Raw genomic sequence first — 56259 nt, 5'->3', positions numbered from 1 at the left:
GTCCGGTATTTGACGGAGCAACCGAGGAAGATGTTTGGGAAACCCTTGAAGAAGCCGGCATGCCAAGAGATGCAAAAACGATCCTTTATGATGGTCGCACAGGAGAAGCTTTTGACAACCGTATATCTGTAGGTGTCATGTATATGATTAAGCTTGCGCATATGGTTGACGATAAGCTGCATGCTCGTTCAACCGGACCATATTCTCTCGTTACGCAGCAGCCGCTTGGTGGTAAGGCACAATTCGGCGGACAGCGTTTTGGTGAGATGGAGGTTTGGGCATTGGAAGCTTACGGTGCTGCATATACCCTTCAGGAAATCTTAACGGTTAAATCAGATGATACCGTTGGACGTGTGAAAACATATGAAGCCATCGTAAAAGGGGATAATGCACCGGAACCGGGGGTTCCAGAGTCGTTTAAAGTACTCATTAAAGAGCTTCAAAGTCTTGGTATGGATGTTAAGATGCTCTCCAGCAATGAAGAAGAAATCGATATGCGTGAGCTGGAAGAGGAAGAAATCAAACAGACAAATAAGCTTCATTTAGAAGTGGAAGAAAATTAAAGACTGCTTTGATACGACAGGTATTATGCAGGAAGTAATATAGTACATTGTCATGAATAAGAGCGAATTTTTATTCTGGCATTTCAAAACGTCATTTGAACGGTATTGTCCGACAAATGGCGTTTTTTTAATATATCAAACCTTAACAATGCCATTTCCCCTAATTCGTGGTGTCTGGTCACCACACTACCAGCCAGTTTTACTGACTCAAAAGAGTGTTTAATTGAACTAGAAAGCAGATTAATGGAATTAACGTTTCTGGACGGAGATAATATTTATATCAATAATTATGAAAGGAGAAGATCGTATCGAAACAAAGATTAATCTTGTAGCTTTGTCAGGAAGTATTCGAAAGCAATCATCAACTCAAAAAGTGCTTCGTTGCCTGGAAAACTTTATGCCTGAAAATGTTGATTATGAAATTTACAATGTTATTGAAAACCTGCCGCATTTTAATCCTGAATTAGATGGTGACCAGCCGCCAGAAGAGGTGCAAGTATACAGAGAATTGCTTTCAGGGGCAGACGGGGTTATTATCTGTACACCTGAATATATAAAGGGCGTTCCCAGTGTTTTGAAAAATGCGCTGGAGTGGCTGGTATCGTCTGCTGAGCTCTATACAAAACCAGTAGCAGTCATTACAGCTTCAGGTAATGGGGAAAATGCTCATCAATCATTACAGATCAATTTAAGTATGTTATATGCGAATGTATTCGAAGGTGGAGCTTTGTTAATTTCAGGAGCAGACAGTAAATTGAACGAAGATGGGGAATTTGTAAAAAATGAGGTCAATACCTCACTAAAGTTATTAATTTCTAAATTGATTGAAGAAATTAATAAAAAAGAGTCTTATTGATAACGAGTTTATTATTTTTAAATTCAGATAAAGCGCTTTTTATTAAAATAAAACAACATTATTTTAACCTCATCCAAAAATCAGGATGAGGTTATATGTGTTTGAGTTATTTTAATGAAATAACTTTATTGTTATTTTATAAATAACGTATTGACTCTTACGCTGACGTAAGGATGTATAGTAATTACGACAAATAGTGTGGAGGTTCACGATGTACAGTATTGGAGAAGTAGCAAAAGAAATGAACATAACCGTTCGGACACTCAGATATTACGATGAGATCAATCTGTTGAAATCCTCTTATACCGCAGAATCGGGTTACCGTTTCTACTCAAATGAAAATATCATTACATTGCAGCGGATTATTGCCCTGAAGGAACTTGGCTTTTCATTAAACGAAATTAAAACCATTCTGGATCAAAAAAATTGGGAAAACGTTTTTGAAGAACAGTTGGCGCTCATCGCCAAGGAAAAAGAAAGGCTCCGTGATTTAGAAAAGACGATGCGAATGTCTTATCATTTATCCCAGATTGAGCAGGAGCTAAGCTGGAGGAATATTTTTCAATTTGTCAGACAGACGGAAGAAGAACGCTACAACAATCATTTATTTTTGGAGCAGTATTTTGATGAACGCGAGCTAAACATCTTGAAAAACCCTGATCTGGATTTGGGTGAAAGAGAGTCCAAAGAATTGGTTGCGTTGCTGAAGACTGCCAAGGAGCAAAAGAACGAAGAGCCTGAATCACCCAAGTCACAGGATTTGGCTAATAGACTCGTATTTTTTCTTGAAAATACTTTTTATGGTGATTCCGCACTTATTGAAAAATATTGGTTGCTTCAAAAGCAACCGCCAAAGGAAGGAAATTTGTTCCTGTTGGATGATGATGTTATTCAATACATTGAAAGTATCATGGATTGTTATGAAACAAAATGGGGGGAGATCGGAAAAAGTCAATCGTATCATCGGGAATGAATTGAACTAAATGAAACGATGGATTTGAAGAGGTATTAGGGATCTGCTTTAAACCTGGCAGCCAATGTTTCATTTAATCGGTTAATAATTGAAAGAGCCTCTAGTAATGATGAAGTTGAAAACAATGTCCACGAAAATTTTAGCAAAAGAGCTATCACTAAGTTGCTACGCTAATATTACCAAGCTGTAGTTTGCATAAAATGACCGTAGATTTTCCATAATGGTCCAAAGCTTTGGGTGCCTCTAAAAAAAACGCACTAAAATATGTTAAAAGCTCCCCTCTTCCCTTCTTTGGATAGTATTTTCAAATGGAGCTTTTGTAATGAAAATAGCATCATGATATCCCACAAGTAAGGCAGATTAACATCAACGAATCCAGTTATGATGGAATATGATTCATGACAAATGTAACTACTTTTTATGGTATACCTCAGGCATAATACTTGATAAGAAAGGTGGTATAACATGAAGAGGCCTTCACATGGAGTTAATGAAACAGATTCATTGAAATATGAATGGATGAAGAAAACTATTTGGGCAATGTTACTGACCGTAGTTGTTTTTTTCTTTGCCTTGTATGTTGAAACGACACCTGCAGTCATTCTTTTGGGGGATGACAGTTCATTTGGTACTGTGGAACAATTAGCTGCCGGAATCGGAGTAACCATCACTGCGTTAGCTGTTGTTTATTTTTTAAGGAGCCGCGGACAGCAGTCTTGGGCAGGTGTGCGGCTACACTTAAGGTGGACAGCAATACTAGAAATCATTGCTGGTATTGTACTAGCATAAGTCATTGTATTCGTTTCAAACATCGTTTCAGTAACTCTAGGGTAGCTATATGAAAAATTAATGAGAGGTTGTTTGTGACATGAAGAATTTAAAAAAACAAACGGGCAATGGTTCTTCTTACTCGAGAGGATTAGCTCGTGGGTCTGTATTAGCGAAAGAGCGTTTGCTTGCACCAGATTTAGCCCGAGGGTTTATGCTTTTGATCATTGCCCTTGCTCATGCGCCATTATTGCTCGATCGACAAGATGGTGGGGGAGTTATAGATAAAGCTGTTAATTTTGTCAGTATCTTGTTCGTGGATAATCGAGGACTTCCATTGTTTGCTATATTGTTAGGTTATGGGTTAGCCATGATGGTTAATCGTCAGCTTAGTGCCGGGACATTAGAAGTAGAATCTAAACGATTATTGCGGCGTCGTGGGTCCTTTCTTTTATTATTTGGATTTGTCCATACCGTTATTATCGGCGGGATTGATATTCTAGCTTTCTACGGTTTCTCCACGCTTCTTATTGGATGGATTTTATTTCGTCAGAATCGTGTACTTAATCGTGCTATTCTGCTTGTTTCCTTATTTTTTCTTTTTCTGCTTCCTGTTGTGTGGATGGGGATGGCGCATGTAATGAATGCTTCTGGGGTGAGCATGGAAACACTGGGACAATCAAACTCGGAATCATATATAGAAACTACGCTCTTTAATTTAATCAGTTTCCCTTTCATGATTTTGATTCAACTTTTCATGTATCCCATGCTCTTGCCGATACTGATCGGGGTATGGGCTGCACGTCATAACTTGCTGCTTGTTGGCAATCGAAAGCATTTAGTTCGAATAGCTGTCATAGGCACTTCCATCTCAATTCTTGGGGGACTTCCGCTTGCCCTTGACGGGACACCGCTATGGAGTTCCTCCCCAACGATAGAAGGATTGTTTATAGCTCTTCAAATGATTACGGGGCTCGCCGGTGGTATTGGGTATGCAGCCATATTCGGACTGGTTGGTTCCATTGTCAGTCGTACAGGTCTAATGGTCCGCTCGTTGACTGCGTTAGGACAACGATCACTCACTTTTTATGTCTTTATCGAAGCTCTGCTGGTCATCACCCTATCACCAGTCGGATTTGGACTGGGTCAGGTATTGAATAGTACAGGAGCAGTTATTATCGCTGTGTTTGTCTGGCTCACCAGTCTTCTTTTGGCCATGATGATGGAGTATAAAGGAATGCGCGGCCCTCTAGATGCCTTGTTGCGTAGACTTATTTATCGAAGTTAGTACTATTTGTTGTTTTACCGCAAACGGTCGATTTAATGAAAAACATACAGCAGTTATAATTAGCCGCTGCTTTCTTCTTGACAGAAATTCCATGTCCATACCTATTTTTTATCTAGAACGAGTATAGCTGCCAGATTGGCTGATTGTTAAGAGTAAACTAAAATACATGATACGAGTGATGTGAATGATAAATTACCTATTTATAGATCTAGGCGAATTAGAAACCATGGAGAACAAACCGTAGTTCGAGAAAGTTGATATGAAAATATTTATTTTACTATTTGGAGAAGTAACGCTCTAGATTGAAAATAAAATCTTTGACTAATCAGCATAAAGTTGATAACATTGTTACTTAACATAACATCGTTATCAATTTGAGGGGTATTTATGAGTTATAATTCAAAATTAACCAGGGAAAGAATTTTATCGGAAGCACACCATGCTTTTTTGAATCAGGGGTTCCAATCTGCCAGCCTCCGTGACATTGCTAAAAAAGCTCACGTGACGACGGGGGCAATGTATAATCATTTCAAAAATAAAGAAGACTTATTTGAAGCGTTGGTTGAATCGTCAGCATCTGAACTATTAAACTACATTCGGCAAATATACCAGCAGGTAGATGGGGAAGATAATGAAACGATAGAAAAAACATCCCTTGATAGCACTGATAAGATAATTGACTATATTTATAACCATTTTGGCGATTTTAAATTAATTTTCTGCTGTTCAACAGGTTCGAAGTATGAGAATTATCTTAACGAATTAGCCCAAATAGAGGAGGAGTTTCAAAAAAAAGTTTTAGATAGATGGGGGATTAAAGTAAATGAGCACTTTTTACATGTTATTTGTGTAGCAGGCTTTCACGATTTATATGAAATTGTTGACCACGATTTATCAAAAGAAGAAGCCATAGAGTATATGGATACAGTGAAACGTTTTCGAATGGCTGGGTGGAAAGCAATATTAAATGGGAAATAAAGATGATTTAAAAAATGAAGGTGAATAAAACATTTGGAAACGTACAAACGTTTATTTAGATATGCTCCAGACAAATAATATCTCATATGGATGTTTTTGTTATTTTCTTGTATTGTCGGAGCTTTTTGATGAAATTATAAAACGCTTTCAATAAAGAGAGGTGAGGAAAATGAAGGCTGTAAATTCACTTTATAGTCAGGTTCATACGACACCAATCAAAAGGAAGGAACGAATGATAGAAATTGATATTCTGCGCGGGTTTGCGTTGTTTGGAATTTGGCTCGCGAATATAACATTATTTTCTTCCCCATCCTTATATACCGGCATGCTTGAAGGAGGAGGTGCAGAGGGAGGAGTGAATCAGGTCGTACAACAACTGATTTACCTCCTTGTCGATTATAAATTTATCTCCTTGTTTTCGTTTTTGTTTGGAGTCGGTTTTATGATTTTTCTTGAACGTGTCAGACAAAAGGGCAAAAATGGTGTGATACTTTATATAAGAAGGCTTTCTGTATTGCTGGTAATTGGTCTTATCCATAACTATTTCATTTGGTTCGGTGATATATTATTTGTTTATGCTATATTAGGATTTTTTCTCTTGCTGTTTAGAAACAGTAAGCCAAAAACATTGCTGATTTGGGCAGTCAGCCTGCTGGTGATTCCGGCTGTCTGGATTGCAATGAACACATTTGCCCCGCAGGTTGTCACGTTCGGACCGCCGCTGGCTCCCCCTGCTGAGGAGATCCATCAATTGATTGATGATTCTTACCGTGCTTACGGCACTGGAGGTTATCTGAATATGCTTCAGCAGCGTATCGTGGATATGTCGATGGTACAGGAGAGTAGTATAGCATTAATTCCAATGACATTTGCCATGTTCCTGTTGGGTGCTTATGTGTGGCGAAAGAACTGGTTTTATCGTTGGAAGTCCGACAATCGACTTTTACGTAGGGTTTGGTGCTATAGTGGTTTAATAGGGAGTATTTTCTTAATCGGTCAAGTTATTTTACATACCCAAGTGGATGCGGCGGAGAGCGGTTACAACTATGCGCATTTTGCCGGAGCACTTATTTCGGGACCGGCTATGAGTATCTTTTATATAACCACTTTATTTCTGCTTCTTCAAAAAGACGTATGGCGCAAACGATTGGCTCCGTTGCAGGATACAGGGCGTATGGCACTGACACATTATTTATTGCAATCAGTAGTCTGTACCTTTTTATTCTATCATTATGGCTTGGGATTGTACGGTGAAGTGGGTGCCTTTGCTGGCTTCTTATTGTCATGTGTTATTTTTGCAATTCAAATCATTATCAGCAAATATTGGCTGCGCCACTTTCGCTTTGGTCCATGCGAATGGTTGTGGCGTTCGCTGACCTATGGAAAATGGCAAACGAACAGACTGAAATGATTGAGGAGACAGACTAACATTAGGTTGCGATACATTTAAATATTACAGACTGGAAAAGTTAAATTCTTTAGTGAGTAATTGAGATATAGGCAGAATGAAAACAGGTTAAAAGAAGCAGAAGAATCTAAGACCTATTATGTGTGAAGTATCAGATCACCTTACGAGGGCATATAACACTAGAAGCTGTACAATAAAGTTATATCAAGGATACAAAATAAAAAGCAGATAATATGGTTATCAAAACGGGACACAATTGTATTATGAAAGTGATTTATTCTGATTTTTCTTTATCATAAAATAATATGTATTCCAGTTCCATTTGTGGCAGTTTCTTTATGACAAGCGTAAATCAAACTATTTTAGTATTTGGTGCATCGGGCTCTGAGGAAGGTACTGCTGCAGAGGATAGTGTATCTCTCATTATTAGTGAGTTCATTGCTTGTTGATATTATTCGCTATTCAATAGCAATGGCAATTATGATTACTCTGGGATTAATTTTAGGATTTCAACCAGAGGGTGGTTTAGTTGACGTTTTATTAGCTGTAATAATCATCCTGATATTCTCTTTTTGTTTTTCATGGATTTGGACGACGTTAGGGATTATCATGCGGTCAGAGAAGTCACTCATGATGGTTAGTATGATAGTATTATTCCCACTTATTTTTATCAGAAATAGGCGAGAAAACTCCCTCTTCAAGCGCATGAAGAGCATCACTCAGGAGGTAAGGGGGAGACGAATCTCCTAAGGGCAAGGGCAGATTTTTGATAGTTCTATTTTTTGAAAACAAAGAACAAACGTTCCTTTTTGTGGTTTCATTTGGTATAATGGATAGGAGGAGGTGAGAGCCATGAAAGCAAAAAAAGCATTTCGTTTCCGGATCTATCCGAACACAAGCCAAATAACGCTTATCCATAAGACAATAGGCTGTGCCCGCTTTGTCTATAACTATTTTACAGGAAAACAAAAAGAGAAAGACAATTACTGGTATACGGTGAACGAAATGGTGCAAAACGAGCAGCCCCTTCAAAATAATTGGAAGGGCGGGTTTTTCCAGAAAAATGCGTCTATCAAAGCGATTCCGGAATTAAAGAAGCATTACCCCTTCCTAAAAGAAGCAGATAGTATTGCCCTTCAAAAAGCAGTTGAAACTGTGCATGATTCCTATACGCGCTATTACAGGAAATAGAATGGGAAACCTCATTTTAAATCAAAGAAGAACCCAGTTCAATCGTATACCACCAAATATGTCAATGGAAATATTGCTGTCCTGGATAAACATATCAAATTACCTAAGCTCGGACTTGTTCGTTTAGCCAAAAGTCGTAAAGTGGAAGGCAGACTTATAAATGTAACTGTCAGGCGTAACCCTTCCGGTAAATACTTTGTTTCGATCGTAGTCGAAACTGAAGTCGGACACCATGAAAAGACAGGTTCATCTGTAGGTATCGACGTCGGATTAATCCATTTTGCAACCCTTTCAGATGGAACTGTGTATGCGAACCCAAGATTTTTCCAGACATTAGAAAATAAGCTGGCAAAAGCGTAGGTGATTCTGTCCAGACGACAAATTGGTTCCGCTAATTGGTATAAACAAAAAAGAAAAGTGGCCCGGCTTCACGAAAAAATAGCTAATGCAAGAAAAGATATGCTGCATAAAATTTCTACTGATATTATCAAAAACCACGATATTATTGGTATAGAAGATTTGTCTGTAAAAAACATGTTGAAAAATCACAATCTTGCAAAGGCAATTAGCGACGTATCATGGTCAGCATTCAGAAAGATGCTGGAATATAAAGCTGACTGGTACGGTAAGCGAGTTGTGGCGGTTGCGAAAAACTATCCATCCAGTCAGCTGTGCTCCCATTGTGGACACCAAAACAAAGACGTGAAACATCTCGCTTTACGTGAATGGACGTGTGACATATGTAAATGCCATCACCAGAGAGATCTTAACGCAAGTGTCAATCTTCGTAAGGAAGCATTACGATTAACCGCAGGGACTGCGGGGATAGCCTAATCCATAACTGACCGATGGGTTGGTGTTCTTAGGAATCTCTCACTTCAAACAAGCATTAAGGTTGATAGGTGGGGGTAGTTCAAAAGTAATATTTTTGTAGATCCCGGAACGTTACCTGAATGGCTGCAAGTCTTAGTAACTATAAACCCTATTTCTATACAAACTACTGCTGTTCGAGAGTTGATGTATGGAACAGCTGCATTCGCAGACCTTGCCATAGTGATGGTCGTCGCCGCAGCTATTTTGGTTATCTTTGCCCCGCTTACGATGTTTTTATTTAATAATAGTAAAAATAAGTAGCAAAAACAGGTCGCAGCCTTCAATGATTGGACGCTTTAATAGCGTATTGATAAAAATCTTAATTCTTAATCCTTGCGTCCCAATGAGTTCAGGATACGAAAAAAGAAGTACCTCCCCAAATCCTGTATAATGGTAGTTGACCAGAAAACCATAAAAAGACTGGAGGAGTATTTTTAATGAATGAAAATAAAGGTACAGAAATAAAACGCTCATCAAAAGCAGAAAGCATTCTATCTCAGATCAATAGTAAAACGAAGCTGGGCGACTTACGAAAAATCGCGAAGGACATTAAAAAAGATCACGAACTGGCTATGGAACTTTGGTCAACGGAAACGTTTTTGCCCAGGCTATTAGCAATCTTAATTATGGACAAAAAACTTCTTTCACAGGATGTGCTAAATAAGCTTGATAAGGATATGCAGACTCACACATTTAATGAGCGAAATAACTTAATGGATTGGTTAATGGCTAATCAGCTCACCAAAGACAAGAAGAAAATTGCATTGATGGAGTCATGGGAAAATAGTCCTTCTGCTCTTCAAAGGCGGGCCTTCTGGTATTATCAAGGGCGATTGAGATGGACTGGACAAACACCGCCTGATAACACCGCATACTTGCTATCTGCATTAGAAGCTAATATTACGCAGGAAGAACCGGAAGTTCAATGGGCTATGAATTTCACCGCAGGCTGGATAGGCGTTTATGATGAAAAGAATCGAGCGCGTTGTATGAAACTTGGTGTGAAAACGGGTCTTTACAAAGATGAAACAGTAGCAAAAGGATGTACTCCCAGCTATTTGCCGGAGTTCATTACAATCGAAGTTAACAAACGATCTAATAATTAGTTACCTCTGAAAAATTTATTAGGGTTTCATGCAAAAAATAAAGGAATTCAAAGGCTCAATATGAAAATGGTAAAAGTAATAAATTAAATGGAGAAAAGAGGAAACATTGATAAAATAAAAGCAGTATAAAGCCGAGAGTTTATCTCGCAATCATGTCACAAATCAAGCTCCTGCATCGTTATATGTGTAAAAGGTAAAAGGAGCTGAGAAGCGATGAACGACTTGACATGTATCATTATTGGAGGAGGCCATGCAGGACTTCCTGCACTCAAAGCAATAAAGAAAGAGACCAGAGGTTTGGCGAACGAAAGGGGGATTCGGATTGTTTTGATCGATAAGCAGCCCAGTCATGTACGTAAAGTCATGTTGTTTCGGCCGGCCGCCGGCGGAGAAGAGATTATGATTCCCTGGACACACTATCTTTCAGAAGGAGTTGAATTTGTACAAGGTACAGTTATATCCGTGGATAGCGGGGAAAAACAAATTCGGTATACAGATGGGCAAGGCAAGGATATCTGCATTCGTTATGACCTTTTAGTCGTTGCGTTAGGCAGTATCGTCAGGCAGCCGAATCTCGATCAGGGTGGGATTACTTTGACTGATCCACAAACTGCGATAGATATCCGGAAACGTTGGCGTGATAATCTGCGGAAGGCTGTTAGCGAGACGAACCTGAAGGAAAGAAAACAACTGATGACCATTGCCGTTGCGGGAGCAGGTATCAGCGGGATCGAGACATCAGCCGAGCTGGCACTTGCCATGAAAAAGAAAGCAGCGTCGTTAGGGCTGGATTCGTTCGATGTCTCTGTCTATTTACTGAATTCACAGGAACGGCTCTTTCCGGAAGGCCCGGAGAAAATTGGACAGAAGTTGAATCAGATGCTCCATGAATGTGGTGTGATCGTGCTGCACAATCGGAAAGCGCTGCAGGAAGAAGCTGGAGTGGTGACGCTCGACAATGGCGAGCATTTGACGGCAGGACTGTGCATATGGACGATTGGTCTGATTCCTAATCCCGTTCTTCACGGTATAGGTTTGCCGCTCACTTCCGATGGTCAAGTGATGGTGGATGAATGTTATCGCGTCCAAGGAATGTCGGATGTTTATAGCATTGGCGATTGTACAAAAATCGTCGATCCAAGAACTGGAAAAGCAGATCAGATGACGTGTAAAGAAGGTTCGATGCAGGCGCTTCGATTAGGGAAAATTGTGATGGCCGATCTGGAGGGCCGCTCTGCCCCGGTTCACAAATCGATGATGGAAGCTTTTGGCATTGGTCTAGGGGAAAATCGCGGTTTGGTGTGGGTGCGTAAATGGAACCTTGATATAGTTATAACTGGAAAACTTGCCTGGAAACTCAAGAAACTGGCATGGGATGGTGCAAGTACGCTTCGATAACAACAAATAAACCAAGATTATATTATTACCATCAAGAAAGGGAGAGGCAGCGAATGGAGGAACTATACGAACAATACAAAGTACTGTTGTTCAGACTTGCTTATCAGCTGACAGGATCAGTAGAAGATGCGGAGGATGCGGTGCAGGATGTATTTTTAAAGGCAAACGATATACATCTCGAATGTTTGGAGAATCCGAAAGCATATTTGTGCAAAATGGTAACCAATCGCTGCCTTGATCTGCAGAAATCGGTATGGAAGCAAAAGGAAGTGTATGTTGGTTCGTGGCTTCCCGAACCTATTTGGACAAAGGAGGATACGCTTGAGACAACTGTCGTCCGCCACGATTTGCTGTCGTATGCCATACTTGTACTGTTGGAGAGGTTGACACAGACAGAGCGTGTAGTTTTTGTCCTGCGTGAGGCACTTGGCTTCCATTATCCTGAAATTGCTGAACTGCTCGGCAAGCAAGAGGCGAATTGCCGCAAGCTGATGAGCCGGGCAAGAAATAAGATGGGAATATCCGAGGAAGAGAAAGTCGCAGCCGAAGCAGTCGAATTGGAATGGATCAGCCAGTTTCTCGCATCGCTTGAGCAAGGTAACGTTGATTATATGCTGTCTCTGCTGACCGAAGATGTCATGCTCATCGCCGACGGAGGCGGAAAAGCAATCGCGATCAAGCGTCCTGTACAAACGCGTGATCAGGTCGCTCGATTACTAGCCGGCGTGTTTGGAAAGATCAATTCTTTTTATCAGGGTAATTTATACTTCGAGGCTGCGCCATTGAACGGTGAGACTGGTATAGTGCTCCGTTCAGGGAACGAAACAGTAGCGGCTGTATTTATACAACTTCGACGCGGAAAGATTGCCAGAATCCACATCGTACGAAACCCGGATAAGCTTACCCAGGTAGGAAGTGGACGAAAGATTGTTCTATAAGGGAATAATTTACCCTTTAAAGTTGCCCTCATCTGTTGGCTCGCTTCCGAATACACCATACATAAATAAATGATTTAATTCTTTTCGAAGTTCAACGTCCAAATTTTCTCTTTCCCGGGATTTACTCATGATTGTAGCAAGGGAATTCATATAGACTGAAATAGCTTTGGCCGAAATCCCTTGTGTAATATACCCCTCGTCTTTTCCTTGATTAATTAACTTTTCAAACATCGGAAATGCTTTTTTTTCAGATAACTCCTCCATATACTTTTTAAAGTCAGGGTCTTCAAACATGAAATTTTTCAATCCCTCACTATTTAGCATTTCCTGATTTTTATCCGACATTAATACTACTTTGTTAAGTTTATCTTTAAAAGGCATTTTTTCATTATCAATGAGACGCTGAAACTCATCGAATACTTCTTCTGACATTTGATAAAAAACTTGTTTCGCTAACTCTTCTTTGCTCCCAAAAAAATTATATATTGATGCCGGGAATACCCCGGCTCTTTCTGATATTTCCCGTACACTAATGAGCGGATGGGCGCCATTAGGCACAGTTATCTTGGAATTAATTTTATTAAATGGTATCGGTTTATTTATAATGTATAGAAAACGAAAAAATAAATTAGTAGAATAAGGATACAGGATATTTGAAAACGAGGTAAAAACCATTCAAGAAAAAAAGGAGAGAGGACGAACGGTGATTTCTATTAAATCATTAGAAGAATGTACATTAGCGGAAGCAGCCGAGGCCGGGAACAAAGGATTTGAAGATTACTATGTAAGTATAAAAATGACACCGGAGCGCCTTATTCATATGCTCTCTTCTGGTAACATGTCACCGGAATTTTCTTTTGTGGCATTTGTTGAAGGTAAGCCGGCGGGAATGATGCTGAATGGAATTCAGACGATAAACGAGGTGAAAACTGCCTGGAATGGCGCAACTGCGGTTAACCCTGCATTTCGTGGTATCTCTGTAGGAAATGAATTAATGAAAGCTGCTATGCAGCTGCTTGAAAAGGAAAAGGTACATGTTGCAACGCTTGAATGTTTCCGTGTGAATAAGAAGGCCATAAAAATGTATGAAAAGTTTGGTTATGAAGTTCAAGAAGAACTTATGTTTCTCCAGCATACTGAATCATTGGCGGCCTTGCTTCCGCTGCATTCGGATATCTATAAAAAATATGAAATCAGCCACTGCACACCACAGGATGTAAGCCGATTGACATTTTATCAGCATTCGGTACCCTGGAAAACACAATGGGCAAACATTCGGAATGGAGAAGCTCTGATTGTGCAAGATGATACAGGCTTACCTGCCGGATATGCTCTATATGAACGTGTTTTTGATCATAACGGCAATTTGCGTACAATCATGTTATACCAATGTGTATGTGTTGGAGAACATCAGGAAGAAGTTATTAAATTGATGCTCAATCGCCTATACAGCCCCCTGGATCAAGACTGTAAGCGAATGACATTCAATATGCCATCATCCAACAAAACGGTCAAAAAGCTATTGATGGAAGCTAACTTTCATCATGCTGAAACTTCTGAGGGTGTACCTCTGTCTCAGTATTACATGACGAAGGAGCTGTATTAAGAGTGGCTATCCCTAAGGGTAGCCTCTTTTTCGTCGATATCCTCTTTGTTATCTGGGGTTAAATGCTGATGTTTCCATTTTAATTGTGATTTTAATAGGTGTTTGGTCAGCCAATAAGGTATGGATTCCACACTCTGAAAAGCACCGGCCATAGTTTGGCAGATTCAAGGTCTGCAGAACAATTTATCTTATCCAGTTCAATAGATTGGACGATTGTTCGTCCAACAGCGTTAAATGACAACTCTGAAACAAATAAGGTACACATTGCGAGAAATAAGGATTATTTTCAGTCTGGTCCAGATGAAATTTCCAGTGAGATTGTGGTCATCTTAGAAAATCTAAGACCAATTATGTAGTGAAATATCAGACCGTCTTACGAAGGTATTAGACATCATTATCTGTACAATAAAGCACTAATACAGAACAGGTAGTGTAAGGTTGTCAAAACAGAACATAATCGTATCATGAAGGTGATTTATGAAGATTTTTCTCAATCACTAAACAACCTATATTACAGTTCAATCGAGGGAGGTTTCTTTATGACAAATCGTACTATTTTAGTATTTGGCGCAACAGGGTCTCAGGGAGGTGCTGTTGCAGAGAGGTTACTAACTGATGGTTGGTCCATACGCGCTATTACGAGAGATCCGGATAAATCAGCTGCCCAGGATTTGAAAAGAAAAGGTGCCACAGTCGTTCAAGCAGATATGGAAAATCGCTCATCTATCCTGAAGGCGATGAAAGGAGTGTACGGTGTATTTAGTGTGCAGCCTTTATATTTAGATGACCCTCAAAAAGAGGTGCAGCACGGGAAAATAGTGGCTGATGCTGCAAAACAATTCGGTGTTTCACACTTTGTTTACAGCTCTGTAGGTGGTGCCGAGAGAGATAGTGGCATCCCTCATTTTGAAACAAAATGGCAAATTGAGAACTATGTGCGTTCTATAGACTTACCTTTTACAGTGTTGCGTCCAGTTATGTTTATGGAAGGGTTTATGAATTTTGTCCAACTACAAGATCAAAAATTAATGATACCGGCATTTATAACCCCGAAAATAAAAGTACAGATGATCTCCGTACAAGATATTGGTGCCTTCGCAGCTATGGCTTTTAACCAACCGGAAGAATATAAAGGGATGGCTATTGAAATTGCCGGAGATGAGCGAACACTTTCCGAAGTGGCAAAAGTATTTTCTCATGCATTTGCTGTCCCATGTGAAATTTTAGAGTCTGCGAGAGAACAATTCCAGGGTGAAAGAATGTTTGAATGGTTTGAGACGGATGGTTATCAGGCTGATATACCTGCACTACGAAAAATTCATCCTAAATTACTTGATTTACCTGCATGGATAAAAAAATCAGGTTGGAATCCAGTTGTTTAAAGTACTTTTGCTGAGTTACGTTTTCTCTTTAAAAAATATGTAAAGAAGCATTTGAGAAAGAATTAGGGAGCTATGTGAAAAAAAGAGGTTACTATTCATGAAGTAAATGCATGTCCAGATCATATACAAATGCTCGTAAGTATACCACCAAAGCTAAGTGTAGCTCAATATATGGGGTATTTAAAAGAGAAAATCAGTCTGATGATTTTTGATCGTTAGGCCAATCTAAAATATAAATAAGGTAATCGAAAGTTTTCGTGTCAAGAGTACTATGTAGATACAGTGGGCCTTTTAGGCCGAGCCAGGTAACTTAGACTTTTAGCCGCAGAGTAAACCACCAGTTCACACTGGTGGTTTAGATTTGAATTTTTCACTCCATATTCAGACTCTCTAACCAATCCTGTTATTCTTTATCTTTTGTGTCTGGTATGGTATCAGCCAATTTACGAAAGGCCTCGTTTAAAGTAACCATACGTTTTTCTACCTTTTTAATCGCTGCATCCAATGTAAATCCTTCGTCAATCATCTCTTGAATGAGAAGCATTTTTTCAATTATATCTACGTGTCGAACCTTCCGTATTGTTTTCAGATTGTATGGCTCCTTTTTCCTCCCAATATCGAATTTTACGTGTTGGAATGCCGATGATTTCAGATACTTCACCGATTCCAACCACTAACTTTTTCAATAAATCAAAGTCCAATAGGGCATTCAACTTCTGTGTATCTTCGTTCATTTTTATTTCTCCTAACTATACTTAATTGTTGTATGGAAATCATAGTAGCACTACATGTTGTTTGCAAAAAACAGCAATCTTTTTTTAAAGATAAGAAAGCGTTCCTGTAATAAAGCAAAATGAGGATTGAACAAAAAATGCCCCCTTGGTATGATACGAACTATGAAATCTTTACAGTAGATATGTTAGAGGAAGACGAAGTCAGCTGGGAAAGAGCCTATACAGTAGGTATCGTGAAATAGAGATTCATATTGCAATTCGACAAGATGAGTAAACAGCCAACAGAAACATGGGTTGGCTGTTTTGGTTTGTGAATGTTCGCACTTACGATAAGAGGTCGACTTAATCTGGCAACTAGTTGCCAGATTTTGCTTTAAATCCAGCGATCATGACCTCCATCCCAAATTGAAATTCTTCAGCCATATTTGGAATGGTAAGGTGGAGAGGAGGAGAACCTTCAGATATTGAAGCTTGCTGATTCTTTTTCTTAATTTCAGCAAAGCGGTACTCCTCTAGAATAAATGAAATCAGATAGGTATTGAAGAACCATAAAGCAGAGAAAGCATCCTGGTGACTCATTCCTATCTTTTTAAAAATATCATGGATCTTTTGAATGAATTGTATACGATATGGAGTAGTAGGTGCGGTTTCAGCCAGAACTACAGCCGAATCTGGTATTGATAAGAGGGTGTTCCGCCACTCGTGTCCAAGCTGCATGAGTTGTTCTTCCCAGGCTAACTCTTCTTTTGGAAATTGAACCTTTTTACATATTTCATCAGCAATTAATTCTAATAGCTCATTTTTATTTTTGAAATGCCAATAAAGGGAGGCGCTCTTAATCCCTAATTTCTGGGCGATTTTTCTGATCGTAATGTTTTTATAGCCTTCTGCTTGAAGTATCTCCAAAGCAGCTTGCATGATTTGGGTTTTATCCAGCATTTTATGATGAGAACTGTTATTGTTCGACATATTGCTCCTCCTTCGTTAGTAGCACAAATTTAAATTGTCTCTTGACAGTATAACATCATTCAGGTAATCTATCAATGATAGATAAACTATCGTCGATAGGTTTAAGGTATGTTCAATTTAAGGAGGAGAAGAAAATGAAACAGAAAGTAATTCATGTAATGGTCATTGGTTTAATTTCAATCCTTGGTTTGGAACTAGGTGGAGCGATTTATGAGGGAGTTGTCGTTGCGTCACAATGGAGTGCAAACCCACCAGAGTCTTTTGCTATTCTTCAAGAACCATATGCGCTGCCAGTTGAACATTTTTGGATACCACTTCACATGATTGTTCAGATACTCATTGTTGGATTGTTAATTTTATGTTGGCCATATAAAAAAGTAAGAAATCTAGTCTTACTTATTGTTGGGCTTTATTTATTACTGCGGGTTCCAACTTTCCTTTATTTTATTCCGGAACTACATGTATTTTCGACCACTGAACCAGCAGCTCCTTTTTCAAAAGAATTAAAAGAACGTGCCGACTTGTGGGTGAACCTAAGTATAATCAGAACAATGATTATTGGTTGTGTATATGCACTTAGCTGGTTGATTCTTAGTCGTTTTAAACAGCAAAAAATCGAGCTTCAGTCAGTAGAATGAAATGCATAGTAATCATTCATAATTTTGTAAAGAATAAAATTTAGATGTGAAGATATTAGCATGTATTCAGCATACTATCCTCTAAAGAGGGGTGTTCTTCAGCAACTTAGTTCTAAAATAGGGTCTTACTTTCTCTGCGTTGTTAGTAAAGGCTTGAAATTCGAAAAGGAAATGCTCTATTTTTAAAAAATGTATTAACATTCTGCAAGTCTTTGCATTGTTAACAAGAGCAATGATGAAATGGGATTCAATTAATAAAAGGTTAAGAATTTGAGAAGACTTTGTTTATAAATGACCTCTAGTATGTTTATGAAAGCAATTTACTAAACGTACTGGAGGTTATTTCTTATGGATGAAAAAGGTATCTACAGTTTAGGGGCATTCACTTATTTGCTTGTCTTCTTGGCAGGCGCAATTGGATTCGAAACTGTTGTTTTATATCCGAATATTTTTTAAGATCCTCCTAACTCATTGGAAACTGCAATGGGATGAGCATCTTTCACGGGGAATGGAACAATAAAGCAGCAGGTATTGTAAGCTATGGTTCAACAGGTGGAACTCGTGCGGCGGAACATTTACGTGGTATCTTAGGCGAATTACAAATTGCAGATGTGCGGGATCACCCGGCATTCTCTATATTTACGGATTTTGAAAACTTCAGCATATTTCAGCCAGCCGAATTACACTTTGGGGTTGTCCAATCCATGTTAGATCAAACGGTTGCCTGGAGCAGTGCATTAAAAGCTTTACGATAAAACGGTTTGCCCGTAACTTTCAGCATATTTACCCTGCCCGGGAATCTTCCTCCTTCCAGCCATTAGTGCTGTAGATTGAAATAGACGATGTAATTTCGGGAACAGAGAAGAAAACAAGATAAGGAAGGTGACAGAAGATGGACAACATAGATAAAAATACTGAAGAAGCTCCTAAAGCAACATGGCGAGAATGGATGGGGTTAGGAGCTTTATCTTTGGCAGCCTTCATGCTCTCATCAGATATGACTATTTTATTTCTTGCCATGCCTTCGATTGCAGCTGACTTAGCACCGAGTGCTACACAAATGCTTTGGATTATTCATATTGGTGAATTGCTGGCTGTAGGATTTGTGCTGACGATGGGGCGGCTTGGAGATAAAGTTGGAAGAAGGCGCCTGCTTCTCATTGGTGTAACGGTATATGGGCTGGGCTCTCTTATTGCGGCATTTTCAACTGCTGCCTGGATGTTAATTGTTGTGCGTGCATTTCTTGGTATAGCAGCTGCCACAGTGGTCCCATCGACGATGTCATTATTACGGAATATGTTTTTTAATTCGAAGCAATTTTCAGTAGCCATTGCTATTAATCTCAGTGCACTTTCTGCAGGTATGGCCCTAGGTCCACCAATCGGTGGTTTACTTTTGGATCATTTTTGGTGGGGAGCTGTATTTCTCATCAATGTTCCGATTGCCATCGGGCTGTTGGCAACATCGCCGCTGTTATCTGAATATCGAAACAAGGATGGCAAACGTTTAGATATGATCAGCGTCTTGCTGTCCTCTCTGGGATTAGTGACATTGATTTTCGGTTTACAAGAAATAGCTAACACTGGCTTTAACATGTTGTATGGAGGATCGGTCGTGATCGGTATAGCAGCCGGAATTCTATTTGTTCGCAGACAGATGAATTCGGAAGCTCCATTACTGGATATGCGCATGTTTCGAGTCACTACTTTTAAGGTTTCATTGATTACTTTGATGCTTATATTGCTTGCTACTGGTGGCGGTGAAATGTTTTTTGCACAATATTTGCAAGCTGTAGCGGGACTCTCTCCATCTGAGGCAGGTCTTTTATTGATCACACCTGCACTCCTGTCGATGGCAGGCACTTTAATATCTCCGGTGCTTACACGGTGGATGCGTCCGGCCTATGCTATGGTTTTGAGCCTTCTTATTGCTGTAAGTGGTGCACTGCTTATTACATTAACTGCTCATGATGCTGGGATACTGATTTTAATTATCGGCGCATCCCTTCTTGCGTTTGGGAGAGGACCGACAATGACCATTGCTAGTGAGCAAATCATTTACAGTGTTCCGCAAGAGCGTGCCGGTTCCGCTTCAGCAATGACTGATGTCAGCAGTGGACTTAGTTATGCGCTGAGCATTGCATTTATTGGAAGTTTTGGGATGATTGTTTACCGCGGAGCATTGGCGAGTTCTCTTCCCTATGGAGTCTCTTCTGAAGTAGAATACAAAGCTATGGAAAGCGTTGGTGCAGCCGTTGCAGCTGCAGAAGAGTTCCTGGAAATGCTTCAAGCCGTTCAATCTTCTTTTACTGTAGCGTTCCAATCAATATACGGGGTAGCTACAATCGGTTTGTTGATTTTAGTAATGATTATTGTATGGAAGCTCAGGCATGTAAAAAAAGAGGATTAGATATGGATATAAGATAATATGGTTTTGTCGCTTTGGATATCATTCTCGGTGTCTATTTATCTTTTTTGATTGTTTTCGTGATTTTATTCGTTGATCAGTATGATATATTGTATTTCTTCATTGCGCCGCACGTATAATGGTTTTATGAATCTGTATGCATATCTGGCACCATTAGCTGTCCGGTCGATGAACGATAATGAAATTGCATTGGATTTGGCAGGTTTTAAAGCAACTTATGTGCAAACAAGTCCATATGTCTATAAGTTCAAAAGCGGGGATGATGTCTTTATACCAAGTAATGTGATGTACTTCCACGTGAATGATGAAGGGGCAGAGCAAATTTCAACTGCTTATGCGGATTATTTGCCGATGGATAAAAGTAGCCCTTTTCTTCTTATCAGCTTAGGACTGTTTATTTGGTTCATGGTATATTTTCTGATTGCTCCATTTGTGTTAATGGTGCTGGCACTACTGCGAAGGCGAAGAAAGCAAAAAACAATGGCATTGGGGTCTTGACATTATCAGGAACAGCACTTGCTGTTAATATCGTGCTGCTGATTGTACGAATGCTATCAAATCCAGTGCGCACGTATTCGGAGCTGCTTCCTCATTTTATTGGAAACTATTGTTTCACTATTATCAGTTTTATTTCTATTATTATGGTTATGATAATCTGGAAAAAAATCTACTGTCGAAATGGCAGCGGGCCGGATATATCTTGACTTGTATCAGCAGCATCCTTTTTATTGCCTGGTTGACCGTTTGGCAGATGTATTCCTGATGTATTGCCGGAAATAAGAGAAGAAGCTGTTTTTTCCAGCGGATTCTCTTATTTTTATTTGTGATTTGTATTCATTCTGTCAACTTGTGCAGTTTTTCTATCTTTCACGAGAAATAGTTGCATTTTGCCTGAAGAAAGTCTATCTTGAACATAAGCATCAGTTTAGGAAACTGGCAAACGAAAAGGATGTGTTTTCTTGGTTTTACAATTAAAAATTAGTATAAAAGATGTTGATTATCCCAAATGGCGGACATTAATCGTATCTGATGAAACAACTTTTGAAGCATTGCATCTTTATTTACAAACTGCCTTCGCATGGTCGGACTCACATTTACACCTTTTTTCACAAAACGGGGTTTCTATTGTTCCGGAAGCAGGAAATTTATTGGACAATCCAAAAGCGATTAACGAGAAACAAGCTGTTTTATCTGATTTCTTAAAAAATCCCGGCGACCAGGTGACTTATATATATGATTTGGGTGATGATTGGCAACATGAAATTATTTTGGAGCAAAAAGCAGATTTGCCGATGGATGTGCCTTTACCATTTTGCTTGGAGGCAGAAGGAGATATGCCTCTGGAACAAGAAAGTGCGGATGAGTACATTGCAGATTTGATGACAAATGATGAGCTGGTAATGTATATCAATGAGCAGTTAGGTGTTTTTTATGCAGATTCCTTTTTTGCCAGGGAAGAGGAAACAGAGCCAAATGAAGCGGAATGGAATGAATTATATGATGTCGCAGATCAATTGAAAAAGAGAAAGCCATGGCTGGAGCTTTATGATGATCAATTAATTGCAGTCTGGTCGGATGAACTAAATGACTATGCCTATTGTTCGGTCATGGGCAGTGCGGGAGAAAGTTATGGTGTGACCTGTTTTCTAGGCTCGAAAGGTTTATTATCTTTTTTTGATATTTTAGAGTCAGATCCATATGAAGAGAACCCCACCTTACTTTTTAACCAATACTCTGTTACAGTCGATTTTAACAATCGGGAGGATTTGGATGAAGAAGAATATGAATTAATTAAACGTTTGGGCAGGAAATATCGGGGGAAATATCAATGGCCTTCTTTTGTCAGCATGATTCCAGATCAATTGCCGTGGATGATTAATCAAGAAGAATGTCTTCTTTTAACGGATATTTTATTAAAATTGAATGCTTTTCTTTCTGATACGGAAAATCTGTCTGAAAAAGTTCCAAGCTTCGGAAATCATCTGCTTGCTGTCCGTGAAAATGGTGAGTCAGTGCTTTTATCAACAGATGAACTGATTCAGGAAGCTTTGCAAGACCCTGTTTTAGAGCTGGAACTATCCGAAATAGAATGGAAGCGTATGAAGAAAAAAATACCTGCTGTCAATGGGAAGGAAGTAGAACTGGCATTTATCCAAACGGGTGAGCCGGTTCAGAAAACACCTGATTCCAGGCCATTTATCCCATATATTCTAGTTCTGATTGAATGTGGAACAGGTGCTGTATTACATTATGATTTAGCGGAATCCGTATATTATGCAGAAGGTGTCCAAGAGGCAGTCTATCGGCTTTTTGATAAAATAGAGGTCTTGCCGGCAGCTGTTTATATGTTTGATGATTCCTTTGCAGTAAATGCGGAGCCGCTTTTCGAAAAACTATCTATTCCTTTAGTGAAAACAGAGGAATTAGAGGGTGTTGAACAATTTATTGAGATGATGGGAGAGGATGGTCCGTTTTAGGGAACAAATAGTTATTATTATTATGAAATAGTAATATAGTGGACTAGCGTTGTAGGCCAACACCGTTTTTTATGAGGAGAGTTAGGAGCAGCTAATTTTGATGGATTAGGGGAGACCCTTGTTATCGGATTCGGTATTATGGGAGCAGCAATTATCATATGTACGATTGCCTGTATCTGGTTTAAAGGAAATAAGAAACCAAGAGCTGCTGATATGACGTTAATTATTTTTGCAGCAGTTACCTTACTTATTACCCATGATGGAACTTTTATTGGAGCTTTCTTTTATTCCATTGCAGGTATAATAGGGCTCGTACGTCAATCCTCAACCGGCTGGATACTTTGAGGTGAGACCGTCTGTCTATATATTTAAAAACTCCCGGCTGAACAAATTCTGGCTGGGAGTTTTTTTGCACTGTAAGAAAGTATACAAAATTTAAGGAATAAAGTATAAGCGCCTAAAAGCTTGGTGACAGCCAAGTTTTCTTTAGTTAATCTTTAATGAAATTACTTTTTCAAATCTACATGGTCTTTATCCTTGCCCGCTGGTTTATTTGCCCAAAAAGTTGCAATAATCGGCCCGGAAATATTATGCCAGATTGCACCCCAGACACTTGGAAGCGCCGCAAGCGGGCTAAAATAAGTGGTTGCCAGGGTAACCCCCAGACCAGAGTTCTGCATTCCCACTTCAATAGAGATTGCTCTCCGGTCATTTTCATCCAGTCCTACTGCAAGAGCTGCCAGATAACCTAATAATAAACCGAAGCTGTTATGCAGCAGTACAGCGACGAATACGATGACACCGGAGCTGGCAACGTTTGCTGCGTTTGCAGCGGTAACTGCCATCAAAATGATTAAAATGGCTGTTACAGAGACCAGCGGCACAACGGTAATGCTTTTTTCAACAGCAGCCGGAAAGAAGCGCTGTACAAAGAAACCAAGAATGATAGGAATAATAATGACTTGGACAATGGACAGGAACATTGCTGCCGGATCAACTGGTAACCATTGACCTGCCAATAAGTAAAGCAGCAAGGGTGTCATAATTGGCGCCAGCATGGTAGAAAAAGACGTCATAGTCACTGATAATGCTACATTTCCCCTTGCTAAATAAACCATGACATTAGAAGCTGTACCGCCTGGAACAGATCCTAATAATACAAGTCCTGCTGCAAGCTCTGGCGGCAGCCGTAATAAGTATGCCAGACCAAATGCAACAAGTGGCATAATGGTATACTGCGCAATAATCCCCATAATGACGGGCAGAGGCTTTGTAACTACTAATTTAAAATCGACAGGCTTTAATGTTAGTCCCATCCCAAACATAACAACTCCGAGCAGAAGCGAAATATAACCTCCAAAAATAACGAAGGTGGAGGGGAAAATAAACGCAATAACGGCTGCTATAATGACTAAAACTGCAAAATATTTACCGGCTAATGCGCTTACTCTCTCTAACGTCTTCATTGATTCTCTCCGTTGTCAATATCGACAATTTTAGTTGGATTCAGTATATTATTTGGATCTAAAGCTTTTTTTATATTTACCATTACATCAAGGGCTGCACCGTGCTCTTCACGCTGATATGGCTTCTTTCCGATACCTACACCATGCTCGCCTGTGCAGGTTCCACCGCGCTCTAATGCATAACGCACCACTTTTTCATTAAATTGCTTTGCTTTTTTAACTTCTTCTTCATTCTCCATATCAATCATAATCAATGAATGGAAATTTCCATCCCCAACATGCCCTAATATCCCTCCAGGAATATGCAGCTTTTTTAATTCTTCGCCGGCATAAATAACGGAATCCGCTAATTCTGAAATAGGAACAGCTACATCGGTAAGCATCATCTTTTTCCCTACATAATCATGAATATATGCGTATGCTAAATTATGCCGGGCATCCCATAAATGATTACGGGCTGCATTATCTGTTTCAGAGGTAAAGGTCTCACAATGATGATCCTGCATGATTTCTTTTGTAAAGGCAAGGTCCTCTTGTAAACCAGATGCATTTCCATGAAATTCTAAGAAAAGGGTCGGTTTTACCGGATAGTCCATCTCACTGAACTTATTGATTTGCTTTACTGAAGCTTCATCGACAAATTCAACCCTGGCAATTGGGATTCCTGCATGCAAAATAGAAGTGACAGCTTCAATCGCATCGGTGAGACTTGGAAAAGTTGCCCGGGCTGCCACAATATGTTCGGGTATTCCATAAACCTGGAGCGTCAGTTCCGTAAAGCAGCCAAGCGTCCCCTCTGAACCAATAAAAAGACCATTTAAATGATAACCGGAGGCGGATTTTGCAGCCAGATTACCGGTATGAATAACGCTGCCATCCGCAAGCACAACTTCCATATCACGGACCTGATCACGCATAACACCATATTTCACCGTAGTAGTACCACTCGCATTGGTCGCCGCCATTCCGCCAAGCGTGGCATTTGCTCCAGGATCTACAGTGAAGAAAAGACCGTACTTCTTTAATTCTTTATTAAGCTGCTCTCTTGTTACTCCCGGCTGAACCCTGACAAGTAGATCTCCTTCTTTTATTTCCAAAATCTGATTCATTAATGAAAAATCAATAGTAATTCCATTGAGATAGGGAATGACGTGTCCTTCTAAGCTTGTGCCAACGCCAAAGGGGGTGACAGGAGTTTGGAATTTCTGCGCTACCTCCATAATATGCGTCACATCTTCTGTTGACTTAGGGAATACAACAACATCAGGCTGGCTTGTCTGATGGTAGGTTTCATCTTTGCTATGTAGCTCTTTTACCGTTTTATTTGTCGAGATTTGATCATCTGCTAATTTGGTACTTAATGCTTGGATGACTTGTTCCATTTTTTTAGCTCCTTTTATTCGTTAAAATGAAAACGCATTTTGAATATAAAGTAAATATAATATTTTATATGTTATATTCATTATAATTGCTTTTCAGATTAATTCAATAATTGGAAAAGAATTTTATATTTTGATAGAATATCTTTATCGTGAGAGGGAAGAATTGAAAAAGCAGTATTTTATCATGACAATTAAAAACAAAAGATACCACTTACTTATTTTACCAAGCAAGTGGTATCTTTTGTTTCTCCCTATCTATTAATAAAATTGCTTATAAGTAAGAGGATGTTCAAAAGGTGTCCTATTTTTTACTTAATTCTTCACCCGATTTAACATTCTTTCAATCTTACCCATAATTAAATCCGCTGCAATTGCCATCAGGGCTGTTGGAACAGCACCTGCTAAAATAATAGCTGTTCCGTCGGTTGCATTTGTCCCGCGTACAATAATGGAACCGAGCCCTCCTGCACCAATGAATGTTCCAATTGCTACAACACCGATTCCGACCACGAGTGCTGTACGGATTCCTGCCATCATCACGCTGATAGCAAGGGGCAATTCTACTTTGATCAGCAACTGGAATCGTGTCATTCCAGAAGCGTAGGCAGCTTCCTTCACCGTCTGATCCACGCCGGTTATTCCCACATAGGTATTTTGAATAATCGGCAGTAGAGAATAGAAAAACACAGTAGTTACCACAGTGGTTGTTCCTAGTCCCATCGCAACCATGGTAATGGCCATAAATCCTAAAACAGGAATGGTTTGAATGATACTGCCAAGTGTCAGTACCCATCCACTTAATCTGCCGTATCTTGCAATTAAAATGCCAATAGGAATGGAAACAATGGAAGCAAAAAGAACACCGTAAGCAGCCATTAAAAAGTGACGATAAAATTCTGTCCAAATATAAAAACCATTTTGAGACACATATGTTACTAATTGTTCCCAGATACCCATTACATGCCCTCCTTATCTTCAAAATAGTTGTTTTCTTCCAGAAAATCGCGGGCAATGGTTGCCGGGCTGACTAATTCCACATCACCTCTGTAGTTCATTTCCTGCATCTCTTCTGTTGATACGGTATCACTCAGCTTTTGCATTACTTCTTCAATTTCCGGATTTTCCTCCAAGATTTCATTTCTGGCCACAGGGGAAGCATCATAAGGAGGGAAGAAGTCATCGTCCAGTACTTTTAATTCATAAGCTGCAATTCTTCCATCTGACGAATAGCCGAGGACAGCATCCATATTGCCGGAAGCAGCAGCTTCATATACGAGGCCAATTGCCATAGGGTAGACATTTCCAAAAGCAAAGTATGTCTCTGTAAAAGCTGCATAGCCATCACCTGAACGGTTTACCCAGGCATTATCCACGCCAAAATTCATATCATCAGCAAAGGGCTTTAGATCATCTACGTGCGAAATCCCATTTTCATTTGCAAATTCCTGCGTAACGGAAATGGTATAACTGTTTTCGAAACCGTATGAGTCGCCCCATGTCTGATTAAATTTTTCGTCAAATTCCCGTTGTACAATTTCCATTGCTTCTTCAGGGTTTGTAACATCTTCATAGTTTAAGACACCTGCGATATCCGTCCCAGTATACCTGGTAGCGGTCATATCTACTTCACCCTGCATCATCGCTTGATGCAGGACCATGGTTGAGCCTAAATTCGTTACTAACTCCGTATCTAACTCAGTATAATGCTCAATCATCTGAGATAGTATATTGCCCCAAATTTCGGATTCTACCGTATCTAAGGTTGCAATTCGAACGGTACTTTCTGATGGTCCGCTGAGACCTGGCAATGCACACCCTGAAAGGAGAAATGCCGAAAGAATAGGAACCAGCAATAATTTTTTCATATATTATCCTTCCTTTTTATACAGTTTTTCTCAAAGCTCTAGGTGTTAATCCTTTTTCAAGGAGTGATAATAATCCACTGGCTACTAAAGCTAAAATCGTTGCCGGAACTGTACCTAGAACAATAAGTTCAGGTTTATACAGATTCAGACCATCGAAAATAAGGTCACCTAAACCGCCGCCACCGATAAATGCAGCCAGTGTAGCCCAGCCAATCAAATAAACTGTTGCGAACCGTATTCCTGACATAATGACAGGTAATGCCAATGGCAGCTCTACTTTTCTAATAATCTCAAAGGTAGTCATCCCCATGCCTTTTCCTGCTTCTTTTAGACTTGTATTTACCTCCATAACGCCGGTATACGTATTTCTAAGTATGGGAAGTACAGAATAAATAAACAAAGCAATAATCGCAGGTATAACGCCTACGCCCAAAAAAGGCATTAAAAAAGCTAAAATAGCTAAACTCGGGACGGTCTGTAATATACCTATGAACGATATAAACCGGTCTGCTGCTTTGCTTGGTATCCGTGTCAGTAAAATTCCCAGCGGGACAGCAACCAGGACGCCTAAAACGATAGCGGCGATAGAGATGTACAAATGCTCTCCCGTTTTATCTAACAAATCCCATCCATATGATGAGAGTGTATCCATCATTGTTTGCATTCTCTGCTGCCTCCTTTATTAATCAATTGCATTGCCATCTGCTGTTTCATCACCCCAAATGGTGTTATATACCATATCTGCAAGCGTTGCTCTTGTTACAATTCCCGCCAGCTTATTATTATCTGATACTACTGGTACATAACTGCTGCCGCGGCGGAGCATACGATACATTGTATCCCGGAGCAGACTATTTTTATCAACGGCATATTTTGCTGTATCCATCACTTCATAGACTTGATTTTTCTTTTTGTAATTTGAATCAATCATTTCGATGTCGACATACCCTTTTAGAATTCCTGATTCATCAACTACCAGCAGAGAGTCGACGCGTTTTGCATGCATTTTTTGGATTGCTTCTTTCAGACTGCTTTCTTCTTCTATCGTAATTGGATTCGGATTCATAATCTGTTCGACACGTGTTACTTCCGGACGGCTTTCCAATAACCGGTCTTTTCCGATAAAGTCTTCTACAAATTCATTTGCTGGATGACGCAGAATATCATCCGGTGTGCCGACTTGAACAATTTCTCCTTTGTTCATAATAACGATCTTATCAGCAAGCTTTATCGCTTCATCCATATCATGCGTTACAAAAACGATTGTTTTATCCATTTCCCTTTGCAGTTTTTTAAACTCTTCCTGTAAACTGTCTCGGGTAATCGGGTCAAGCGCTCCAAAAGGCTCGTCCATTAAAATTAATGGAGGATTTGTGGCTAAGGCTCTCAGTACCCCAATTCTTTGCTGTTGCCCTCCGCTTAGCTCATGAGGATAACGGGTTAAATAATCCTCTGGCAGATCAACTAATGAAATAAGTTCTTTTGCCCGCTCTTTTTGCTTTTCTTTATTCCATTTTAAAAGAGAACCAACAAGAGAAATATTTTCTCCTACTGTCATATGAGGCATTAATCCAATTTGTTGAATAACATAACCAATGGATCGTCGCAGCTGGACAGCATTTTGCTTGAGAACATTTACTCCGTCCACAAGAATTTCTCCGCTGGAAGGTTCAATTAACCGGTTAATCATTTTCATTGTTGTTGTTTTTCCGCAGCCGCTTGGTCCAATAAAAACAACAAATTCTCCCCGTTCTACTTTCAGATTCAGTTTATGAACAGAAGGATAATCGTTCCCTTCGAATTTTTTTGTTACTTCTTTAAACTCTAGCATCCAAAGCACCTCCATTGCTTATTCCGTAAAAACTGAATTTCAGACTTCCTTAGTATAATAAATTATCAGATGAAAATGAAAATCCGAAAATAACGATTTAACACGTAAAATCTGTGCAATTTAAACTTTACAAAGTATACAGAAGGTATTATCTTAGAATTCCTTTGTTTTACGTCTGTTTTCTATACTATTTGTTTTTTTTATTTTTGTTTAATTCATGTTAAAGTGGCATATATACTGGAAAAAGGGGGCTTGACGATGGAATCATTTTCAGACGATCAATTGCTTCAAGAAATTAAATCCTGCGAAGATCTTCTAACAGATCGTATTGCAGATAACATGGAAACATTCGGCGTATCTTCAACGGTCGGCCGTCTGCTCGGGATTATTTATATGAACCGGGAGGCGATGACGTTAGATTCACTGGCTGATGAAACAGGAATGAGTAAAACGAGGATGAGTCAAGTCATGAGACAGATGATTTCACTTAATATTGCTGAGAAAGAATACGTTAAAGGCAGCCGCAAGGATCATTACAATGTGGAACGGGACTATGCACAAACATTTATTTCATTATTTACAAGTAACTGGTCAGAGGTTATAAAACGCAATATGAGTTTAGAACGTCGTCTCAGAGAACAAATTCGTCATTTAGAAACTTATTTGTCTGAAGACGCTTCAGAAGAAGTAAAGGTTCGAATGGAAAGATTACAACAGGAATTAGATGAATGGAATACCTATTATAATTGGATTAATAATCTTGTTGCATTTTTTGAAAGTGGCGAGATTTTTAACCATGTTCCTATTGTCACCCCAAATAAGAAGGAGGAAGCATGAAATGAAGAATAAACGAATCATCACAGCAGCACTCACTGGAGCAGGAGATACGACAGAGAAAAGCAGGCATGTTCCGATTACTCCTAAGGAAATTGCCGAATCCGCTATCGAATCGGCAAAAGCAGGCGCTGCGATTGCACATATTCACGTTCGAGATCCAAAGACTGGTAAGGTCAGTCACGATGTAGAGCTGTTTAAAGAGACTGTAGAACGAATCCGTGAATCCGACACCGATGTAATTATCAATATCACTGCTGGCGGCGGCGGAGATTTTGTCCCTGATCTTGAAAATCCGACTCAAGGAGGGCCTGGAACGGATATTCAGACACCAAGGGAACGGCATGAGCCTGTCGGTAAACTGCTTCCGGAGCTTACGACACTGGATTGTGGCAGCCTGAACTTTGGCAATCAGGTTTATTTGGGACCGGAAGACTGGCTTCGCGAGCATGCCAAGATGATTAAAGAGAGTGGTGTAAAACCGGAAATGGAAGTGTTTGATACTGGCCATATCCGGCTTGCTAACCAATTAATTTCTGAAGGACTGGTGGAAGGCTCACCAATATATCAGTTTTGTCTCGGCATTCCATGGGGAGCTGATGCTGATTCAGAAACAATAGAATATATGAAACGACGCATTGTCGATGGCTCCCACTGGTCAGCATTCGGTATTGGCCGCATGCAGCTGCCGATTGTTGCACAAGCTGCCTTACTTGGCGGGAACGTTCGTGTTGGATTAGAAGACAATCTATATTTAGAAAAAGGTGTACTTGGCACAAATGAACAGCTGGTAGATCAAGCTGTCAATATTTTAAACAGTGTGCAGCTTGAACCGATGACAGCGGCAGAAGCAAGAGAGCATTTAAATCTGAAAAAATTTAATTATTAAGAGGTGAACTATGGCACAAAAAACAATGGCAGTTTTAGGAACCGGTGTTATCGGCAACGGCTGGATTGCCCGCTTTTTAGCAAACGGTCATAAAGTCAATGCTTTTGACCCGGCTCCCGGATCGGAAGAAAAAACAGAAAAAATGATAGATGAAATTTGGACAACATTAGAAGAGTTTGGAATAAGTGATGAAGCAGCAAAGGAAAACCTCAGCTTTTATGACACCTTAGAAGAAGCTGTAAAAGAAGCTGATTTGATACAGGAAAATGTTCCAGAGCAGGAAGCGTTGAAGAAAAAGGTATTAGCACAAGTGGATGCAGCAGCTAAATCAACAGCAATTATTGCATCCAGTACTTCCGGTTACATGCCTTCAGTACTGCAGGAGGGCTGCGCGTACCATCCGGAACGTGTTATTGTTGCGCATCCATTTAATCCGGTTTACCTAATTCCGCTGGTAGAAATAGCTGGAGGCAAACAAACAGAAAGAAGTTACATGGAAAAAGCAGAAAAAATGTATGAAAGCATGCAAATGAAGCCGCTTGTAATGAAAGGAGAAATTGATGGTCATATTGGTGACCGGCTGATGGAAGCAATCTGGCGTGAGGGTCTTCATATTGTCAACGATGGCGTTGCCACGACCGAAGAAGTGGATAAAGCGATTGTTTATGGCCCAGGTCTGCGCTGGGCCTTGATGGGACCATTTTTGACACTTCATTTAGCTGGCGGCAAGGACGGTATGAAACACATGCTTGAACAGTTCGGTCCTGCTTTGAAGCTTCCTTGGACTCGCCTGGTAGCCCCGGAATTGACTGAAGAATTAAGTGAAAAAGTAATTTCAGGAACTGCACAGCAAAGTGGAGATGTACCAATTGAAGATTTGGAGCATCGTCGTGACCGTTTCTTAATTAAACTGATGGGGCTTTTAGAGGAAGAAGGCTTCTGGCCTGCGGAAAGGCTGCTTTCCTATGACAGAAAGTAAGCGAATATGGATGGGCCATGTATTGCCTGAGTGGGTGGATTATAACGGACATTTAAATGACGCATACTATGCTCTGATTTTCAGTTACAGCCTTGATGCTTTGATGGATGAAATTGGACTTGATGAAGAAGGTAGAAAAGCAAATACTTATACTATATTTACCCTGGAAGCGCATATTAAATATTTAAAAGAGGCGCATGAAAATGAGGTACTGTATACGAATGTTATTGTTCTGAACAAGGATGAAAAGCGGATGCATCTTTGGTTTGAAATGAAAAATAAAGAAAACGACACGCTGGCAACCAGTGAGCAAATGGTGATGGGGATGGACCAGCGAACAGGACGTCCTGCACCGTTTCCGGAAACAGTTAGAGAATTTATTAATCAATTACCAAGATCAGCTAAAGAGAATTGGCCCGCCGGTGCGAATGTGCCGATGGGTATTCGAGAGAAAAAATGATAACATATTTATGGAAAACCTGCTATACTGCCGCTTATTATTAAAGGCTTCGGAATGAAGTAGAAGAGGTGCTAGTTAAATAGATTAAACCAGAGTTTTCTGTTAGAAATAAACAAACCAACTTTTTATAATAATTTGCTCTGAAAACCAGAAAAGAAAAACGCTAAAAAAGGTGTTTTTCTTTTCTGGTTTTGTATAAGTAATATTTAGTTATTTAAATCATCCAGACCTGGCGCATGTTCATTTGGCATATCTGGCATGTCAGGTACAGGATAACCTTCAGGCGGCTCGGTAACATGCAGATCGCCTCCATTTCTGCTTGGTGTAGTCCCTTGGAATATTTCGCCTATCTGTGTATTATCCAGCCTAAAATTAAATTGGGCATTATGGAACCCCATTTCTACATATTTCCGGCATTCCGGATATTTATTTAAATCATAGTTGGGGACAGGGAATATTTTGCCCCAATCCACTCCTAATGTTTCCAGCGCTTTGGCAAATGCATTCTGATGAGCGTTATCACGAACAATTAAGAAAGCAATCGTTTCCCGTAAAGCCTTGTTACTGCTCATCTCGTAAATTCTTGATTTTTGCAGAACGCCTGTTGATTCTAATACAACATTATTTAACAAATTTGCAACTAGATTTCCGTGGTCATATACCCAGCTGCCATTCCATGGGTTACCGGACGCATCGACCGGCAAAGAAGCCTTTGCTCCCATAATATAATGATGCGGATTAACGCCAGTCTGGATAACATCATCTAATGGAGCACCATCAGCTGCTTGATTAACTGGCAAATTCTCTCCGGAATCGTTTAACAGCTGATTAATAGTAGATTGAACCAGTTCTACATGACTTAATTCCTCTAAAAATACGCCTCTGATCAGATCGCGATACGGTTTGGCTTTTCCTCTGAAATTGGCACTTTGGAAAGAAAATTGCATCAGTGTTCTCATTTCCCCGAATTGCCCGCCTAATGCTTCTTGAAGAACTCTTGCTGCATGAGGATCAGGTTTGTCTGGAACAATCATATTAATTAAATCTTCTCTATAGAAATAAATGAATTGTCACGCTCCTTTTATTTTTTAAGTCTCATTTATCTTCCCTAAGCAGATTTAAATTATTCAAATAAAAAATAAGAATATGTATCATTGATAAGCATTTTTGTTTATAAATAGACAACCCTTGACGTAATATCTAATTTTTTATTAATACATTCAATATGCAGATATTGAATGTATAGGTGGTGGTGAAAGTGGAGAAAAATGGATTTATATCAGCTTTTCCAAAAACCAAGCTGAATGCTGTAAGTTCGTTAGAAGTAAATATATTTACGAATATCCAGCTGGTTGATTACTACTTATACAGCTCCTCCGGTCAGAATGAGTGGATTAGAAATTTTGCAGAGGAATTATCGGAAGCTGCGAAAAGGGACTTGGAATTATTAAGAACAGTATTTGCTCATGGTGTTATCTTAAGAGATTTTTACATTAAAAAAAAGTGCTGATTTACAAAAGGACTGGAACCACTGGATGGATTGGTGGGAGCAACTGGATGAATCAGCTATGTTAGAGCTTATTATTTATGGAATCAGGGAAACGATGGACTATTATTATAAATATCTCCCCTGCATGCCGGCTGTGGAAGAAGCTTCATTAAAAGATCCGGATAATCGTAAGCGAGCTGTGAAAGCGGTGCTGTTAAGCTGGTCTGTTCCTGCAGAGGAAACCGGTAACATAGCACAGACCTATGATGATGTATTTTTTATTAAGAGAAGAATCATCAGCTTGCTAAATAGTTTTTGGGAGGCTGGCTTAAAGAAACAGTGGAGAGGAATGAGGGAAAATCTTTCAGGCTGGATTCGGCAGCATAAATCTTTACTAACAAAAGCCTATTGTACAAACAGAGAAGCGATTTTTGAAATAACGGGCTTATATCCAGATACCAGTGAATTGGAGAAAATAAATAGAGCAGAATTTTTAACATTTATTCCTGCTGCTAACATGGAAAGGCTGCTTTCCTTTACCCAGTTTGATCAGCATGTTTATCTTATGTTTGCCCCTCAGGCAGAAGCAGAGGAAAAGAAAGAAAAGCTGGCAGATCATAATGCTGCTTTTGAAGGATTGGGTGATGTGACAAGGCTGCAAATTCTTGATTTATTAGCTGAGAATAAAGAAATGTTCGCCCAGCAAATTGTTCAGCAATTAAATCTAAAGCAAAGCACCGTTTCACGTCATTTAAATCAGCTGCATCAATCCAATCTTGTCATGATACATCAGGTGGGAAACACAAAATATTTTTCGGTAAACAGAGAGGAAATCAACAAAGTAGCAGCAAGCTTAAGTTTATTTTTAAAAATGTGATAAAGAGAGGGGTTTGAGGCGGCAGCATTTCAAGGGAGGTATGAAAATGGATATCGTTATTCAAAGAGCGGCTGTAGAGCATGTGGAGGCAGTTTCTGCGATTTGCTCTTTTGGCTGGAAGCAAACCGTGGCAGGAAAGTTAAGTGAGGAGTACCAGAACAAAAACGCAGCGGAATGGTATAATCATGAACGAGTGAGGTCAGATATAGAAAAAGGTTCTTACACCTATGTTGCTACGATTGATTCGGAAGTGGCAGGTGTTATAGGCGGAGAAATATTGAAATCAGGTGTCAGTCAGGTTTTTGTATTATATGTAGATGAAAAATATAGATATCAAGGAATTGGAAGTCAGTTATTAAAAGTATTTACGGAGGAACATAAGGAAAAAGGAGCAACAGAGCAATGGGTTTCGGTGCAGGATGGCAATGATAGAGGCATTCCGTTTTATGAAGCAAGAGGATTCCAGCTGCAAGAAAAAAGAAAAGGAGTGACGGATACTGGAGAGATGTTTGTTAATTTGCAGTATTTGAGAGGGATTTAATTTTTCGATAATACAGAAAAAATAATCAGCTTGTTGTGATATAATGAAATAACCTTAGATGAAATTTTCGATAAGGAATTTAATTGGAGGAGGCGTTCGTATGACAAATAAAAATAGAATAAATGTAATAAATAAAAAAGGGAAGCGCCTAATTAGCCAGCTATAACGTGTTTCCCTAAAATGAGAGGGGAAAAAATTTGAAGCAATTGTTATTAATTATTGATGCCCAACAGGAATTAATCGACGGCAATCATGAGAGAAGCTCCATTTTTCAAAAATCAAAACTTATTTCCAATATTAACTTAGTGATTGAAAAAGCTCAAAAAGCAGCGGTTCCTGCTGTTTTTATACGGGACTTGGATGTCAGTGAAGGAGAAGGTAGCGGCTTTGAGATTCATAAGGATATTCACGTGCCCGCCAAATCGGAAATCTTTGATAAATCTGCAACAAATGCTTTTTATGGGACTGGTCTAATGGAATATGTGAAGTTACAGCAGATAAAGCATGTTGTAATTATGGGATGTGAAACGCAGCACTGTATAGACAGCGCTGTCAGAACAGCAACTCTCCATGGTCTGGATGTTACATTAGTTGGGGATGGACATTCCACTCTGGGCAATGATATTTTGAGCCAGGAACAAATCATCAAGCACCATAATGACACACTCCATGGACATTATAATGTAGATCATTTTTCCATTGTGAGGAATACGGAGGAAGATTTATTTTGTCCTGCGCATGATTCTTACAGGTAATATAAGCTTAAAAAGCGGCACAGATTTGTGTCGCTTTTTAAGCTTCCTTATGATGAACTATCCTGCGTAAAAAATTAAATTTATTTAGAATCCATGTTAACTTTTCCACCTGTCACTTTATACATCTGATGCCGTGTTTCCCCCTCTGATAATTCTTCCATAAACAGTCCATTTTCAAAATCAGTGGCTATTCTTTTAAAATACAATCCCGGAATATCTTTAGCGTTTTTCTTCACATATACTACTTGATTATCTTCGTCTTTCGATATCCAAGCACGTTTTCCTGCTGCAAAATCATCCTTACTGAAGGGCTGTACATGCTCAGGGCCTATTAGCAATGAATCGATATCAGAAAAGTAGGTAGCTAAAATATTGCTGATCGAGCCTCTAAACAGCTCTGCAAGCCACGTTTCTTTATAGTTAACCATGACAATAGCTGTTACATTCGCTGGTTCTATATACTTTTCTTTCAGCTTACTGAAGCTAATATCTAACTCATCAACAGACTCTGTCCAAAAATTTGCAATTCCATAAGCAGGGATAAATGCGTTTATTTCATGATGAATAAATTGCAGCTCATCGTCTCGCTTATCCGTTGAAAAATCCAAAAATAAAATGCTCCATTCTGCTTTTAACCCGGTTGCGTAATGATAAGCTTTCTCCAGCGTATAGGGGCTGTATGAATCAATATCAATGATTAATAATAAGTGGTCATTTTTTTCAATTGGTGTATTTTCATTCAACATACTCATTCCTTCCTTCTAATATGCTATTTAATAAGTTGCGTTAATTACAAATGCTTGTTCAAAAATGGTTCTCTATTTTAGTTATACCTAAAGTTGCAGAAGCATTCAAATCATTTGGTGGTGAAATAATCCGGTACTGCACACTTTTTGAGACGGAGTTGTTTTTAACATTAGGTGCGTTTGCTTCCTTTTCGTTTTGGGAGCCAGGCATGTTTCCTGAAAGCAAAGCATTCTTTGTTAGGAGAGCGTTTTCTGCTCGGGTCTGATTTATAATGAAAGTGTATGGAGACAATTCAAAATCTTGTCTTGACAATAGGATATAGATTACATAACATATACTTTAATATTTAAAATGTTTCAGCATCACATTCCCTGATAAGCGCGGGAGGAGTCGAAAAGGAGGTAGGAAATGGAGGAAAAAAGAGTTGCTGCAAAAACTAGCATTGCTGAGGAAGTATCCTCCAATAAGAGAATACTGTATTTGGTTGCTATCATCGTTATTGGTTTTAATTTGAGACCGGCGATTACTTCTGTTGGACCGCTGTTAGGGACGATTCGTGATCAAATCGGCCTGGAAAATTGGAGTGCGGGGACGATTACCAGTTTACCACTTATCGCGTTTGCCATCGTGTCGCCGCTTGCCCCGAAAATTGGCAGAAGGCTGGGGAATGAAGGAGCTGTCCTGCTTGGGTTGATATTGTTATTTGTGGGAATTGGCATCAGATCTATTCCAATTACACCGACATTATTTATCGGCACAGCAATTATCGGAGTGGGCATCGCAGTGATGAATGTGCTGCTGCCAGCTGTTATTAAGGAAAAATTCCCACGTAAAGTTGGCCGGATGACCAGTGTTTATTCGACGTCCATGGCAATATTTGCAGCTACTGCTTCCGGACTTTCTGTTCCACTTGCCAAAGGTGCAGGTCTGGGCTGGGAATTAGCTTTATTATCCTGGGCACTTCTGGCATCCATTGGAATAGTTATCTGGATCTTCGTTATCCGACAAACCCCTACACCGAAAGAAGAACAGGTGGAGCTAAGTAACAGGTCTTTTAATAACAGCAGTTTATTGAAATCTCCATTAGCTTGGCAAGTCACTTTATTTATGGGACTGCAATCATTTATTTTTTACGTGATAGTATCGTGGCTGCCGGAAATAATGCAAAGCTTTGGGTTTTCCGTATCGGCTGCCGGGTGGCTGATAGCTTATGTACAATTTGTCGGATTGCCATCTACCTTTCTGGCACCGGTACTGGCAGAAAAATTCTCCAACCAGCAAGGCATCGTACTGGCAATTAGCGGTGGTACAGTAATCGGATTTATCGGTCTGTTCATCGGAGGACCGCTTCCGTTGATTTTTGTTTGGGTAACGCTGATTGGAATTACCTTCGGGGGTGCTATCAGCCTGTCGCTGGCTATGCTGGGCATGCGGGCACGTAATGGCAGGCAAGCGGGCGACCTGTCAGGCATGGCGCAATCCATTGGCTATATTTTTGCTGCAATTGGTCCCTTATTTATAGGATTGCTGTTTGACATTACGCAAACATGGGGAGCGCCGCTTATTGCTATTATTGTTGTTTGTTTGCTGATGATGGTGGCGGGTCTGGGGGCTGGCAGAAACAAGTATGTGTAAAAGCATGTCACTTCCTGCCCCGAGCCAAAACTATTTTCCAAATGCAGTATAAGGTTGTCATGTTCATCGTCAATGGAAGGGAATAAATTTTGATTAGATTAATAGAAAGGGATTTGATTATAAAAGGTTAAGCTTATAAGCTATTATTAATGAATGAAATAATGGTAGTAATAAAATGCTTCATGATGAAACATCCACAATTGTCTTAAAAAACAATTAGGGATGTTTTTAATGCCGTAATTGCATGTTCAAAAAATTCAATAAATAGATTGATTGTATCGATGCTTTTCTTTTGATAGGATATAATTAACGATATTTTTAGATGATTCTGATGGCGGATAGCTTAGGTGGCAGATATGATGAAAGGGGTTTTTCAACCGGAATACTTGAATATAAACAGGGAGAAGGGAGAAACAAAAAATGTATGAAAAAATAGTAGAAGCAGCCAAGCGTCTAGATGGTATTGCGCATAAGACGCCAGTCCATACTTCCACGCTATTGAATGAATTAACCGGTAATCAAATTTTTCTCAAGTGTGAAAATTTTCAACGGATGGGAGCGTTTAAATTTCGGGGGGCCTATAATATGATTAGCTCTCTCTCCCTGGAGGAAAGGCAAAGGGGAGTAGTCGCTTTTTCTTCGGGAAACCATGCGATGGCTACCGCTTTGACTTGTAAATTACTTGATATTCCTGCGACAGTCATCATGCCTGAAGATGCTCCATCAGTGAAAACGGCTGCTGTGAAAGATTATGGTGCAACTGTGATAACCTATAATCGCAGGGCGGAATCTAGGGAGCAGATAGCTCAAGAGCTGATAGATGAATTTAGCTATACATTAATTCCGCCTTTTGATGCTGAGCCGATTATAGCTGGACAAGGTACCGTTGCGAAAGAGCTTATGGAAGAAGTCGGGGAGCTGGACTATCTGCTGGTTCCTTGTGGAGGAGGCGGACTGTTAAGCGGATGTGCAGTCAGTGCAAAACAGCTGCTGCCAAATTGTAAGGTAATAGGAGTTGAGCCTGAATTATCAAATGATGCAACGATGTCATTTAAGTCAGGGGAGCTGCAGACGATTAACACTCCAAACTCGATTGCTGACGGTCTAAACACCCCTTCCTTAGGAAACATAACCTTTCCGTTAATCAATGAATATGTTGATGACTTGATAACTGTTTCTGAGGAAGATATAAAAGCTGCTATGTACTTCCTTTGGACAAGGGTAAAAGTGGTCGTTGAGCCATCCGGTGCTGTAGCTCTGGCAGCATATCAAAAGCTGGCGGTTAAAGATAAACGAATTGGAGTAGTGCTAAGCGGCGGGAATGTTGATGTCAGGAGAGTTGGTGAACTGTTCAAGGATATAATAAATTAACCGGATAGAGAGGTGCAGCTGATGATTGATGCACATATACATTTAGATTGGTATCAGCCGAACGAGCTGCAAGAGTTAATTCATACACTGAAAATAGATGGAATGATAACGGTTGCGAGTGATTTTAAAAGCTGTCAAAGAGCATGGCAATTGGCACAGACATATCCGTTTGTTTACGCTACTTTTGGCTGGCATCCCGAACAAGCATTGCCGGCTGCACAGGAAATCAATCATATCTTAGAAGCAATTGAACAAAAGTCCCAAGATATTGCTGCTATTGGAGAAGTCGGGCTTCCCTATTATACAAAGCTGAAAAATCCTTCCTTAGATACCGCACCTTATCATGCCGTATTAGAGCAATTTGTACAGGCTGCTAAAAAGTATGATTTACCAATTGTGCTGCATGCTGTTTATGAAGATGCTTCCGTTGTCTGTGACCTGCTTGAAAAATATCAAATAAAACGTGCTCATTTCCATTGGTTTAAAGGAGACAGCACAACCATAAATCGGATGATAGGTAATCAATATATGATTTCCGTCACTCCGGATTGCTGGTATGAAGCAGAAATTCAATCATTAATAAAACAATATCCACTCGAACTTATCATGGCAGAAACAGATGGCCCATGGTCATTTAAGGGACCTTTTCAAAATCAGATGACACACCCGAATATGATTCTCGAAGCAGGGAAGAAAATCGCTGAGATCAAGCAATTGACTGTACAGACCGTTCAAGAGCAGCTTACCAGGAATACAATCGATTTCTATGGTTTGAATGACAGGAATTGATCTGAAAAAGCTATTTATGTTAGCCTGAAAAAGTAATTATAATGGATTGTGTTCCGGGTATATGTAAATCCTTCCTATAGAAGAAAAAATAAACATCATCATGAAAAGTATGTTATACTGCCAATGGTAATAAAAAATAAATAAAGTCTGCGAAATAAGCAGGAGAGGTTCTAGCTGCACCCTCTATAAAAAACTAAGGATGACCGTACCGAACCTTAGGTATGGTTTTTTATATTTTGGGTGTTTAGAATTCTCTTTTTCAAATCGGAAAGGGGATTTTTTTATGGATACAAATAAGCGGGCAGTAGTGGTTTTTAGTGGTGGTCAGGATAGCACGACCTGTTTATTCTGGGCATTGGAAAGGTTTGAACATGTGGAGCTGGTTACCTTTGATTATAATCAGCGCCACAGCTTAGAAATAGAGATAGCCAAAGAAATTGCTGAGGAACAGGGATTGAGGCATCATATTTTGGATATGTCTTTATTAAATCAATTGGCTCCCAATGCATTAACAAGAAAGGACATAGAGGTAGAAAACACAGAAGATGGCAGTGTACCAAATACATTTGTTCCGGGAAGGAATCTGCTGTTTCTGTCTTTTGCAACTATTCTTGCCAAGCAAATCGATGCAAAACATATTATTACAGGTGTATGTGAGACGGATTTTAGCGGGTATCCGGATTGCCGTGATATTTTTACCAAATCGTTAAACGTCACCTTAAATCTGTCGATGGATGAAGATTTTGTGATTCATACACCGCTGATGTGGCTGAATAAGGAAGAAGCATGGGAGCTGGCAGATCAACTGGGCGTCTTTGATTATGTCAGAGAACGGACGTTAACCTGCTATAATGGTGTGAGAGGTGCAGGATGCGGAGAATGTCCGGCATGTCAATTGCGGCAGCGCGGGTTAGACCAATACTTAGCAAGAAGGCAGGAGATGAATCAGTAATGTTCGGGTTTCGTATTGTCGAAGAATTGCAAAAGCTGGATAAAGATATTCATAGAGAACAGCTGGCTTATCATCAAAAACGGGTGCTGGTCAGTAAAGAATTCCACTTTGATGCAGCACATCATCTTCATTGCTATGAAGGAAAGTGTAAGAATCTGCATGGTCATACGTATCAAGTCATTTTCGGAATCAGCGGATTTGTGGATGAAGTAGGGATAGTGATTGATTTTGGCGATATTAAAAAGATTTGGAAAGACAAGATTGAAGTGTTCCTGGATCATCGTTATTTAAATGAAACATTACCTAAGATGAATACAACTGCTGAAAATATGGTCGTCTGGATTTTTGAACAAATGGAAGCTACGATTCGTGACCTGCCTAACCAATGCCAAGTGGAATTTGTTCGATTATTTGAAACGCCGACAAGCTATGCAGAAGCAAGACGGGAGTGGATCTATGATGCGTAAAATACCAGTCTTAGAGATATTCGGCCCTACAATTCAAGGTGAGGGAATGGTAGTAGGGCGAAAGACGATGTTTGTTAGAACAGCCGGATGTGATTACCACTGTGCGTGGTGTGACTCTGCTTTCACCTGGGATGGAAGTGCAAAAGAAGATATCGTCCAGATGACAAGTGAAGAAATTTGGCAGCGTCTGAAAGAAATAGGAGGTAACCAATTTGATCATGTGACGATTTCAGGCGGGAATCCCGCTTTGTTATCGGCGTTGGATAGCTTAATCGATTTGCTTCAGGAAAGAGGGATAGAGGTTGCGCTCGAAACGCAGGGGAGCCGCTATCAGCAATGGTTTGTAAAAATTGATGATCTGACCATTTCTCCTAAACCGCCCAGCTCAAAAATGAAAACAGATTGGGAGAAGCTGGATGATATTGTCCATCAGTTGGAAGTAAATGGACGATTCACACATACGAGCTTGAAGGTAGTCATTTTTGATAAAGAAGATCTGCGTTATGCGGAAAAAGTCCATCAGCGTTATCCGCAGCTGACTTTTTTTATGCAAGTAGGAAATGATGATTTAGAGGAAGTAGAACCTCAGCAATTATCCCGGCATTTATTACATAAGTATGAATGGTTAATTGAACAAGTGGTAGCATCGACTGTGCTGAATCGTGTCCGGGTTCTGCCGCAGGTGCATGCGTTAGTATGGGGGAATAAGCGGGGTGTGTAGTAAGGAGGAAAGGCCATTTGTTAATCTGCCGTATTTAAGAGGAACTTTATTTTTTCACAACGCTGCTTAAGAATGAAGAACACCCAATCAGTATAGATGGTATAGAAGGATAAGAGTATATGGAAATACTGGAATTACGCAGATAAAATTATTTGCAGCCTGTATTCGTTATCAAATATGGGCTGCATCATTTGAATGAAATTGGGACAGAGGCAGGTTATCTGTTTATGGTAATCGCTATCGGTACAATTGTATCAAGCTTAGTAAGCGGAAAATATGATACTTTCGGAAGAAAGAGCAAAGAAATTCAAAGATAAAATAAGACAGCTGTCCCGTTTGAATTATCTCCTGTGAAAATTATAAATGGACAAGAATATTTTCTTAATAGTAAGTTCCATACTATGTAAAATAAATAATAAACCATCTTTGCAAAATGCATTAAGCTTCTTTATTTCATAAATTATGAGTAGAAGCGCCGAACGGAACATGTTCCAACGCTCTTTTCCCAGCTTCTATCATTCCTGCCGGGGTATAAGCCTTTCCATTTCTAAGGTAGCGTCCAGACACAGACGACTTCTTCCTTCAAACACATATAGGGATGAGAGTTTTTCTTTCCGGGATGAACGGCGTTAAACTCGACTTCAGCCCCTGCCTGATTTTTGTAAACGGTATACACGGAAGAATCAAAATCAAGAATGATACGGAATTGTTGAAACAAGGTTCGCTTCGTTAATTCCTTAATGATATCTATCAGCCCTTTTATATATTCTTGCTTTAAATCGATTCAAATCGTTGTAGTAGGTCGTGTAATCAGGAAGTTTATCCCATTGAAAGAATCGTTTTAACATGATTTCGTTTTCTACTGTCTTCAAAATGAAAGATTCGTTCTATTCCCAGTATACGTCCAAAAATCAGGATGAGCGCAACGTTTGGAAGAGAGAAAATACCTCCTTGTTTACCAACTGTTAACCAATGGTCCAATTCCTGTTTCAGCTGTATTTCTGAACATAGTCGAGAAGAGGCAAGATTCCTCCAAAAGAGATAGCGTGTTCCTATGTTGGTTCAATAGAAATATTTCCAATACTCGTGTTATATGTGGTGTAATGATTCACCATAAGTTGCTCCTTTCTTTTGGTTTATTTGGATCGATTAATCCTATTCTACTAAAGTTTGGAGCGCTTTTTTAAGTTTTTTTATAAAGTTGATTCGAAATTCAGGATAAAGAAAGTGCAGATTATATCTATCAAATATATCTTCCTAAAATAAAACTGTAAAAGGATACTCCAATTCGAGACATTTAATGCTGGTAGATAAGGATCAAGAACAAATTCAAGCTGATATTTTACTGTTCTTAAATAATTTACAATGTTGATTTTATCAAAGGTAACCATCCGTAAAACGCACTTATCCAAAGATATCCCAAAAAGATTCAAAATGAATTGACTTCTACAGCAATACTGCATACAATGTTAAGTGTATCTATAAATAAATTTAAGGAGGATTATTAAAAAAATGCCACATTCCATCAGACTGCGTTTCCCGACTTTGAATCAGTAATTAAATACATTCAAAGGCTCTGCTTGTGTATGCAGAGTAAACGGGATAAGTCTGTTCTTTTTTAATAATCTTCATTTCATATTATAATCACATATTATTTGCTCTGAATGGCAAAAGGATATTGTGATTTCTTTGATACTATCTTTAAGCGCTGAACAAGGATAGTACACAATGTGTCATGTTTAGAAAGGCGGAGTATTCTGCCTTTCTTTATTTTTGTCTGAATTACCTTCTGATGCTGTAAAGAGGAAGGTTTATTTGCTGACGGCTTCCGATAGCTCCTATTCTAATGATGGAGTGAAAGCTCCCATAGAAGGAAGTTTCCCTTTATATGGATGGGTCTTCTCCCCTTTACTTGAAATCACAGGCAGATTGTCCGTGATTTTTTTATTTAGAAAGGAAGAGAAGATATGACCAGAAAAATTCATAAATATAGCGGGAAATCTCCCAATTTTTCAGGACAGCATTTACTGCATAATAAAAGGCTGCTTCATGAAATTGTTGACAGAGCAAATATAAACAAAAAAGATACCGTTTTAGAGTTAGGAGCAGGAAAGGGAGCTTTAACAACTGTTCTAAATCAGCGGGCAGGTATGGTCTTGGCGGTAGAATATGATGCCAGGTTTGTAGATATTCTAAAACGGAAAACAGCAGAAAATTCTGTTACAAAAATTATTCATCAGGATATTATGAAAATACGTTTGCCGAAAGAAAAGTTTGTCGTAGTGTCAAATATTCCTTACGCTATTACAACCCCCATTATGAAGATGCTTTTAAATAAGCCTTCCAGCGGCTTTCAAAAAGGGGTGATTGTGATGGAGAAGGGAGCAGCCAAACGTTTCACTTCACAATCCGTCAAAGATGATTATGTATTAGCCTGGCGAATGTGGTTCGATATACGGTACGTCAAAAAAATATCCAGGAATAACTTTTCTCCGCCGCCAAAAGTGGATTCTGCGCTGATTAGCATAACCAGGAAAAAAGATCCTGTTATCCCGAATAAGGATTATTTCATTTTTCTTGGATTAGCACAATATGCTTTAAAACAACCTGACACTGCTATCAGCACAGCATTAAAAGGGATATTTACGGCTGCACAATTGAAACATTTAAGAAGAAATTTGGGTGTTAACCATGATACGCCTATCGGGTCACTGACAGCGGCTCAATGGGGAATTGTTTTCCATACGATGATCAAACATGTCCGACGGCCTTTATGGCCGGGCGTAAAGAAGAAGTAAAACCGGGCAGCTTAAGAAGAATTTATAACAGATATAGTTGAAGAAGGGGAAGATATTTTATATTTCAGCATGAGTGGTTCAAGAAATAATTTATGACAATAGTCGCAGAAAAGATCCTATCATTGATAAGATCTTTTCTGTTTGAAAATATTATGATTTATTTTATTCTGGATAAAGAAATCCAAACTGAAGATTTGATAAAGTCAAAAAATAAACAGGGAACTATAAGAGCGCAGTTCGTCGAGAGCTGCGTTTATTTTTGTTGAAAAATAAATTAAGAATTAGTTAAGAAATGCATAAGAGGAAGTTAATATCTATTGATTATGCTGCTTTTACAACAAATAAAAGGACATATCTTAAAGAAGGAGTTTTGATTATGTTAAAAAAATTTACTTTTGGATCCGTAACAGCTCATCTATGGGTTCAATGGATTTTGTTGGGGAGCATTTTGGTAGATACGTTCATGTTGTATCCAAATATTTTTCATAACATTCCTGAATCGTTAGAGCTCGGAATGGAATTTATGGAAGTGGCAAGCCCGCATACCTATTTTCCACTTTTGGGAGCAGCAAGTATTTTAACAGGAATTTTAGCATTGGTGCTAGCATGGAAGGTCAATTCATCCAGATATTGGATTTTGTTTAGTATCCTCACGATTGTGTTGGAAGGAGCCACTTCTATGGTGTTTGAATGGTCACGTAACGAGATTCTGTTCATTGAAGGTGCAGATATTCATTCTGTTGGATTTTTGAAGCAAACAGCACAAGAATTTCTTATCGTTCACGGATTTCGTGTTACCTATAACATCATCGGTTCCATTTTAATATTTATTGGGTTTATCAAGTACTGCCGACACAGCTTTATGTCTTTAAAAAATAAATGACTCGTAATGTTCCGATTACGGAACAACAGGAAAGATAGATTCATTCAAAAATCTGTCGCAGCAGATAAAATGAGTCTTTTTTGCAGCAGGTTTTTGATTTCTTCATGAAAATAATAAGAAGTTAACAAGTAGGCTGTAAGGAATGGTATCTATATCGTAAACGCTTTATAAAAAATAATGTATTCATGTTATAATCCATTTCATAAGGAGTGATTTTTAGAATGGATTATCACAAAACAAAAGCATGGTTAAAACGAAATGCACGGCCGTTAGAATGTGCACGCTGGGAATATTTATTTGAAAATGGATCTAAACAGCAGGTTATTGCAAAGTTAGCTGCCTTTCAAAATAGCGACGGAGGGTTTGGGCATGGGTTGGAACCTGATTTCACGTTGCCTGATTCTTCAGCAATAGCAACATGGACAGCCTGTCAAATATTAGATGAAGTTCAGATAAACGCTAATGATAAAATGGTAACGTCAATTATTGATTATCTAATTCATTCCTATGACAAGAAACTAGGCTTATGGCGGACGGTTGTCCCTGAACATAATCAATATCCTCATGCTTCTCATTGGCATTATGAGGAAGGGGTGCAGGAAAATTGGATGTTCAATCCAAGTGTTGAACTTGCTGCATACCTTGTCCATTGGTCAGCAGAGGGTAGTGAAGGAGCTGCATTAGGGTGGAAAGTAATTGAAAATGCTAAAAATCATTTATTCCATAGTACAAAGATGGGCTTTCATGAGGTGAATAATTATCAGAGGCTGGTTCAAATTTTAAAAGATAAACTGTCAGATTTAGAGGAGATAAGCAGACAAGTAAATAAACTTGCTGAACAATCTATTGATAAAGAACCAAAGTCGTGGGGAAAGAGTTACAAAGCGCTTCCTTTAAATATGATTTTTAGCAAGGATGACGATAATTATGAAAAATACAAAACACTTGTTCATGAAAATCTCCATTATCTGAAGGAGTCTATACAAGATGATGGAGTATGGGATATTACATGGGAGTGGGACCAGTATATGGAAGATTTTTATGTAGCCAGGCAACAATGGAAAGGGATTATTGCTGTAAATAATTACAAGATATTTCGGGAATTTGATTTCATTTAGAATAAAAGTTCTTGATTAAATAATAATGTTGATAATAGAAGAAAAAGCTGCTTGTTACAAAAATAAGCTGCTTTTTTGTATGTCTGGAAATGAAATAAGTATAGTACAAAAATTAATTAGGAAAGTTTTTAAATCCTGACATACAAGATGTCAGGTTAGGTTAGTTACACTGGTATTAGCTTAAACGAAGGGAGTTGGATACAATGAAATAAAAGGAAATCGATAAGGGGGAGAGGTAAAAATGAAACTTGATCGTTTGTTGGGGATTACGATGGAATTAATGACGAAAAAAAGAGTGGCAGCTACAGAATTAGCTTCCAGATTTGAGGTTTCCATTCGAACCATTTATCGGGATATTGAATTGATTAACCAATCTGGTATCCCTGTTGCTTCTTTCGCTGGAACAGATGGCGGTTTTGAGCTGATGAGCGGTTTTTTCTTATCCAAGCAGCACTTCTCTCTTGATGACTTTTCTCATATCTATAGTTTATTAAAGGGCATGGAAGGGGCGGTAGGCGGGGAAAAATTTGCAACTTTAGTCAATAAAATTAGCAGTTTGCAACCCGCTTTATTGGATGAAGCTTTTCAGAAAAAAATCATTTTCGATATGGGCACTTCAACAGAAGAGAAAAATATTCTTCTTTCTTTATTAAAAGCAATCGACCAGCCAAGAAGGGTTTCATTTACCTATATTAATGCTTTTGGACAAATATCAGAAAGAAAAATGGAGCCATTGAACCTTTTGTGGGAAAAGGGAGTTTGGTATGTGGAGGCTTATTGTTTATTACGAAAAGATACCCGTTTTTTCCGCGTCTCCAGAATCACCAAACATAAAGTGTTAGATGAAGCATTTAGTCCTAACACAAAGCCTGCATATCTGAGTAATGAAGAAAAACAAGGAATAACCGTTCGTCTTCGTTTTGATACAACTGCACAACCACAGGTTTTTGAGCAATTTCCGGGAGAATTCACACATCACGGGGACTTTGTTGAAGTACAAACGACTTTTTATTCAAGAGACTATGCTCTTTCTGTTATTTTAAGCTATGGATCGCAGGTTGAAATTCTGTCCCCTGACGATTTGAAGAAAGATTTGATTCATAAATTGAATGACATTCGAAAGATTTATTTTTGAAGAAGTTTTGATTTTCCCTATGTAAAACTGTAATTAAACACGAACAAAATGGAGGGTAAAAAATGACAATTTTAGTAACAGGCGCTACAGGAACAGTAGGAAGACATATCGTAGATCAACTCGTTAATAAAGGAGAACAGGTGAGAGCAGTATCGCGCAATCCGGAAAATGCTAATTTACCAAAGGGTGTCGAGGTTGTAGCAGGAGACCTTATGTCCCCGGAAACGTTGATGCCAGCTTTCCAGGGTGTTACCGCATTATACTTGATTACCTCAAGCGATCAAGCAGAGGCAACGTTGGAAACCAATCCTCAAGTCGCTGACCTGGCGGAAAAGGCTGGGGTTCAAAAAGTTTCATTATTGACAGTATACGGTGATGGACCCGTGGAACAGGCAATTAAAAACAGTCGTCTTGAATGGACATTTGTACAACCCGTTGGATTTATGGCCAATGCTATTGATGACTGGCAGGAATCCATTCGAGAGGCAGGAGTTGTTCGGAAGCTTGGAGGCGAAAAACGGGGTGCCGTTATCCATGAAGCTGATATTGCAGCCGTTTTTGTTGAAACACTTCTTGAAAATGGGCACCATGGTAACTTTTATACACTCACTGGTCCCGAAGCTCTTTCGACTATTGAACAGGTGGAAATGATTAGTAAAGCCATTGGAAAAGAGATTAAATTTGAAGAATTATCGGAAGAAGAAGCGCGAAATGATTGGCGTAAGCTGGGGCACAAAGAGGAAAGTATTGATTTTATGGTTCAAATGAGTAAAAACCCGCCTGAGATTGGTTATACCGTTTTACCAACAGTCGAGGAAGTAATTGGACGCCCGGCAAAAACATTTGCTGAGTGGGTATCTGAGCATAAAAGTTACTTTATGTAATAGAGCCTGATGTCAATAAATGCCTATCCTGCAGGAGACAGTCTAATTCAAGATGATATGGAGCTGATTATATTACACATTACTATGCTATAGAAGTGAACAATCTAAAAAAATCGTATAATGACAATCCAGTAGAAAGGAATCAATTTACAAGTGAACAAAGGGGAGCTTCATGCGCTTCTCGGGCCGAATGGAGCTGGTAAAACAACTATTATCCATATGCTTTCCACGTTGTTAAAACCAGATGAGGGAACAGCTTTTATTGGGGGGATGGATGTCGTCAAAAACGCCAAAGATGTTCGGAAACGAATAAGCCTGACAGGACAGTTTGCTGCTCTGGATGAAGGTCTGTCGGGCTTACAAAATTTAATGCTGATTGCCAAACTTCATGGCTACTCCAATAAACAAGCTCGTTTAATTGCTCATGAATTGATTCAATCGTTTGATCTTTTGGATGCTAAGAACCGTATGGTAGTCAATTATTCCGGGGGCATGCGGCGCCGTTTAGATATTGCAGCAAGTATCGTCAGACAACCGGATCTTATTTTTCTTGATGAGCCAACAACAGGGCTTGATCCCCAGAGCCGTATTCAGGTTTGGGAAGTGATTCGCATGCTCCTGAAAATGAATACAACAGTGCTGTTAACCACGCAATATCTGGAAGAGGCTGATCAACTGGCTGATCGAATCACTGTTATTGATAAAGGGGCAATCATTGCTGAAGGGACACCAAATCAACTGAAGACTTCGATTGGTAAAAAAACCTTATCGATTCGAACGAGACATTGTGAATATAAAAGGATTCGTGGCATTTTAGCCAGACAACACGCTTTAAATGTATTTCAGGATGAAGATCCGCTTGTTTTTAGAATACCCGTGACACAATCAAGACTTGCAAATGACGTGATCCATACGCTCTTAAAGAATGATATTTCCATCGAAGGATTTACATTGGATGAACCAAGCTTGGACGAAGTGTTTTTAGCGTTAACAGATGCAACATATGGGGAGGCTAAGAAATGAATGTAACGAAGAATGTAAACGGGTCATTAGACTTCTGGAATTCTCCACCTAAAAGCACCAGTGCCTTGAAAGCTATAAGCACCTTTATGTGGAGAGCAGCGCAAAATACAAAGAATAACCTCGCAGGCTATGTTATGGAGGCTGTTCTAAGTCCAGTGATTACGCTGCTTATCTTTAGTTTCTTGTTTGGTGGAGCTATTGCCGGATCCACACATGAGTACATTCAGTTCCTTTTACCGGGCATCCTTATTTTGACAGTCGTTCCTTTGACTGTCTATAGTGGAACAAGCCTATGTCTGGATATTACAAAAGGTGTTTTTAACCGGTTTCGAACCATGCCTTTTTGGCAGCCGGCAGCTATACTTGGACCACTAATTACTGATGGAATAAGATATACAATTGCATTGCTTTCCGCACTGGCTACAGGGCTTCTGCTGGGGTTTCGTCCAGAAGGCGGCGTATTGGGGACAGTGCTTGCTATATTGTTTATTATTTTCTTTGCATTTAGTGTGAGCTGGATTTTTTCAACGATTGGTGTCCTTGCAAAACGCCCGGAAACAGTATCAGGAACAAGTATGATGTTAATTTATCCTTTTTTGTTTGCGAGTAATATTTTGGTAGATTCAGCTACCATGCCTAAATGGATTCAAATCATCGTTGATCTCAATCCGATTAGTATGGTGACTGTTACAGTGAGAGGACTTATATCTGGAGCAGCTACAATTTCTGAAATCTCTGCAGGTATTGCCATATGCGTATTATTCATTATTATTTTTGCACCGATAACCGTGTATCTTTATCTCTCGAAGAACAATAAAGCATAACGATATGCTATGAAGAAATACCTCTGGGATGTTTGCTTCTAAGGATTCCTTTTTTATGGCATATTAGCATGCCTGTGATAATTAAATAAGATAGGAGAAACCACCTCCTGAGTCATATATAAAGTGAATTCAGGAGGTGGTTTCTTATGGAAGAAAAAATTTTTTCTCTGATTATTTGCTCATAAACAGACTAAGCCCAGGCTCCTTTTCGAAAAACAGGAACACGGCTGCCATCTTCTTTAATACCATCGATATCCATTTGGCTGGAGCCGATCATAAAGTCAACATGTGTAGTTGAACGGTTCAGCCCAGCTTCTTTTAATTCTTCTTCCGTCATATCCGTTCCGCCGATTAAGTTAAACGCATAAGCAGAACCCAGCGCTAAATGATTCGATGCATTTTCATCAAATAATGTATTAAAGAAAGTTAATCCAGATTGAGAAATTGGGGAGGCATCAGGAACTAATGCAACCTCTCCTAAACGGGAAGCACCTTCATCCTGCTGGATTAATTTTTGAATAACCTCTTCGCCTTTTTCGGCAGTAACCTTGGTTACTTTCCCATTTTCAAAATGGAATTCCATCCCTTCAATCACTGAACCGGCATAGCTTAATGGTTTTGTCGAAACGACAACGCCATCTACCCGGTTGGCATCAGGTGCAGTAAATACTTCTTCTGTCGGCATATTAGCTATAAAACGCTCGCCGCGCGAGTTAAAGCTTCCAGCACCTTCCCAATGATGGTTTTTTGGCAAGCCGACAGTTAAATCCGTACATGGAGCAGTATAATGCAATGCGACAAATTGTTGTTTATTCAATGCTTCTGCTTTCGTTTCAAGCGTTTTATCTTTCTCGCTCCATGTGTGAACCGCATCGTCATCATATAAATGAACAGCTTTGAAAATAGCATCCCATAATGCATCTGTTTGTTCTTCCGCTGAATCTAATTCAGGGAAGACTTTTGCTGCCCACTCCGGACTGGCGGCAGCTGCTACAACCCATGATATTTTATTGGATTGTGTTGCTTCGGCCAATGGCTTGAATGCTTCACCGGCTGCTTTTTGCGTTGCAGCAATTTTCTCACCGTCTAATCCTTTCAGGGCATCCGGATCGTTTGAAACAACATTGATACGACTCGCACCTTCTTCAATGATGTAGTTCATTTCCCCGATACGGTAATCCGGAATATCTGTTAATGTTTCCGTCGTTTGATATTCAAATCCAAGTCTCGATACCTTATCGTCCCCCCATTTAACAATAACGCGCTTTGCACCTTTGTCATAAGCAGCCTTTGTAATTTCACGGGCTAATGGAGCTTGATGAACATCAATGGTTAGAGCAACGGTGTGTCCTTCTTGCACATTAATACCGGTAGAGACAATTAATTCAGCGTATTTTTGTAGCAATTGATCAAAATTTTTCAAAGTCATATATAGCCTCCTTATAAGCTTGACATCCGTTTTCATAGTAGCATAATCATTGATGAATAACAATTTGAGTATTAGCCTAGATAAGAGAACATTATTTATCAGACATTCAGATATTTAAAAATGGAAATCGTCTAATAGATAGAATAGCCACACTTCTGACTTGGAAAAAGAGCTTAGCGAATATATCTCATATGATGCACTTGAAGAAGGGAGCTAAAATAAGGTTCCTATTTACAAACTAAATGCGTATATGTTAATATGTTCATATAAAGAATTTATAAATATGAATCAAGGAGGTATGGACAGCGTTGGAAGAATTTGAAGTGGAAAAGGCTCTTTCAGGGGAAATTGACGAAGAAACATTATTTATCGTTACCCAAACATTCAAAGCGCTGGGTGATCCGACCAGAGTACGCATTCTTCATTTACTTTTTCAAAAGGAATGCTCTGTCAATGAGATTGCAGAAACACTGGATATTAGACAATCCACTGTATCGCATCAATTACGTTTTTTGAAGAATTTGCGTCTTGTAAAATATCGTCGTGCAGGTACTACACTTTATTATTCTCATGACGATGAGCATGTGATGCTTATATTGAAGAAAATGATAGATCATGCTTGTCATAGCTAATCTGCATATCACTTATTTTGGTTAAGTGACACATTATATATGAATACATGCACATATAAGCAGGTGAAGGGTTTGAAGAGAAGGTAGGAGGGTGGAAGAAAATAAATCCTTCTATGCTAAAATGGAAAGAAGATATGTAAACACTTTATGATATAAGTGTAATGTGTAACTGTAAAAGGGGATAAAATAAAGTAATATAAAAAATTTAGATTCTATTACTTTCATACTTTGCGGAATGAAAGCATCTTTACAGGTCATTATATGCGTATATATAAACATAAACATAGAGGAGGTTTGGGTATGGGACATAATCATCACGATCATACACATGGGGCGAATAAGAAAACATTACTGATCAGCTTTCTTGTTATTACCGTATTTATGATTGTAGAAGTAATTGGAGGATTGCTTACAAATAGTTTGGCTCTCCTGGCAGATGCCGGACATATGCTGAGCGATTCGATTTCATTATTGATTGCATTAATTGCTTTTAAATTAGGGGAAAGAGCTGCCAACTACGGGAAGACTTACGGATATAAACGTTTGGAAATATTGGCAGCAGTTATTAATGGGGCGACATTGCTTGTCGTATCCATATACATTTTTTATGAGGCTTATCAACGACTGTTTGATCCGCCGGAAGTAGCTTCAACGGGCATGTTGATCATTGCAGTGATTGGCTTTCTTGTAAATGTGATTGTTGCATTTATTATGCTTCGTGGCGGAGATACGAAGGATAACCTGAATATGCGTGCGGCCTTCCTGCATGTTTTAGGTGACTTATTAGGATCTGTCGGAGCAATTGCTGCGGCACTTCTGATGATTTTCTTTAACTGGGCATGGGCTGATACGGTGGCAAGTGTTCTTGTGGCAATACTTATTCTGATCAGCGGCTGGCGTGTAACGAAAGCTTCCATTCATGTTTTAATGGAGGGAACACCTGCTAATGTGAATTTGGATCAAGTCATTAAAACGATGAAAAATGTGGAAGGTGTTCAAGATATTCATGACCTGCATGTATGGAGTGTGACAAGCGGGCAGAATATTCTTTCCTGTCACATTATTGTCGATGGTCAGATGACAATAGAAGAAAGTCAGCGGCTGCTTCGGACGATTGAACATGATTTAGAGCATAACAATATCGGTCATGTCACTATTCAAGTAGAAACAGAGGAACATCCTCATGAAGATTCCATTATGTGTCAAAAGGAATATGCAGCTGAAGCACATCAGCATGGTCATAGTCACTAGAAGCGAGAAAGGAGCTATGTTATTGTTACAGGCTCCTTTTTTGATTCGTTCAACTAAACATTCAGTGGGGGAACCCCACTGAATGAGTTTCACTTTATATAGCGGTATAACATTGCAATTTATGTTAAATATTCAATGGGATAGTGAGCCGCAGCCAGTACAGCTTTATGAAATAAAATAGTGAACATACGTTCCTTTTTGGAGAGAAACATGTTATGATAATAGCATGTAATTTGAAAATAAAGGAGAAAAAGAGCATGACAGGAAAAACACATATTATGGCGGGTATAGCTGCCACAACAGCCATCGTTGCTTTGACTGATGCATATCAGCCTGAATGGTTTATTGCAGCAGGAGTAGCGGGTGGATTGCTTCCGGATATTTGTCATAGCGGCAGTAAAATTGGGCGGAGATTCCCGATACTTTCCAAAGTAATAAATACAATTTTTGGACATCGGACTTTTACACATAGTTTATTATTTTTATTCTTACTGGCACTTATTTTACCTCGTTTAATCAGCAATCCATCCATTACCACAGGTATTCTGGTTGGTATGGTGACGCATTTTATCCTGGATGCTGCGACCAAACAGGGAATTAAGCTATTGTATCCTGCTAAGATCACTATTCGTTTTCCAATCACTGCGAGGACCGGCGGAAAAGCGGAAAATATTTTTTTATTGGTGTTAACAGTGGTTACACTTTACTATGCGAATCATATGATTGACATCTTTTAGCTGTTTTACATTTCCTGCACATGGTGTCTAAAATTTGTCTGCTGCCTACCATTCCTATCTGATGCTAAACAAGATTCCAATAACTAAATTCTTTTACCAAAGAGTTGAAACAATACATATATGTCAATTATAATCGACATATATGTATTGTTTGTTATGCCGTATGTAAAGTATATGATGGAGGTGATTTGATGGCGCCAAAGGTTAGTGAAGCGTATAAAAAAGAGAAGAAAAAAGAGTTGATAAAAGCAGCTAAACAGGTGTTTATAAAAAAAGGATATGTCCACGCATCCATGCAGGATATTATGGATGAAGCAGGGATATCCAGAGGAGCATTTTACAGCTATTTTGATAATATCGACCATGTGTTTATCGAGGTTCTTAAATATGATGATGAACAGGATATTCAGTTTTTTATTACGGCTGATGAAGAGCCATTATGGGCAGGGATTGAAGATTGGGTTAAGGAGCAGCATTCTGTCATTGAAGCAGTAAACCAATCTTTGCTGTATGCAAAAGCCGAATTTTTTCTCTCCTCCCAGTATGTGAAAAATAAAGAAAACTTCCCTTACATTTCACAGCGCTATGAACAAATGGTAGAAGCAATTGCGCAGGTCATTCGAAAAGGAATGGAACAGGGGGAGTTTCAGCCTCATTTATCCCCGAATGCTATTGCCCGGTATCTTATTTCATTTGTTAATGGTTTAATGTTGGACACATTTCAATTGGGGCATGAAAAAACGGAAGTAAAGAATCAATTAAACGTTTTACTTTTTACACTGGAAAAAATGCTGCGTCCAGGCTTGTAATGGAGAACCTTTTATTCATTTGGTTTGAGAGGAGCGTTTTAAATACGATCATGAAAAGATACAAATTAAATTCTTTAGAAAATGAGGCTGGGACATAACTAGCCAATAATAA

The 56259-nt window shown here is 39.2% G+C and carries 58 protein-coding genes, 5 pseudogenes and 1 riboswitch; of the genes and pseudogenes, 49 read left to right on the top strand and 14 right to left on the bottom strand.

Translation table 11 applies throughout. The features are described from left to right. The 12 genes and pseudogenes from FLK20_RS19245 to sigJ all read left to right on the top strand — a co-directional run. A partial coding sequence (locus FLK20_RS19245; protein ID WP_483310483.1) for a DNA-directed RNA polymerase subunit beta occupies positions 1–563 on the top strand: 563 nt, incomplete at its 5' end. 289 nt (positions 564–852) lie between these two features. Beyond that, positions 853–1419, top strand: a complete 567-nt coding sequence (locus FLK20_RS19240; protein WP_152658215.1) for an NADPH-dependent FMN reductase — start codon at positions 853–855, stop codon at positions 1417–1419. A gap of 211 nt (positions 1420–1630) precedes the next feature. Beyond that, entirely contained in the window at positions 1631–2392 is a 762-nt protein-coding gene (locus tag FLK20_RS19235) for a MerR family transcriptional regulator (RefSeq protein ID WP_152658214.1), read from the top strand. A gap of 465 nt (positions 2393–2857) precedes the next feature. Then, positions 2858–3181, top strand: a complete 324-nt coding sequence (locus FLK20_RS19230; RefSeq protein WP_152658213.1) for a hypothetical protein — start codon at positions 2858–2860, stop codon at positions 3179–3181. A gap of 79 nt (positions 3182–3260) precedes the next feature. Next, positions 3261–4448 (top strand): DUF418 domain-containing protein, encoded by a 1188-nt coding sequence (locus FLK20_RS19225; RefSeq protein WP_152658212.1) that lies wholly within the window; start codon positions 3261–3263, stop codon positions 4446–4448. 387 nt (positions 4449–4835) lie between these two features. Further along, positions 4836–5426: a TetR/AcrR family transcriptional regulator gene (locus FLK20_RS22145; protein WP_152658211.1), complete on the top strand. Its 591-nt coding sequence runs from the start codon at positions 4836–4838 to the stop codon at positions 5424–5426. 169 nt (positions 5427–5595) lie between these two features. Beyond that, entirely contained in the window at positions 5596–6837 is a 1242-nt protein-coding gene (locus FLK20_RS19215; RefSeq protein WP_152658210.1) for a DUF418 domain-containing protein, read from the top strand. 468 nt (positions 6838–7305) lie between these two features. Beyond that, on the top strand, positions 7306–7584 hold the full coding sequence (locus FLK20_RS19210; RefSeq protein ID WP_370453219.1) for a hypothetical protein: 279 nt from the start codon (positions 7306–7308) through the stop codon (positions 7582–7584). A gap of 102 nt (positions 7585–7686) precedes the next feature. Further along, a pseudogene (gene tnpB, locus FLK20_RS19205) lies at positions 7687–8859 on the top strand (IS200/IS605 family element RNA-guided endonuclease TnpB). Positions 8860–9335: 476 nt separating this feature from the next. After that, entirely contained in the window at positions 9336–10004 is a 669-nt protein-coding gene (locus FLK20_RS19200; RefSeq protein ID WP_152658208.1) for a DNA alkylation repair protein, read from the top strand. A 213-nt stretch (positions 10005–10217) separates the two neighbouring features. After that, complete coding sequence (locus FLK20_RS19195) at positions 10218–11402, top strand: NAD(P)/FAD-dependent oxidoreductase (protein WP_152658207.1); 1185 nt, start codon at positions 10218–10220, stop codon at positions 11400–11402. Positions 11403–11455: 53 nt separating this feature from the next. Further along, positions 11456–12340 carry an RNA polymerase sigma factor SigJ gene (sigJ, locus tag FLK20_RS19190; protein ID WP_152658218.1) on the top strand — a complete coding sequence of 295 codons (885 nt, stop codon included), beginning with the start codon at positions 11456–11458 and terminating at the stop codon, positions 12338–12340. Between the two features lie 9 nt (positions 12341–12349). On the opposite strand, the gene FLK20_RS19185 is transcribed toward sigJ, so the two are convergent. Further along, positions 12350–12772 (bottom strand): hypothetical protein, encoded by a 423-nt coding sequence (locus FLK20_RS19185; protein WP_227995165.1) that lies wholly within the window; start codon positions 12770–12772, stop codon positions 12350–12352. A gap of 24 nt (positions 12773–12796) precedes the next feature. Then, positions 12797–13015 (bottom strand): annotated as a pseudogene (locus FLK20_RS22330) (TetR/AcrR family transcriptional regulator); the annotation flags it as partial. A 28-nt stretch (positions 13016–13043) separates the two neighbouring features. On the opposite strand from FLK20_RS22330, the gene FLK20_RS19180 reads away from it, so the two are divergent. From FLK20_RS19180 to FLK20_RS19165, 4 genes and pseudogenes are all read left to right on the top strand, one after another. Then, positions 13044–13946, top strand: a complete 903-nt coding sequence (locus tag FLK20_RS19180) for a GNAT family N-acetyltransferase (protein WP_152658205.1) — start codon at positions 13044–13046, stop codon at positions 13944–13946. A 98-nt stretch (positions 13947–14044) separates the two neighbouring features. After that, entirely contained in the window at positions 14045–14302 is a 258-nt protein-coding gene (locus FLK20_RS19175) for an NAD(P)H-binding protein (RefSeq protein WP_152658204.1), read from the top strand. Between the two features lie 183 nt (positions 14303–14485). Further along, on the top strand, positions 14486–15328 hold the full coding sequence (locus FLK20_RS19170; protein ID WP_152658203.1) for an NmrA/HSCARG family protein: 843 nt from the start codon (positions 14486–14488) through the stop codon (positions 15326–15328). A 61-nt stretch (positions 15329–15389) separates the two neighbouring features. Next, positions 15390–15565: pseudogene (locus FLK20_RS19165) on the top strand (transposase); the annotation flags it as partial. Between the two features lie 166 nt (positions 15566–15731). Here the strand turns inward: FLK20_RS19165 and FLK20_RS22005 are convergent. The 3 genes from FLK20_RS22005 to FLK20_RS19155 form a co-directional block, all read right to left on the bottom strand. Next, entirely contained in the window at positions 15732–15872 is a 141-nt protein-coding gene (locus FLK20_RS22005; protein ID WP_227995164.1) for a MerR family transcriptional regulator, read from the bottom strand. Between the two features lie 4 nt (positions 15873–15876). Next, the gene (locus FLK20_RS22000) at positions 15877–16062 is read right to left on the bottom strand and encodes a MerR family DNA-binding transcriptional regulator (RefSeq protein WP_227995163.1); all 186 of its coding nucleotides are present in this window, start codon (positions 16060–16062) and stop codon (positions 15877–15879) included. 354 nt (positions 16063–16416) lie between these two features. Then, positions 16417–17031, bottom strand: coding sequence for a TetR family transcriptional regulator (locus FLK20_RS19155; RefSeq protein ID WP_152658202.1), 615 nt, complete (start codon positions 17029–17031; stop codon positions 16417–16419). A gap of 134 nt (positions 17032–17165) precedes the next feature. Here FLK20_RS19155 and FLK20_RS19150 point away from each other — a divergent pair, with 134 nt between their 5' ends. From FLK20_RS19150 to FLK20_RS19125, 6 genes and pseudogenes are all read left to right on the top strand, one after another. Further along, on the top strand, positions 17166–17669 hold the full coding sequence (locus FLK20_RS19150; protein WP_152658201.1) for a hypothetical protein: 504 nt from the start codon (positions 17166–17168) through the stop codon (positions 17667–17669). Between the two features lie 503 nt (positions 17670–18172). Beyond that, a pseudogene (locus FLK20_RS19145) lies at positions 18173–18424 on the top strand (NADPH-dependent FMN reductase); the annotation flags it as partial. 137 nt (positions 18425–18561) lie between these two features. Further along, positions 18562–20079: an MFS transporter gene (locus FLK20_RS19140; RefSeq protein ID WP_152658200.1), complete on the top strand. Its 1518-nt coding sequence runs from the start codon at positions 18562–18564 to the stop codon at positions 20077–20079. A gap of 90 nt (positions 20080–20169) precedes the next feature. Then, complete coding sequence (locus FLK20_RS19135; protein ID WP_152658199.1) at positions 20170–20595, top strand: hypothetical protein; 426 nt, start codon at positions 20170–20172, stop codon at positions 20593–20595. A 461-nt stretch (positions 20596–21056) separates the two neighbouring features. Next, positions 21057–22574, top strand: a complete 1518-nt coding sequence (locus FLK20_RS19130) for a plasmid pRiA4b ORF-3 family protein (RefSeq protein ID WP_152658198.1) — start codon at positions 21057–21059, stop codon at positions 22572–22574. A 138-nt stretch (positions 22575–22712) separates the two neighbouring features. Next, a complete protein-coding gene (locus tag FLK20_RS19125) occupies positions 22713–22919 on the top strand; it encodes a hypothetical protein (RefSeq protein ID WP_152658197.1) in 207 nt (68 codons plus the stop codon). 161 nt (positions 22920–23080) lie between these two features. Here the strand turns inward: FLK20_RS19125 and FLK20_RS19120 are convergent, their stop codons facing one another. The 6 genes from FLK20_RS19120 to FLK20_RS19095 all read right to left on the bottom strand — a co-directional run bounded on the left by FLK20_RS19120 (position 23081) and on the right by FLK20_RS19095 (position 29118). After that, positions 23081–24040 carry a bile acid:sodium symporter family protein gene (locus FLK20_RS19120; protein WP_152658196.1) on the bottom strand — a complete coding sequence of 320 codons (960 nt, stop codon included), beginning with the start codon at positions 24038–24040 and terminating at the stop codon, positions 23081–23083. After that, positions 24037–25422: an FAD-binding oxidoreductase gene (locus FLK20_RS19115; RefSeq protein ID WP_152658195.1), complete on the bottom strand. Its 1386-nt coding sequence runs from the start codon at positions 25420–25422 to the stop codon at positions 24037–24039. The genes FLK20_RS19120 and FLK20_RS19115 overlap by 4 nt, the downstream gene beginning before the upstream one ends. A 312-nt stretch (positions 25423–25734) precedes the next feature. Further along, positions 25735–26379 carry an ABC transporter permease gene (locus FLK20_RS19110; protein WP_152658194.1) on the bottom strand — a complete coding sequence of 215 codons (645 nt, stop codon included), beginning with the start codon at positions 26377–26379 and terminating at the stop codon, positions 25735–25737. Continuing rightward, positions 26379–27287, bottom strand: a complete 909-nt coding sequence (locus FLK20_RS19105; protein ID WP_152658193.1) for a glycine betaine ABC transporter substrate-binding protein — start codon at positions 27285–27287, stop codon at positions 26379–26381. The genes FLK20_RS19110 and FLK20_RS19105 overlap by 1 nt, the downstream gene beginning before the upstream one ends. Positions 27288–27303: 16 nt before the next feature. Then, positions 27304–27951: an ABC transporter permease gene (locus tag FLK20_RS19100; RefSeq protein ID WP_152658192.1), complete on the bottom strand. Its 648-nt coding sequence runs from the start codon at positions 27949–27951 to the stop codon at positions 27304–27306. A gap of 18 nt (positions 27952–27969) precedes the next feature. Further along, positions 27970–29118 carry a betaine/proline/choline family ABC transporter ATP-binding protein gene (locus FLK20_RS19095; protein ID WP_152658191.1) on the bottom strand — a complete coding sequence of 383 codons (1149 nt, stop codon included), beginning with the start codon at positions 29116–29118 and terminating at the stop codon, positions 27970–27972. A gap of 258 nt (positions 29119–29376) precedes the next feature. Between FLK20_RS19095 and FLK20_RS19090 the strand changes: the two genes are divergently transcribed. Genes FLK20_RS19090 through FLK20_RS19075 form a run of 4 tightly spaced genes read left to right on the top strand, consistent with a single transcriptional unit; the run spans position 29377 to position 32280 of the window. Further along, positions 29377–29955 (top strand): GbsR/MarR family transcriptional regulator, encoded by a 579-nt coding sequence (locus tag FLK20_RS19090; RefSeq protein WP_152658190.1) that lies wholly within the window; start codon positions 29377–29379, stop codon positions 29953–29955. Between the two features lies 1 nt (position 29956). Next, positions 29957–30841 (top strand): beta-keto acid cleavage family enzyme, encoded by an 885-nt coding sequence (locus FLK20_RS19085; RefSeq protein ID WP_152658189.1) that lies wholly within the window; start codon positions 29957–29959, stop codon positions 30839–30841. 10 nt (positions 30842–30851) lie between these two features. After that, positions 30852–31820 (top strand): 3-hydroxyacyl-CoA dehydrogenase NAD-binding domain-containing protein, encoded by a 969-nt coding sequence (locus FLK20_RS19080; RefSeq protein ID WP_152658188.1) that lies wholly within the window; start codon positions 30852–30854, stop codon positions 31818–31820. After that, the gene (locus FLK20_RS19075; protein WP_227995161.1) at positions 31807–32280 is read left to right on the top strand and encodes a thioesterase family protein; all 474 of its coding nucleotides are present in this window, start codon (positions 31807–31809) and stop codon (positions 32278–32280) included. The genes FLK20_RS19080 and FLK20_RS19075 overlap by 14 nt, the downstream gene beginning before the upstream one ends. A 206-nt stretch (positions 32281–32486) precedes the next feature. Here FLK20_RS19075 and FLK20_RS19070 read toward each other — a convergent pair whose 3' ends face one another. After that, positions 32487–33344: a manganese catalase family protein gene (locus FLK20_RS19070; protein ID WP_152658187.1), complete on the bottom strand. Its 858-nt coding sequence runs from the start codon at positions 33342–33344 to the stop codon at positions 32487–32489. A 194-nt stretch (positions 33345–33538) separates the two neighbouring features. On the opposite strand from FLK20_RS19070, the gene FLK20_RS19065 reads away from it, so the two are divergent. From FLK20_RS19065 to FLK20_RS19050, 4 genes are all read left to right on the top strand, one after another. Further along, the gene (locus FLK20_RS19065; RefSeq protein WP_152658186.1) at positions 33539–33790 is read left to right on the top strand and encodes a hypothetical protein; all 252 of its coding nucleotides are present in this window, start codon (positions 33539–33541) and stop codon (positions 33788–33790) included. A gap of 25 nt (positions 33791–33815) precedes the next feature. Further along, the gene (locus FLK20_RS19060; RefSeq protein WP_152658185.1) at positions 33816–34646 is read left to right on the top strand and encodes an ArsR/SmtB family transcription factor; all 831 of its coding nucleotides are present in this window, start codon (positions 33816–33818) and stop codon (positions 34644–34646) included. Positions 34647–34692: 46 nt separating this feature from the next. Then, positions 34693–35187, top strand: a complete 495-nt coding sequence (locus tag FLK20_RS19055) for a GNAT family N-acetyltransferase (RefSeq protein ID WP_152658184.1) — start codon at positions 34693–34695, stop codon at positions 35185–35187. Between the two features lie 197 nt (positions 35188–35384). Beyond that, positions 35385–35942, top strand: a complete 558-nt coding sequence (locus tag FLK20_RS19050; protein WP_152658183.1) for an isochorismatase family protein — start codon at positions 35385–35387, stop codon at positions 35940–35942. An 80-nt stretch (positions 35943–36022) separates the two neighbouring features. On the opposite strand, the gene FLK20_RS19045 is transcribed toward FLK20_RS19050, so the two are convergent. Further along, the gene (locus tag FLK20_RS19045; RefSeq protein WP_152658182.1) at positions 36023–36688 is read right to left on the bottom strand and encodes a hypothetical protein; all 666 of its coding nucleotides are present in this window, start codon (positions 36686–36688) and stop codon (positions 36023–36025) included. 409 nt (positions 36689–37097) lie between these two features. Between FLK20_RS19045 and FLK20_RS19040 the strand changes: the two genes are divergently transcribed. From FLK20_RS19040 to FLK20_RS18975, 15 genes and pseudogenes are all read left to right on the top strand, one after another. Beyond that, positions 37098–38324 (top strand): CynX/NimT family MFS transporter, encoded by a 1227-nt coding sequence (locus FLK20_RS19040; RefSeq protein WP_152658181.1) that lies wholly within the window; start codon positions 37098–37100, stop codon positions 38322–38324. A 420-nt stretch (positions 38325–38744) separates the two neighbouring features. Further along, positions 38745–39695: a threo-3-hydroxy-L-aspartate ammonia-lyase gene (locus FLK20_RS19035; protein ID WP_152658180.1), complete on the top strand. Its 951-nt coding sequence runs from the start codon at positions 38745–38747 to the stop codon at positions 39693–39695. 21 nt (positions 39696–39716) lie between these two features. Next, a complete protein-coding gene (locus FLK20_RS19030; protein WP_152658179.1) occupies positions 39717–40484 on the top strand; it encodes a TatD family hydrolase in 768 nt (255 codons plus the stop codon). Between the two features lie 158 nt (positions 40485–40642). Beyond that, a riboswitch (PreQ1 riboswitch) is annotated at positions 40643–40687 on the top strand. 80 nt (positions 40688–40767) lie between these two features. Beyond that, complete coding sequence (gene queC, locus FLK20_RS19025) at positions 40768–41436, top strand: 7-cyano-7-deazaguanine synthase QueC (RefSeq protein WP_152658178.1); 669 nt, start codon at positions 40768–40770, stop codon at positions 41434–41436. Next, positions 41436–41903, top strand: coding sequence for a 6-carboxytetrahydropterin synthase QueD (gene queD, locus FLK20_RS19020; RefSeq protein WP_152658216.1), 468 nt, complete (start codon positions 41436–41438; stop codon positions 41901–41903). The genes queC and queD overlap by 1 nt, the downstream gene beginning before the upstream one ends. Next, positions 41893–42624 carry a 7-carboxy-7-deazaguanine synthase QueE gene (queE, locus tag FLK20_RS19015; protein WP_152658177.1) on the top strand — a complete coding sequence of 244 codons (732 nt, stop codon included), beginning with the start codon at positions 41893–41895 and terminating at the stop codon, positions 42622–42624. The genes queD and queE overlap by 11 nt, the downstream gene beginning before the upstream one ends. Before the next feature lie 152 nt (positions 42625–42776). Continuing rightward, the gene (locus FLK20_RS21740) at positions 42777–42941 is read left to right on the top strand and encodes a hypothetical protein (protein ID WP_194165689.1); all 165 of its coding nucleotides are present in this window, start codon (positions 42777–42779) and stop codon (positions 42939–42941) included. Between the two features lie 1195 nt (positions 42942–44136). After that, positions 44137–44181: an erythromycin resistance leader peptide gene (locus FLK20_RS22325; protein WP_147210558.1), complete on the top strand. Its 45-nt coding sequence runs from the start codon at positions 44137–44139 to the stop codon at positions 44179–44181. Between the two features lie 410 nt (positions 44182–44591). After that, a pseudogene (gene erm / locus FLK20_RS19005) lies at positions 44592–45463 on the top strand (23S ribosomal RNA methyltransferase Erm). Between the two features lie 335 nt (positions 45464–45798). Next, positions 45799–46305 carry a hypothetical protein gene (locus FLK20_RS19000; RefSeq protein WP_152658175.1) on the top strand — a complete coding sequence of 169 codons (507 nt, stop codon included), beginning with the start codon at positions 45799–45801 and terminating at the stop codon, positions 46303–46305. Positions 46306–46526: 221 nt separating this feature from the next. Continuing rightward, the gene (locus FLK20_RS18995; RefSeq protein ID WP_152658174.1) at positions 46527–47423 is read left to right on the top strand and encodes a hypothetical protein; all 897 of its coding nucleotides are present in this window, start codon (positions 46527–46529) and stop codon (positions 47421–47423) included. Between the two features lie 241 nt (positions 47424–47664). After that, a complete protein-coding gene (locus tag FLK20_RS18990) occupies positions 47665–48558 on the top strand; it encodes a helix-turn-helix transcriptional regulator (protein ID WP_152658173.1) in 894 nt (297 codons plus the stop codon). A gap of 62 nt (positions 48559–48620) precedes the next feature. Next, positions 48621–49442, top strand: a complete 822-nt coding sequence (locus FLK20_RS18985; RefSeq protein WP_152658172.1) for an NAD(P)H-binding protein — start codon at positions 48621–48623, stop codon at positions 49440–49442. 153 nt (positions 49443–49595) lie between these two features. After that, positions 49596–50465 carry an ATP-binding cassette domain-containing protein gene (locus FLK20_RS18980; protein ID WP_370453218.1) on the top strand — a complete coding sequence of 290 codons (870 nt, stop codon included), beginning with the start codon at positions 49596–49598 and terminating at the stop codon, positions 50463–50465. After that, positions 50462–51289, top strand: coding sequence for an ABC transporter permease (locus FLK20_RS18975; RefSeq protein ID WP_152658171.1), 828 nt, complete (start codon positions 50462–50464; stop codon positions 51287–51289). The genes FLK20_RS18980 and FLK20_RS18975 overlap by 4 nt, the downstream gene beginning before the upstream one ends. 190 nt (positions 51290–51479) lie before the next feature. Here FLK20_RS18975 and FLK20_RS18970 read toward each other — a convergent pair whose 3' ends face one another. Then, positions 51480–52718 carry an aminopeptidase gene (locus FLK20_RS18970; RefSeq protein ID WP_152658170.1) on the bottom strand — a complete coding sequence of 413 codons (1239 nt, stop codon included), beginning with the start codon at positions 52716–52718 and terminating at the stop codon, positions 51480–51482. Between the two features lie 308 nt (positions 52719–53026). On the opposite strand from FLK20_RS18970, the gene FLK20_RS18965 reads away from it, so the two are divergent. The 4 genes from FLK20_RS18965 (at position 53027) to FLK20_RS18950 (ending at position 56147) form a co-directional block, all read left to right on the top strand. Then, on the top strand, positions 53027–53350 hold the full coding sequence (locus FLK20_RS18965) for an ArsR/SmtB family transcription factor (RefSeq protein ID WP_152658169.1): 324 nt from the start codon (positions 53027–53029) through the stop codon (positions 53348–53350). A gap of 300 nt (positions 53351–53650) precedes the next feature. Next, positions 53651–54601: a cation diffusion facilitator family transporter gene (locus tag FLK20_RS18960; RefSeq protein ID WP_152658168.1), complete on the top strand. Its 951-nt coding sequence runs from the start codon at positions 53651–53653 to the stop codon at positions 54599–54601. Between the two features lie 257 nt (positions 54602–54858). Continuing rightward, the gene (locus tag FLK20_RS18955) at positions 54859–55338 is read left to right on the top strand and encodes a metal-dependent hydrolase (RefSeq protein ID WP_152658167.1); all 480 of its coding nucleotides are present in this window, start codon (positions 54859–54861) and stop codon (positions 55336–55338) included. Between the two features lie 191 nt (positions 55339–55529). Further along, positions 55530–56147, top strand: coding sequence for a TetR/AcrR family transcriptional regulator (locus tag FLK20_RS18950; protein ID WP_152658166.1), 618 nt, complete (start codon positions 55530–55532; stop codon positions 56145–56147). Positions 56148–56259: the final 112 nt, after the last annotated feature.

The sequence above is a fragment of the Oceanobacillus sp. CFH 90083 genome (assembly GCF_009389585.1).
Taxonomy (GTDB): Bacteria; Bacillota; Bacilli; order Bacillales; family Amphibacillaceae; genus Oceanobacillus.
The sequence above is the reverse complement of the archived record's forward strand: the minus strand, read 5'-3'. Positions and strand labels throughout refer to the sequence as shown.

What these genes read in the sequence shown, in the direction of transcription:
- FLK20_RS19240 (WP_152658215.1), top strand. Translation starts at nt 853, where the DNA reads ATGAAAGGAGAAGATCGTATCGAAACAAAGATTAATCTTGTAGCTTTG.
- FLK20_RS19235 (WP_152658214.1), top strand. Translation starts at nt 1,631, where the DNA reads ATGTACAGTATTGGAGAAGTAGCAAAAGAAATGAACATAACCGTTCGG.
- FLK20_RS19230 (WP_152658213.1), top strand. Translation starts at nt 2,858, where the DNA reads ATGAAGAGGCCTTCACATGGAGTTAATGAAACAGATTCATTGAAATAT.
- FLK20_RS19225 (WP_152658212.1), top strand. Translation starts at nt 3,261, where the DNA reads ATGAAGAATTTAAAAAAACAAACGGGCAATGGTTCTTCTTACTCGAGA.
- FLK20_RS22145 (WP_152658211.1), top strand. Translation starts at nt 4,836, where the DNA reads ATGAGTTATAATTCAAAATTAACCAGGGAAAGAATTTTATCGGAAGCA.
- FLK20_RS19215 (WP_152658210.1), top strand. Translation starts at nt 5,596, where the DNA reads ATGAAGGCTGTAAATTCACTTTATAGTCAGGTTCATACGACACCAATC.
- FLK20_RS19210 (WP_370453219.1), top strand. Translation starts at nt 7,306, where the DNA reads ATGGCAATTATGATTACTCTGGGATTAATTTTAGGATTTCAACCAGAG.
- FLK20_RS19200 (WP_152658208.1), top strand. Translation starts at nt 9,336, where the DNA reads ATGAATGAAAATAAAGGTACAGAAATAAAACGCTCATCAAAAGCAGAA.
- FLK20_RS19195 (WP_152658207.1), top strand. Translation starts at nt 10,218, where the DNA reads ATGAACGACTTGACATGTATCATTATTGGAGGAGGCCATGCAGGACTT.
- sigJ (WP_152658218.1), top strand. Translation starts at nt 11,456, where the DNA reads ATGGAGGAACTATACGAACAATACAAAGTACTGTTGTTCAGACTTGCT.
- FLK20_RS19185 (WP_227995165.1), bottom strand. Translation starts at nt 12,772, where the DNA reads ATGTCAGAAGAAGTATTCGATGAGTTTCAGCGTCTCATTGATAATGAA.
- FLK20_RS19170 (WP_152658203.1), top strand. Translation starts at nt 14,486, where the DNA reads ATGACAAATCGTACTATTTTAGTATTTGGCGCAACAGGGTCTCAGGGA.
- FLK20_RS22005 (WP_227995164.1), bottom strand. Translation starts at nt 15,872, where the DNA reads ATGCTTCTCATTCAAGAGATGATTGACGAAGGATTTACATTGGATGCA.
- FLK20_RS22000 (WP_227995163.1), bottom strand. Translation starts at nt 16,062, where the DNA reads ATGAACGAAGATACACAGAAGTTGAATGCCCTATTGGACTTTGATTTA.
- FLK20_RS19155 (WP_152658202.1), bottom strand. Translation starts at nt 17,031, where the DNA reads ATGTCGAACAATAACAGTTCTCATCATAAAATGCTGGATAAAACCCAA.
- FLK20_RS19150 (WP_152658201.1), top strand. Translation starts at nt 17,166, where the DNA reads ATGAAACAGAAAGTAATTCATGTAATGGTCATTGGTTTAATTTCAATC.
- FLK20_RS19140 (WP_152658200.1), top strand. Translation starts at nt 18,562, where the DNA reads ATGGACAACATAGATAAAAATACTGAAGAAGCTCCTAAAGCAACATGG.
- FLK20_RS19125 (WP_152658197.1), top strand. Translation starts at nt 22,713, where the DNA reads ATGGGAGCAGCAATTATCATATGTACGATTGCCTGTATCTGGTTTAAA.
- FLK20_RS19120 (WP_152658196.1), bottom strand. Translation starts at nt 24,040, where the DNA reads ATGAAGACGTTAGAGAGAGTAAGCGCATTAGCCGGTAAATATTTTGCA.
- FLK20_RS19115 (WP_152658195.1), bottom strand. Translation starts at nt 25,422, where the DNA reads ATGGAACAAGTCATCCAAGCATTAAGTACCAAATTAGCAGATGATCAA.
- FLK20_RS19110 (WP_152658194.1), bottom strand. Translation starts at nt 26,379, where the DNA reads ATGGGTATCTGGGAACAATTAGTAACATATGTGTCTCAAAATGGTTTT.
- FLK20_RS19105 (WP_152658193.1), bottom strand. Translation starts at nt 27,287, where the DNA reads ATGAAAAAATTATTGCTGGTTCCTATTCTTTCGGCATTTCTCCTTTCA.
- FLK20_RS19100 (WP_152658192.1), bottom strand. Translation starts at nt 27,951, where the DNA reads ATGCAAACAATGATGGATACACTCTCATCATATGGATGGGATTTGTTA.
- FLK20_RS19095 (WP_152658191.1), bottom strand. Translation starts at nt 29,118, where the DNA reads ATGCTAGAGTTTAAAGAAGTAACAAAAAAATTCGAAGGGAACGATTAT.
- FLK20_RS19090 (WP_152658190.1), top strand. Translation starts at nt 29,377, where the DNA reads ATGGAATCATTTTCAGACGATCAATTGCTTCAAGAAATTAAATCCTGC.
- FLK20_RS19085 (WP_152658189.1), top strand. Translation starts at nt 29,957, where the DNA reads ATGAAGAATAAACGAATCATCACAGCAGCACTCACTGGAGCAGGAGAT.
- FLK20_RS19080 (WP_152658188.1), top strand. Translation starts at nt 30,852, where the DNA reads ATGGCACAAAAAACAATGGCAGTTTTAGGAACCGGTGTTATCGGCAAC.
- FLK20_RS19075 (WP_227995161.1), top strand. Translation starts at nt 31,807, where the DNA reads ATGACAGAAAGTAAGCGAATATGGATGGGCCATGTATTGCCTGAGTGG.
- FLK20_RS19060 (WP_152658185.1), top strand. Translation starts at nt 33,816, where the DNA reads ATGGATTGGTGGGAGCAACTGGATGAATCAGCTATGTTAGAGCTTATT.
- FLK20_RS19055 (WP_152658184.1), top strand. Translation starts at nt 34,693, where the DNA reads ATGGATATCGTTATTCAAAGAGCGGCTGTAGAGCATGTGGAGGCAGTT.
- FLK20_RS19045 (WP_152658182.1), bottom strand. Translation starts at nt 36,688, where the DNA reads ATGTTGAATGAAAATACACCAATTGAAAAAAATGACCACTTATTATTA.
- FLK20_RS19040 (WP_152658181.1), top strand. Translation starts at nt 37,098, where the DNA reads ATGGAGGAAAAAAGAGTTGCTGCAAAAACTAGCATTGCTGAGGAAGTA.
- FLK20_RS19035 (WP_152658180.1), top strand. Translation starts at nt 38,745, where the DNA reads ATGTATGAAAAAATAGTAGAAGCAGCCAAGCGTCTAGATGGTATTGCG.
- FLK20_RS19030 (WP_152658179.1), top strand. Translation starts at nt 39,717, where the DNA reads ATGATTGATGCACATATACATTTAGATTGGTATCAGCCGAACGAGCTG.
- queC (WP_152658178.1), top strand. Translation starts at nt 40,768, where the DNA reads ATGGATACAAATAAGCGGGCAGTAGTGGTTTTTAGTGGTGGTCAGGAT.
- queD (WP_152658216.1), top strand. Translation starts at nt 41,436, where the DNA reads ATGTTCGGGTTTCGTATTGTCGAAGAATTGCAAAAGCTGGATAAAGAT.
- queE (WP_152658177.1), top strand. Translation starts at nt 41,893, where the DNA reads ATGATGCGTAAAATACCAGTCTTAGAGATATTCGGCCCTACAATTCAA.
- FLK20_RS19000 (WP_152658175.1), top strand. Translation starts at nt 45,799, where the DNA reads ATGTTAAAAAAATTTACTTTTGGATCCGTAACAGCTCATCTATGGGTT.
- FLK20_RS18995 (WP_152658174.1), top strand. Translation starts at nt 46,527, where the DNA reads ATGGATTATCACAAAACAAAAGCATGGTTAAAACGAAATGCACGGCCG.
- FLK20_RS18990 (WP_152658173.1), top strand. Translation starts at nt 47,665, where the DNA reads ATGAAACTTGATCGTTTGTTGGGGATTACGATGGAATTAATGACGAAA.
- FLK20_RS18985 (WP_152658172.1), top strand. Translation starts at nt 48,621, where the DNA reads ATGACAATTTTAGTAACAGGCGCTACAGGAACAGTAGGAAGACATATC.
- FLK20_RS18975 (WP_152658171.1), top strand. Translation starts at nt 50,462, where the DNA reads ATGAATGTAACGAAGAATGTAAACGGGTCATTAGACTTCTGGAATTCT.
- FLK20_RS18970 (WP_152658170.1), bottom strand. Translation starts at nt 52,718, where the DNA reads ATGACTTTGAAAAATTTTGATCAATTGCTACAAAAATACGCTGAATTA.
- FLK20_RS18960 (WP_152658168.1), top strand. Translation starts at nt 53,651, where the DNA reads ATGGGACATAATCATCACGATCATACACATGGGGCGAATAAGAAAACA.
- FLK20_RS18955 (WP_152658167.1), top strand. Translation starts at nt 54,859, where the DNA reads ATGACAGGAAAAACACATATTATGGCGGGTATAGCTGCCACAACAGCC.
- FLK20_RS18950 (WP_152658166.1), top strand. Translation starts at nt 55,530, where the DNA reads ATGGCGCCAAAGGTTAGTGAAGCGTATAAAAAAGAGAAGAAAAAAGAG.